The sequence below is a fragment of the Bartonella sp. ML70XJBT.G genome (genome assembly GCF_028618575.1).
Lineage (GTDB): Bacteria > Pseudomonadota > Alphaproteobacteria > Rhizobiales > Rhizobiaceae > Bartonella.
Genome location: NZ_JAQITA010000016.1, coordinates 1 through 52,581, shown reverse-complemented (window position 1 = coordinate 52,581; position 52,581 = coordinate 1). Strand labels below are relative to the sequence as shown.

The 52,581-nt window shown below is 38.0% G+C and carries 40 protein-coding genes, 2 tRNA genes and 1 pseudogene; 19 read left to right on the top strand and 24 right to left on the bottom strand.

Translation table 11 applies throughout. The features are described 5' to 3' along the window. The coding region (locus tag PVV64_RS08005) for an autotransporter outer membrane beta-barrel domain-containing protein (RefSeq protein WP_273760526.1) at window positions 1-541 on the top strand (541 nt) is incomplete at its 5' end. 1,057 nt (window positions 542-1,598) lie between these two features. On the opposite strand, the gene PVV64_RS08000 is transcribed toward PVV64_RS08005, so the two are convergent. The 11 genes from PVV64_RS08000 to PVV64_RS07950 all read right to left on the bottom strand — a co-directional run bounded on the left by PVV64_RS08000 (window position 1,599) and on the right by PVV64_RS07950 (window position 19,362). Beyond that, the gene (locus PVV64_RS08000) at window positions 1,599-2,381 is read right to left on the bottom strand and encodes an ABC transporter ATP-binding protein (protein WP_273760525.1); all 783 of its coding nucleotides are present in this window, start codon (window positions 2,379-2,381) and stop codon (window positions 1,599-1,601) included. Continuing rightward, window positions 2,378-3,253 (bottom strand): ABC transporter ATP-binding protein, encoded by an 876-nt coding sequence (locus tag PVV64_RS07995; RefSeq protein WP_273760524.1) that lies wholly within the window; start codon window positions 3,251-3,253, stop codon window positions 2,378-2,380. Before PVV64_RS07995 ends, PVV64_RS08000 begins: the two co-directional genes overlap by 4 nt. Next, window positions 3,246-4,175, bottom strand: a complete 930-nt coding sequence (locus tag PVV64_RS07990; RefSeq protein ID WP_273760523.1) for an ABC transporter permease — start codon at window positions 4,173-4,175, stop codon at window positions 3,246-3,248. The genes PVV64_RS07995 and PVV64_RS07990 overlap by 8 nt, the downstream gene beginning before the upstream one ends. A gap of 2 nt (window positions 4,176-4,177) precedes the next feature. After that, window positions 4,178-5,251, bottom strand: a complete 1,074-nt coding sequence (locus tag PVV64_RS07985; protein WP_273760522.1) for an ABC transporter permease — start codon at window positions 5,249-5,251, stop codon at window positions 4,178-4,180. Window positions 5,252-5,356: 105 nt separating this feature from the next. Next, window positions 5,357-6,973: an ABC transporter substrate-binding protein gene (locus tag PVV64_RS07980; protein ID WP_273760521.1), complete on the bottom strand. Its 1,617-nt coding sequence runs from the start codon at window positions 6,971-6,973 to the stop codon at window positions 5,357-5,359. Window positions 6,974-7,336: 363 nt separating this feature from the next. Next, window positions 7,337-8,962 carry an ABC transporter substrate-binding protein gene (locus PVV64_RS07975; protein WP_273760520.1) on the bottom strand — a complete coding sequence of 542 codons (1,626 nt, stop codon included), beginning with the start codon at window positions 8,960-8,962 and terminating at the stop codon, window positions 7,337-7,339. Window positions 8,963-10,214: 1,252 nt separating this feature from the next. Then, entirely contained in the window at window positions 10,215-10,841 is a 627-nt protein-coding gene (locus PVV64_RS07970; protein ID WP_273760519.1) for a DNA-3-methyladenine glycosylase I, read from the bottom strand. Then, window positions 10,819-12,249 carry an exodeoxyribonuclease VII large subunit gene (xseA, locus tag PVV64_RS07965; RefSeq protein WP_273760518.1) on the bottom strand — a complete coding sequence of 477 codons (1,431 nt, stop codon included), beginning with the start codon at window positions 12,247-12,249 and terminating at the stop codon, window positions 10,819-10,821. The genes PVV64_RS07970 and xseA overlap by 23 nt, the downstream gene beginning before the upstream one ends. Window positions 12,250-12,665: 416 nt before the next feature. Then, window positions 12,666-14,297: an ABC transporter substrate-binding protein gene (locus PVV64_RS07960; RefSeq protein ID WP_273760517.1), complete on the bottom strand. Its 1,632-nt coding sequence runs from the start codon at window positions 14,295-14,297 to the stop codon at window positions 12,666-12,668. 890 nt (window positions 14,298-15,187) lie between these two features. Then, window positions 15,188-16,813: an ABC transporter substrate-binding protein gene (locus PVV64_RS07955; protein WP_273760516.1), complete on the bottom strand. Its 1,626-nt coding sequence runs from the start codon at window positions 16,811-16,813 to the stop codon at window positions 15,188-15,190. A 917-nt stretch (window positions 16,814-17,730) separates the two neighbouring features. Then, the gene (locus PVV64_RS07950) at window positions 17,731-19,362 is read right to left on the bottom strand and encodes an ABC transporter substrate-binding protein (protein ID WP_273760515.1); all 1,632 of its coding nucleotides are present in this window, start codon (window positions 19,360-19,362) and stop codon (window positions 17,731-17,733) included. 930 nt (window positions 19,363-20,292) lie between these two features. Between PVV64_RS07950 and PVV64_RS07945 the strand changes: the two genes are divergently transcribed. Next, complete coding sequence (locus PVV64_RS07945; RefSeq protein ID WP_273760514.1) at window positions 20,293-20,433, top strand: hypothetical protein; 141 nt, start codon at window positions 20,293-20,295, stop codon at window positions 20,431-20,433. Window positions 20,434-20,488: 55 nt separating this feature from the next. Continuing rightward, window positions 20,489-20,770: a DUF6460 domain-containing protein gene (locus PVV64_RS07940; RefSeq protein ID WP_273760513.1), complete on the top strand. Its 282-nt coding sequence runs from the start codon at window positions 20,489-20,491 to the stop codon at window positions 20,768-20,770. Window positions 20,771-20,790: 20 nt separating this feature from the next. Here PVV64_RS07940 and PVV64_RS07935 read toward each other — a convergent pair whose 3' ends face one another. From PVV64_RS07935 to PVV64_RS07925, 3 genes are all read right to left on the bottom strand, one after another. Beyond that, window positions 20,791-21,600: a TIGR02186 family protein gene (locus PVV64_RS07935; RefSeq protein ID WP_273760512.1), complete on the bottom strand. Its 810-nt coding sequence runs from the start codon at window positions 21,598-21,600 to the stop codon at window positions 20,791-20,793. Between the two features lie 2 nt (window positions 21,601-21,602). Next, on the bottom strand, window positions 21,603-22,523 hold the full coding sequence (locus PVV64_RS07930; protein WP_273760511.1) for a sulfite exporter TauE/SafE family protein: 921 nt from the start codon (window positions 22,521-22,523) through the stop codon (window positions 21,603-21,605). A 148-nt stretch (window positions 22,524-22,671) separates the two neighbouring features. Next, on the bottom strand, window positions 22,672-23,481 hold the full coding sequence (locus PVV64_RS07925; protein ID WP_273760510.1) for a hypothetical protein: 810 nt from the start codon (window positions 23,479-23,481) through the stop codon (window positions 22,672-22,674). Between the two features lie 528 nt (window positions 23,482-24,009). On the opposite strand from PVV64_RS07925, the gene PVV64_RS07920 reads away from it, so the two are divergent. From PVV64_RS07920 to PVV64_RS10560, 5 genes are all read left to right on the top strand, one after another. Beyond that, window positions 24,010-24,756, top strand: coding sequence for an electron transfer flavoprotein subunit beta/FixA family protein (locus PVV64_RS07920; protein ID WP_273760509.1), 747 nt, complete (start codon window positions 24,010-24,012; stop codon window positions 24,754-24,756). 52 nt (window positions 24,757-24,808) lie between these two features. Further along, a complete protein-coding gene (locus tag PVV64_RS07915; protein WP_273756795.1) occupies window positions 24,809-25,729 on the top strand; it encodes an electron transfer flavoprotein subunit alpha/FixB family protein in 921 nt (306 codons plus the stop codon). A 3-nt stretch (window positions 25,730-25,732) separates the two neighbouring features. Next, window positions 25,733-25,891 (top strand): hypothetical protein, encoded by a 159-nt coding sequence (locus tag PVV64_RS07910; RefSeq protein WP_273720955.1) that lies wholly within the window; start codon window positions 25,733-25,735, stop codon window positions 25,889-25,891. Then, window positions 25,888-27,549, top strand: coding sequence for an electron transfer flavoprotein-ubiquinone oxidoreductase (locus PVV64_RS07905; protein WP_273760508.1), 1,662 nt, complete (start codon window positions 25,888-25,890; stop codon window positions 27,547-27,549). Before PVV64_RS07910 ends, PVV64_RS07905 begins: the two co-directional genes overlap by 4 nt. 206 nt (window positions 27,550-27,755) lie before the next feature. Next, window positions 27,756-27,824 (top strand): 4Fe-4S dicluster domain-containing protein, encoded by a 69-nt coding sequence (locus PVV64_RS10560; RefSeq protein WP_404978424.1) that lies wholly within the window; start codon window positions 27,756-27,758, stop codon window positions 27,822-27,824. Between the two features lie 899 nt (window positions 27,825-28,723). Here the strand turns inward: PVV64_RS10560 and PVV64_RS07895 are convergent. From PVV64_RS07895 to PVV64_RS07875, 5 genes are all read right to left on the bottom strand, one after another. Then, window positions 28,724-29,515: a pyrroline-5-carboxylate reductase gene (locus PVV64_RS07895; protein WP_273760507.1), complete on the bottom strand. Its 792-nt coding sequence runs from the start codon at window positions 29,513-29,515 to the stop codon at window positions 28,724-28,726. Window positions 29,516-29,570: 55 nt separating this feature from the next. Continuing rightward, on the bottom strand, window positions 29,571-29,816 hold the full coding sequence (locus PVV64_RS07890; RefSeq protein ID WP_273756800.1) for a hypothetical protein: 246 nt from the start codon (window positions 29,814-29,816) through the stop codon (window positions 29,571-29,573). Between the two features lie 105 nt (window positions 29,817-29,921). Next, complete coding sequence (locus PVV64_RS07885) at window positions 29,922-30,290, bottom strand: YraN family protein (protein ID WP_273760527.1); 369 nt, start codon at window positions 30,288-30,290, stop codon at window positions 29,922-29,924. Window positions 30,291-30,306: 16 nt separating this feature from the next. Then, window positions 30,307-31,194, bottom strand: coding sequence for a 16S rRNA (cytidine(1402)-2'-O)-methyltransferase (gene rsmI, locus PVV64_RS07880; protein ID WP_273760506.1), 888 nt, complete (start codon window positions 31,192-31,194; stop codon window positions 30,307-30,309). A gap of 790 nt (window positions 31,195-31,984) precedes the next feature. Then, entirely contained in the window at window positions 31,985-33,079 is a 1,095-nt protein-coding gene (locus PVV64_RS07875; protein WP_273760505.1) for an Mrp/NBP35 family ATP-binding protein, read from the bottom strand. A gap of 596 nt (window positions 33,080-33,675) precedes the next feature. Here PVV64_RS07875 and rpmH point away from each other — a divergent pair. From rpmH to PVV64_RS07830, 9 genes and pseudogenes are all read left to right on the top strand, one after another. After that, on the top strand, window positions 33,676-33,810 hold the full coding sequence (rpmH, locus tag PVV64_RS07870; RefSeq protein WP_005864709.1) for a 50S ribosomal protein L34: 135 nt from the start codon (window positions 33,676-33,678) through the stop codon (window positions 33,808-33,810). 118 nt (window positions 33,811-33,928) lie between these two features. Further along, window positions 33,929-34,321, top strand: coding sequence for a ribonuclease P protein component (rnpA, locus tag PVV64_RS07865; protein ID WP_273760504.1), 393 nt, complete (start codon window positions 33,929-33,931; stop codon window positions 34,319-34,321). Beyond that, window positions 34,311-36,167, top strand: a complete 1,857-nt coding sequence (yidC, locus tag PVV64_RS07860; RefSeq protein ID WP_273760503.1) for a membrane protein insertase YidC — start codon at window positions 34,311-34,313, stop codon at window positions 36,165-36,167. Before rnpA ends, yidC begins: the two co-directional genes overlap by 11 nt. Further along, window positions 36,164-36,811: a ribosome biogenesis GTP-binding protein YihA/YsxC gene (gene yihA, locus PVV64_RS07855; RefSeq protein ID WP_273760502.1), complete on the top strand. Its 648-nt coding sequence runs from the start codon at window positions 36,164-36,166 to the stop codon at window positions 36,809-36,811. Before yidC ends, yihA begins: the two co-directional genes overlap by 4 nt. Before the next feature lie 140 nt (window positions 36,812-36,951). Next, the gene (locus tag PVV64_RS07850; RefSeq protein WP_273760501.1) at window positions 36,952-37,644 is read left to right on the top strand and encodes a glutathione S-transferase family protein; all 693 of its coding nucleotides are present in this window, start codon (window positions 36,952-36,954) and stop codon (window positions 37,642-37,644) included. 544 nt (window positions 37,645-38,188) lie between these two features. Continuing rightward, window positions 38,189-39,004, top strand: a complete 816-nt coding sequence (gene dapB, locus PVV64_RS07845; RefSeq protein ID WP_273760500.1) for a 4-hydroxy-tetrahydrodipicolinate reductase — start codon at window positions 38,189-38,191, stop codon at window positions 39,002-39,004. 28 nt (window positions 39,005-39,032) lie between these two features. Continuing rightward, complete coding sequence (locus tag PVV64_RS07840) at window positions 39,033-39,653, top strand: 2,3-bisphosphoglycerate-dependent phosphoglycerate mutase (protein WP_273760499.1); 621 nt, start codon at window positions 39,033-39,035, stop codon at window positions 39,651-39,653. A 670-nt stretch (window positions 39,654-40,323) separates the two neighbouring features. Next, a tRNA-Leu gene (locus PVV64_RS07835) sits at window positions 40,324-40,408 on the top strand. 1,048 nt (window positions 40,409-41,456) lie between these two features. Continuing rightward, window positions 41,457-42,649, top strand: a pseudogene (locus PVV64_RS07830) (MFS transporter). Window positions 42,650-43,426: 777 nt separating this feature from the next. Here the strand turns inward: PVV64_RS07830 and PVV64_RS07825 are convergent. Continuing rightward, a complete protein-coding gene (locus PVV64_RS07825) occupies window positions 43,427-44,635 on the bottom strand; it encodes a porin (RefSeq protein ID WP_273760498.1) in 1,209 nt (402 codons plus the stop codon). Between the two features lie 309 nt (window positions 44,636-44,944). On the opposite strand from PVV64_RS07825, the gene PVV64_RS07820 reads away from it, so the two are divergent. Together PVV64_RS07820 and PVV64_RS07815 are read left to right on the top strand one after the other, a co-directional pair. After that, a tRNA-Ser gene (locus tag PVV64_RS07820) sits at window positions 44,945-45,035 on the top strand. 855 nt (window positions 45,036-45,890) lie between these two features. After that, entirely contained in the window at window positions 45,891-46,028 is a 138-nt protein-coding gene (locus PVV64_RS07815; RefSeq protein ID WP_273760497.1) for a hypothetical protein, read from the top strand. Between the two features lie 130 nt (window positions 46,029-46,158). On the opposite strand, the gene PVV64_RS07810 is transcribed toward PVV64_RS07815, so the two are convergent. From PVV64_RS07810 to PVV64_RS07795, 4 genes are all read right to left on the bottom strand, one after another. Beyond that, the gene (locus PVV64_RS07810; RefSeq protein WP_273760496.1) at window positions 46,159-47,103 is read right to left on the bottom strand and encodes an N-acetylmuramoyl-L-alanine amidase; all 945 of its coding nucleotides are present in this window, start codon (window positions 47,101-47,103) and stop codon (window positions 46,159-46,161) included. A gap of 837 nt (window positions 47,104-47,940) precedes the next feature. After that, complete coding sequence (locus PVV64_RS07805; protein WP_273760495.1) at window positions 47,941-50,115, bottom strand: isocitrate/isopropylmalate family dehydrogenase; 2,175 nt, start codon at window positions 50,113-50,115, stop codon at window positions 47,941-47,943. After that, window positions 50,112-50,843, bottom strand: a complete 732-nt coding sequence (locus PVV64_RS07800) for an alpha/beta fold hydrolase (protein ID WP_273760494.1) — start codon at window positions 50,841-50,843, stop codon at window positions 50,112-50,114. Before PVV64_RS07800 ends, PVV64_RS07805 begins: the two co-directional genes overlap by 4 nt. Window positions 50,844-51,135: 292 nt before the next feature. Next, window positions 51,136-52,332, bottom strand: coding sequence for a multidrug effflux MFS transporter (locus PVV64_RS07795; RefSeq protein ID WP_273760493.1), 1,197 nt, complete (start codon window positions 52,330-52,332; stop codon window positions 51,136-51,138). Window positions 52,333-52,581 lie beyond the last annotated feature (249 nt).

Genomic DNA, 52,581 nt, shown 5'->3' with positions numbered 1-52,581 from the left:
TGATACCCTATTATCCTATGGTGTCTTAAAAGGTGACATCACCAATGCTATTATTGGTACAACTGCAAAATTGAAACATGCCAAGATGTGGAGTATCTCCACCACTATGGGCAAACAATTTGCCACCGGTATTCAAGGTCTTACCTTTGAACCCCAAGCACAATTTGCTTATCAACGTTTGATGTTTGATACAATTTCAGATGCCGATCACTTTACCATTGATATGAACAATCCTCATCAATGGATGATCCGTGTTGGTGGGCGTTTAACCAAAACCGTTACAGCAACTGAAAACAGGCGTTCTGTTTCCTTCTATGGGAAAGTAAATGCCATCAAAATCTTTGATGATAAGCAAGCAATCTATATTGACAAGGATTATAAACTTGATCCTATGGGCTCTTTGCTTGAAGGTGGGGTTGGTATCAATGCCCAATTATCTTCCAACATCTCGCTTCATGGCGATGTCAGCTATCAACAAAAGCTGCAAAAGACTGGAATATCTGGAGCAAGTTTCTCAGGCGGGATACGCTATCAGTTTTAAGACAAGGCTGTAAAAAAAGCCTATGACATTCCTTTTAACAAAAGGCAGCATAACGCTGTCTTTTCGGCACCATCGATCTTTTCCGCTTCAAAGGCCGCTTTCTTATCTTTTTACGCACGAAAAATGCCACAGAATAACTTTTGACGAAATATACTAAACAAAATACAATAAACATAACAGGCTGCTTTAACAAATTTATCAAAATACTTAAGAAGAATACTCAAATTTATAAAAACAGCAATCAGCATTCTTTAGCTTAAATAAAAAACGCATTTTACACCAAAGTGAGAAAACTTTTGTCTTATCTTTACTTATTGCGTCCAATTACGCTTTTCTGCCTCTTTATCTTAAAGCATAAAACAACCAAAACATTTTAAAAACTATCATTTATCATTGATGATAATACCACAAAAAATCCTTCTTTTTTGAAAAGAGAACGTAACGTTTTTCAATAAATAATATCTAAAGCTGTAAAAAACTAAAATAAAATTATATTACAAAATAATCAGAACTCTTCTCGAACAATACAGCACTTCTGTTATTTCTTACAAATTGAAAGAACCAAAAATTCATAATAAAGCTGCTAAACACAAAATGATAAGCAAGAAAATAATCCAATAAGCGCAAAAAATAACGTACATCACACATGATCAGCGTAACTCATAGTGCAATATGCCGCACAGAATTAAAAAATATGATGGCTAAAAACTCTCTCAGCAAACTATAATGATAAAATGGCATACTTTGATCTCCCCTTCACACCTCAAATGACGAAGATTCTCATCCATGCTAACCTGTAAGCAATCCGACTTCTTGTCTAGCAGGCTCCACTTACTAACCATTTATATGGTTCACCTCTATAAGAAATAGCCCTGCCCTAAATATTGACTGCATTACCAAAAATTACTGAATATATAAAATTTACATAGTTTGTATCGCCACATCTCACACAACAGTGTTTTACGGCATAACTAGATAAAAAATGCCTCCTATTGCACTGTGACGATCTCTAGAAACCTAAAGCCAAAGAAACGATACTTGTCTTCTGTAAAATTTATCACGCCCTTTGCTCTCTATGAACAATAGGCTCAATACTGGCTTCAAAAAACATCTTTGTATAGTCATGTTGTGCATGTAGATTACGCAAATCATCATTGCTAAGTTCTTCAAGAATAATCCCTTTATGCATAATTCCAACACGTTCACAAATATGTGCAACCACAGCAAGGTCGTGGGATACCATCAAATAAGTGAGCTTTTTTTCTTCTCGTAAGGATTTCAACAAATTTAAAATTTCAGCCTGTACCGACACATCCAATGCAGATGTTGGCTCATCGAGCAGTAAAGCCTCTGGCTCGATAATTAAAGCACGAGCAAGAGCAATACGCTGGCGTTGTCCTCCAGATAACTCATGCGGATAACGATAAAGAAATGAAGAATCTAAACCAACAGAATTTAAAGCATCTAGCACCCGTTCCTTTGGATTATCCATACCATGAATTTTAAGCGTTTCAGAAAGAACAGTATGAACCATTTTTCTTGGATGAAGTGAAGAGTAAGGATCTTGGAAAACCATTTGAATACGGCGTAAAAAATTCTTACCTCTTTTTTTGGGAACTTCTTCCCCATCAAAAATAAAACGGCCACTATAGTCAGAAATAAGCCCAACCAATGTATTTAAAATGGTTGATTTTCCACAGCCTGATTCACCAATTAAACCATAAGCTTCACCACGTTTAATATGAAAGTTGACATTTTTTACAACCGTTACTGCCTTGTGCCTATGCCCAAAGGTTACAGATAAATTAGAAACATCAATAATATTGTCACAATTGGTCACAGAGCAACTCCTTCAACACCATTAACAATCGTAGGATTATGCAACCAATCAGGATCGCGCTCAGGAACAGCCAAAACATTAACAGGATTATCAAGCCGCGGCAAACTTGCTAGCAAAGCCTTAGTATAAGGATGACAAGCACGAGATAAATTACACGCAGGCAACTCTTCTAACACACGGCCTGCATACATAACCAAGACACGATCACAAAAATCAGCAATCATATTCAAATCATGACTAATAAAAATAAGTCCCGTTCCAGATTTAGTCACAAGCTCATCCAACACGGATAAAACCTGACGTCTTACCGTAATATCAAGCGCAGATGTTGGCTCATCGGCAATAATTAAATCAGGTTTTGGAATGAGCATCATCGCAATCATCACACGCTGCCCCATTCCTCCTGATATTTCATGAGGAAACAGACGCATCACATGTTCTGGGTCGCGAATATGAACAGATTCCAACATAGCAATTGTCCGCTCGCGCGCCTCGGCTTTTGAAACACGGTAATGAATACGGTAAGCCTCCATAATCTGGTCCCCAATCCGTATGAGTGGATTAAGTGAATATTTGGGGTCCTGTAGAATCATTGAAATACGCTTTCCCCGAATAGTTCTCATTTGAGATTCACTTGCACGCAATAAATCGATATCTTCAAAGCGCATTTTTTTCGCTTTGACCATTGCTGCTCTTGGACTCAATCTGAGTATCGCGCGCCCAGTCATTGATTTTCCAGAACCAGACTCGCCAACGATCCCGATTTTTTCTTTTCCCACGGAAAAACTAACGCCACGCACAACCTCTGCAATGCCACGCCTTGTAGGAAAAGCAATACGTAAATCTTCTATCTCTAATAATTTTTTAGCCATTGCGCGGATCCAATATATCACGAAGCCCATCACCCAACAAATTGAAAGCAAGGCTTGCCAACAATATTGCACAACCTGGTATTGCCGCTAACCACCAACTTGTCATCATAAACTCACGACCTGTCGAAAGCATTGCACCCCATTCAGGACTTGGTAGCTGAGCTCCCAACCCCAAAAAACCAAGACCCGCAGCCGTTAAAATAATTCCAGACATATCTAATGTTAGACGGACCACGACTGAAGGAATACACATCGGTGCAACATGAAACAAAATAATCCGCAAAGGAGATGCCCCTTGCAAGCGAACAGCAGAGACATAATCAGAAGAACGTATCGTCAAAGTTTCTGCTCGTGCTAAACGCGCGATTGGCGGCCATGCTGCAATCGAAATTGCAATAGATGCATTTTCAATACCTGGTCCCAATGCGGCTGAAAACGCAAGAGCTAAAATCAAAGCGGGAAAAGCAAGAAAAATATCAACTACACGCATAAGAACAGTGTCAACCCATCCCCCTATATAGCCCGATACAGTCCCAACAATGAGCCCTATTGGTCCCACAATAATTGTCGTGAGAAAAACAATATAAAGCGTAATACGTGCACCAAAAACGAGGCGGCTAAAAATGTCACGCCCCAATTCATCTGTCCCAAAATAATGCGACAGAGAGGGTGATTGTAATCGATGTGCAAGATCATTGCTCACAAAATCATTGGTAGCAATCCAAGGAGCAAAAACTGCACATAAGATAATAATAAAAATAATAATGAGACCAAATACAGCAGAAAAATTACCAGAAAACTTGATCAATGCATGATAAATTCTTTGTACATTCGCTTGAAAGACTGAACGTGGAACAGATTCATTTAACCAACGCCCCAAAGAAAATGACGATTGTGATTTATGATGATGAATTGTGGTCATATTCAACGTGTCCTTGGATCAAAGATTCGATAAAGCAAATCAGAAAATAAATTAATAACGACAAAGAGAAATCCTACAAGCAGCGTACAACCGACAACTGCATTCATATCTCCAGCCAAAAGAGCATTCGTTAAGTAATGCCCAAAGCCAGGCCAAGCAAAAACAGTCTCCGTTAACACAGCACCTTCTAAGAGAAAAGCATAAGAAAGTGCAACAACCGTGATAATCTGTACGGCAGCATTGCGAAAGGCATGCCCCCACACCGTTCGTGCCAACGATAATCCCTTCACACGTGCAGTAATGATATATTCCTGATTAAGCTGTTCAATCATAAATCCACGAGTCATACGACTAATATAAGCCATAGCACCAAAAGCTAAGATTAAAGCAGGCATAATAATATGACTGAATACATTTCCAAAAGCTTCCCACTGTCCTTGACGAGCAGTATCCCAGAGAAAAAATCCCGTTTTAGGTTCAAAAGAATATTCATAAAGGAAATCAATACGTCCTGGACCACCGATCCAACCAAGCTTGGCATAAAAGATTAATAACGCCATTAATCCAAGCCAAAAAGTTGGGGTGGAATAACTCAGAAGTGTAAAAACACGAACAAAGTAATCAATAAATGAATCACGATACATTGCCGCAAAAACACCAAATGGAATACCAAGACTCGTGCCAATTACAATAGCAACTGTAGCAAGCTCTAACGTTGCAGGAAATACACGCATAATATCTTCTAAGACAGGACGCCCTGAGGTTAAAGCATCTCCAAAGTCAAACAAAAGCACACTGCGAAGATAATTCCAATATTGAACAATCAATGGCTGATCAAGTCCCAACCTATGATACATTGCATCATAAGCTTCCTGACTGATATTATCACCAAGGATAGCCAGAACGGGATCTAAGGGAAGCAGGTGGCCAATAAAAAAAGTAATCGTTACCAAACCAAGCAATGTGACAAAGACCGAAATAAGCAACTTTAATAGCTTGAAAAAATAGTCCCATACGAACACTTGTTTCTGCTTCTGTAATACTGCTCTTTCAGCATCTGGAAATGGCAAAACCATTATAATATTCCCCTCCATAGCTACCAAACATAAAGCTAACACCTTTTTTATACAATCAAGCAACCTCTAATCAAGCACACTCTACAATCTTTTTTCAAAACATGCTTACTTTTCTGCATCACTGTAATAAAGTCTAAAACTATTCCAAGCCCATTTTTTGACTGCAGGTCCCATACCAATGGTATAATATGTCTGAAATAAATAAACCATAGGACCATGTTCAAACACATAATTCTGTAAAGCACGATACTGTAAAAGACGCTTATTTTGATCTTGCTCAAACAGAGCATCCATCACCATTTTATTAATATTTTCATCATAATATCCAGCACGCCAAGCCAGATACATATTGTGCTTTTCTGTAAATGTTGGATCAGGATTAAAAACATGATTTAACGAGGCAGGATGTCCATCAGGATCAGCACTTCCCCATCCCATAAGTGCACTATCATAATTTCCACCACGCACACGGCTTAACAATTGATTTTGTGCCATTTTTTCAATGGTAAGATCAACACCAATTTTACGCGCATTGGCTTGAATAGACTGCGCAACAGATGACATATAACTAAGGCTACCAACTAAAAGATTAGCTTTAAAACCATTGGGATAACCGGCCTCACTCATCAATTGCTTGGCTTTTTTCAAATCTAACTTAAAGGGCAATCCCTCTTTTTCATCCAAAGCGCCAGGAATTCCCAACGCCATATAACTAGCACGTGGAATGCCAATACCTTTTAAAACAGTCTTTCCCAGTCCCTCATAATCGACTAAATAACGAAGTGCCAACCGCACTTTTTCATGAGAAAAAATTGTATTTTTATTATTCAACGAGAGATAAATAATCTGTGGTCGCAAAACGCGGCTAATTTTGACTGCCCCCCCCTGCTTTTCAATATCTAGAATATCCTCTGAAGAAAGATCACGCGCTATATCCACATCACCTTTTTCCAAAAGAAGTCTCTGGCTTGCTGAATCCGCAACATGCTGCACAACAATTTGCTTAATTTTAGGTGCCTCTCCCCAATAATATTTCGTAGCTTCCAATACAACTTTTTCTCCAGGAGACCAACGTACCAATTTATAAGGTCCAACACAAGCCGAATGCGTTGCCAAATATTTATTGCCCATATCACCATTTATACTTTCTGCTTCAACTGTTTTCCGATCAAGTAAAGCAGAAGCATAGGACTGTCCAATAGCTGTTAATATAAGCTGAATAGGATAGGGTTTATCTAGTTTTAGCTGTAAAGTTCTCTCATCAAGAGCTTGAATATGCGTTTCCATATTGTTTTTATTAAAACCATAATCCATCAAAAACTGAGCATATCCTAATCCCAATTTAATAATTCGTCGCATTGACCAAGCAAGATCTTGTGCTGTAGCAACCCTTCCATCATCAAATTTTAAATCATCACGAAGATGAAAAACAATTCTTTTTCCACCATCTAAAACTTCCCAAGATTGTGCCATAGCAGGGCGAATTCTTGTAGGATCACCCTGATCATACTGCACTAATGCACTACATATATTTGTCAATAATTCACTCGCGACAACTTCAACTGTTTGCGCTGGATCAAAGCTACTAATTGAATCCACATTCCATGCCATCACCAATGCATCTTTCGATGACGCACTCAATACTGATGATACAGATCCATTTAAAAAACCGATTGTACTTAGCAAAACACACAAATTTTTTAAAATTCTTTTTTGCGTCATTTTAATCAATATCCTTTGTATTTTCTTTGATTATTTTTTAAAATACTGCTGATTTTTCTTTTATTTCTCACACAGCGTCATGTTATCAATTTTAGGCATCAAAAAGCTGAAAACGATTTTCTCACACAGCACCTACAACTGAGATGCACACCCTCTGTAGTATTATCACAGAGACTTCCAAAAGCCCTTACTTTTCATACGGATCAACATTACCCCCCTCTAAACTATACCTTAATTGTATTATACAAAAGCCCCCCGCAATTTCATACCTTAACGTTAAGATAAGCATCTGCGGAGGATATTTTCATCATTTACATGATGACCACGTTCTTTTTATATTTTTCAGTATTATTAAATACGCATTTATTTTTCAATTGCACTATAAAAAATACGCGGAGCACTATTCCAAACCCATTTTTTTATACGAGGTGTCATAGCTACAACACTATATTTCTGAAAGATAAAAGCATAAGGTCCTTTTTGCATAAGTTCACGCTGCAAATCAGCATAAATTTGCGCCCGTTTCTGTGGATCTTTTTGAAATAATGCTTCCATCACCTTCTTATTCATAGCCTCATCCAAATAGCCATGCTGCCAACTTGGATAGGCTGTATTTTTCGCCTCAAACTGATTATCGGGATTGTAAACAAGGCGTGAAGCCATTGAATGAGGATCCGCAGAGTCATTATTCCATCCGACAAAAATCGTATCAAAGCTACGTGCAGAAAGTTTTGAAAACACCTGCGTACCTGCTAAACGTTCAATTTTAAGATGCACGCCTACCTTTGCCGCATTGTCTTGAATAGACTGAGCAATGGGCAAAGCATAATGAGAGCTTCCTATTAAAAAATTAACCTCAAAGCCTTTCGAATAACCTGCCTCTGTTAAGAGCTGTTTGGCTTTTTGAAGATCAAGTTTAAAGGGCTGCCCTTCTTTTTCATCCAAGGCCCCAAAATTACCAAGAGGAATAAAGCTTGCCCGTGGAACACCGACACCTTTGAGAATGCTCTTTTCAAGAGCCTCATAATCAATAAGATAGCGCATCGCCAAACGTACTTTTTCATTGGCAAAAATAGGATTTGTCGTATTAAAACCCCAATACATCATGGAAGGCTCCAAAACGCTTTTCACCTTAATATCTGTTGTTGCTTGGAGATCTGCAAGATCCTCAGGTCTCAAATCACGAGCAACATCGATATCATGTTTTTGTAACAATAAGCGTTGTGTTCCAGTCTCTGCAACATGGCGAATGAGTATCTTTTTTAACTTAGGTGCTTCCCCCCAATAATGGGAACTTGCACGCAATAAAATTGCTTCTCCAGGACGCCAGCTCGCCAATCGATAAGGACCAACACAAGCAGCATGACTGGCCAAATAGCGATTTCCCATATCACTATTTTTTTCATGCTTCATAATGGTCTCACGATCAAGCAAGGCCGTAGCACGACTCGCAACAATATTATTAAGAATAAGCTCTGCTGGATAAGGCTTATCAAATTTCATCACCACCGTTTTCTCATCGGGTGCTTGAAGAGCAGAATCAACATTTTGTTCTGTAATACCATATTCATTAAATATCGCCGCATTTGCCATCTTCAATTTGACAATTCGCTTCATGCCCCAAACAAGATCATGAGCATTCGCAGATCGACCATCATGAAATTTTAAACCATCACGCAAATGAAAAGTAAGCACTGTACTCTGATCACCGCCTGAAACATCCCAGTGTGTTGCTAAAGAGGGAACGATTTTTGCTGGATCATCTGTAGCAGTACTCACCAAATTATCACAAACATTGAGAACAATTTCATTTGCATAAACATCATTAAGCTGCGCAGGATCAAATGTATTGATTCCATCAATATTCCAACCCATTACGAGGGTATCGACAGGTGTTTTTGCTGAAACTTGTTGCACGAACATCCCCAATGCAAGAACAGCAGAAACAAAAGAAGTGCTGCCTTTCAATATTTTTCTTTTTCTATTCATAGCCTTTTCCTTTTAAAGTTTATTGTATCAATTTATTATTCTGAAATAACATGGCAGATTTGTAAAACTAAAGATTAAATAAACGCATATTCGCCTTCTCTACAAAGGCATTTACTTTTCAATTCACTCACTTAAACTCAATAAAAATACACGAAATATCCGTCCCCAATCATTATGACATCTGCCCCACTATACCCTGTAATTGCTCCCTATATCTCTCACCAAAATCTAGACCTTGGAGAAAATTGTCTCACAGATATTGATGAACCACCCTCCTCATAAACTGTACTAAAAAGGATAAGGATAATGTGCAAATTTTTAAAATAATCGTATCCCCTCAGAACTCAGTTTCAAGATGTACGCACATCCTTACTGTGTTATAATATACCACGCACGAACAAGCAGTAAAACAAAAGAAAACATTTCTGCAAAAACTCCATGATTTCTTTAACAATTGCTGTATCTTCTGAAAATTAAGCGTAAAAAGAAAATCTTTTATCAACAATATCAAAAATCGACAGAAATAAAATTGCAATGAGAAATACTCGTTTTTCTAAGTCTTACCTCTCCAAAATACAGTAGCCAATAAAAGAACACATCATAAAATACTCTTTTTCAAGAGCAAAAACAAAAACGAAACAATACGCTATTCTCATTCACATTCCCAACGACATATGCTAGAGATTTAACGAAGCAATGAAGTGAACACAAATCTATCTGAACAGAGGTATCTGCCCCAAAAGATGGAGCTTACACGCAGCCAAATTATTCTCTTAAAAACGAAGCTATCAGATAATAAAACGTAACACAAGTATTTGATAATCAAATACTATATAATAAACGCATCATTCTCTATTCAATAAAAATAGAGCAAATAGCTTGCTTTAAACTTCAAAGAACAAAACAACACAATAATATTTCTCTATAGAGAGAAATAAAAAATAATCTTTTCATCACTAACACTAAAGAAATAAATAAAAAAGAAAAATATATATTAAAACAGATAATAAAAACTGTTCTTATAATACTTTAAAAACACAAAACTTAAAAAATATTCTTTAAAAATGATCAGATAAGTTTTTTACCTTTTAAAAATACATCGCTTCCTCTGCTAAAAGCAGCATCACAGCATCCACTACGCTAAAAAGCGATAATCCAACAACAACAAATACATGAAACGATCTCAAAACCATTCCATACTCTTTTGTTATTTTTTTAGACACATCTTCTTATGCAAAAGATTTTTACTAATTTATCGACAAAAGCACCCTTCAAGATGATCATTAACAATGCCTACCGACTGCATAAAAGCATAACAAATCGTTGGTCCAACAAATGTCCAGCCACGTTTTTTCAAGTCTTGAGAAAGACGAAGAGACGCAGGTGTTATAGGATTTGCTAACAATGTTTGAAAATTGATCTTTTCATAACGCTCTGATTGTGGTGGTTGAAAAGACCAAAAATAGTGAGATAAACTTCCCCACTCTGTGATAATTTCCTGTGCCCTCAATGCGTTATTAAGCACTGAGCGAATTTTTCCTTGATGACGAACAATACCTTTATTCTGCATCAATATTTGCACTTTTTCTTCATCATAATGACTGATTTTTTCGAAGTCAAAGTAATCAAATGCCTCTTGAAAAAAAGAACGTTTTTTTAAAATGGTAAGCCAAGAAAGCCCTGCTTGAAAACCTTCAAGACAAATTTTTTCAAACAAACGGCGATCTTCAAAAACAGGACTTCCCCATTCATGATCATGATAAGCACAGTAAAGCGGATCATCTCCTGCCCATGAACAACGAATTTTTCCATCCGCTCCCCTGCGAAGTCCTTCCTCGAGCACCTGATTGACCATATCAAAAGAGTGTTCCTTGATCATCGCCTTGTTGCTTTATCTGTTTGTGTTTTGAACGTTTATTCAAAGCAGATTCCTCGGTGACAACACTGACATCACCATCAAAAAAACGTAAATTGACTTGACCTGTTTCAGGAAACTGCACCAATCGTTTAATGGGTTTATTCTCTTTCCCCAAAGCCAAAACAAAACCACGCTCTAAAATATTCTGATACGAAGTGCTTTTTAAAAGCCTAAAAGCAACTTCTATCTGAGCACGTTGTTTTTCCACCTTGTGCACAAAAGCACGCTGAAGACGCATCACATATTCCTTGGTATTGCGTTGTGCTTTTTCAGTATTCAACAAACGCGGTGCAAGACGAAGAGAAAGTGCATGGAAAGAAAAACGCTTTTTATCATAACTCACACAAAGAGCACGCTGTAACCGGCTGGAAATTTCATCAAAACCACGTCGTGGTAGAGCAAAAAGTTGATCAACCGTGGGAAGTCCACGGATAAGAGCACGCAATTTTTGTTGATGAAAATCAAGATAACGTGTGAGTCCCGTACGTAAACGTGCACCAAGCGATGCCACATAGGCTTCGAGATCAAGCTTGACGGGAACAGCCTTTTCTGCTGCCCCTGTAGGGGTCGGAGCACGCCAATCAGCAACATAATCAATTAAAGTCCAATCTGTCTCATGCCCAACCGCAGAGATAACAGGTAAGTCAGAGGCATAAACAGCACGCACAACAGCTTCATCATTAAACCCCCATAAATCTTCCAAGCTTCCTCCTCCTCGCGCCACAATAATAACATCAGGCTTTGGAAGAGAACCTCCTACAGGCAGTGCATTAAAACCCTCAACGCCAGCAGCCACTTCACGCCCACAGGTTTCTCCCTGAACACGAACAGGCCAAACCAAAATATGCAAGGGAAAACGATCTGATATACGATGAATAATATCGCGAATAACAGCGCCAGTTGGCGATGTCACAACGCCTATAATTCGAGGCATATAAGGCAAAGGTTTTTTTTTGGCTTCATCAAATAAACCTTCCTCTGCAAGCTTTTTTTTACGATTTTCTAAAAGTGCCATCAAAGCGCCAACTCCAGTTGGTTCAAGTGCTTCAATAACAATTTGGTACTTTGATGATCCTGGGTAAGTTGTCAGTTTGCCAACAGCAATCACTTCCATCCCCTCTTCAGGAGGAAATTTGAGCTTTTCCATAAACCCACGCCAAATAACAGCCTCCAACCGTGCCTTATCATCCTTTAAAGCAAAGTAAGCATGACCAGAAGCATGAGGACCACGATAACCTGATATTTCCCCACGCACCCGCACATAACCAAACTTTTCTTCAACAACGCGCTTTAAAGCCCCTGCTATTTCAGAAACAGTAAATTCTACTACATTCGTTGCACCTACTTTTTCACCAAACAAACTTACCATTTTTAAATTCTTTACACCCGTTCTTGTGAATCTATTTGCAATAATACATTTTTAAACTTTTGATTGATAGCTTCATCCAAATACGCATAACACCAACCAGAACAGCTTGTATTTTTAACCTCAAACCGATGATCCGGATTGTAAATAAAGTTGAAAACGTAAGAGTCTGCGGAACATTGTTCAATCCAGAAAATTCTATCAACAGAAGTTAAAATATTCAATCTTAACATCCACACCAACAGTTCTTTTATGATAACCTCTCTCATCAAAGAGCAGATCTTAAAAACACATTTTATACATGGGATATTTATTCACTAGCCATGAACTTCGGCATCTTGTCAGGTTTTTCAACCATAGAAAAAACGCCGAAGTGATCATGATCACGCTCTTAGAGTTCACAATGTTCTAAGACACGCTTATTTTTCAATGGCACTATAAAAAATACGTGGTGCACCATTCCAAACCCATTTTTTTACATCAGGTGTCATAGCGACAATGTTATATGTCTGATAGATAAACGCATAGGGACCTTTTTGCATAAAATCACGCTGCAAATCAGCATACATCTGCGCCCGTTTCTGTGGATCTTTCTGAAACAATGCATCCCTCACCTTTTTATTCATCTCTTCATCCAAATACCCATGACACCAACTAGGATAGCCTGTATTTTTAGCCTCAAATCCATTATCAGGGTTTAAAATAAGACGCGAAGCCATCGTATGAGGATCCGACGACGAATTATTCCATCCTATAAAAATTGTATCAAAGCCACGTGCATAAAGTTTTGAAAATAATTGCGTACCAATAAAATGTTCAATCTTAAAGTGCACGCCTATCTTTTTTGCATTGTCCTGAATAGACTGAGCAATGGGCAAAGCAAAAGGATAAGGAGATTTTCCGGCATAAATATTGGCCTCAAAACCATCCGGATAACCTGCCTCTGTCAAAAGCTGCTTGGCTTTTTGAAGGTTAAGTTTAAAAGGTTGCCCTTCTTTTTCATCCAAAGCACCAAAATTACCAAGAGGAATAAAGCTAGCCCGTGGAATACCAACATCTTTAAGAAGAGTTTTTCCAAGAGTTTCATAATCAATAAGATAGCGCATTGCCAAACGTACTTTTTCATTGGCAAAAATAGGATTTGTCGTGTTAAATCCCCATATGATCATGGATGGAGCCAACACTTTTTCAGCCTTAATATCTGTTGTTGCTTGAAGATCTGCTATATCCTCTGGCGTTAAATTACGTGCCACATCGATATCGTGTTTTTCCAACAATAAACGTTGTGTTCCAGGCTCGGCAATATGACGAATGAGAATCTTCTTCAATTTAGGCGCCTCTCCCCAATAATGGGAACTGGCACGTAACAAAATCCCTTCTCCAGGACGCCAACTCTCTAACTGATAAGGGCCAACACAAGCAGCATGGCTTGCTAAATAGCGATTTCCCATATCACCATCTTGTTCGTGTTTCATCAGTGTCTCACGATCAAGTAAAGCAACAGTGCGATGAGTAGAAATATTGCTCAAAATAAGCTCTGCTGGATAAGGTTTATCAAATTTCATGACCACTGTTTTTTCATCGGGTGCTTGAAAAGCTTCATCAACATTTTTTTCTGTGATACCATATTCATTAAAGGTTGCCGCGTTAGACAGCTTCAATTTGACAACCCGCCTCATGCCCCAAACCAGATCATGAGCACCAGCAGTCCGACCATCATTAAACTTCAAATCATCACGCAAATGAAAAGTAATGACCGTACTCTGGTCATCACTTGAAACATCCCAACTCTTAGCCAAAGAAGGAACAACTTTAGTCCCATCGTCTTTTGCAGTATCCACCAAATTGTCGCAAACATTAACAACAATTTCAGCTCCATAGCGATCATTGAGTTGCGCAGGATCAAAATTACTAATTGCATCAAGGTCCCAAGCCATCACGAGGGTATCAGCAGGCGTATTTGCTGACACTTGTTGTGCAAACATCCCCACGGCAAGAACAGCAGAAATAAAAGAACTGCTCCCCTTTAATATCTTTCTTTTCAAACTCATCAATTTTTCCTTTTAAAACTTATTGTATAAATTCTCCATGCAACAATAATGCGCAAAAATAAGAAGATCAGACTGAGAAAACACACCCCCTTAGAATATAAAACCCCACAACCCTTCGCTCCCCCTAACACGGATAAGCGAAATGAAAATATGCAAAGGAAAACGTCTCGATAAATAAAATGAGTAACATCATAAACGATAAGCATCTTACTAGTACGTCAAAACACGAATAATTCAGGACATATCAGGGAAAGATCCTTGTTCGTTTCATCAAACAAACCTTCTTCCTCAAACTTATTCTTACCATTTTCTAAAAAGAGTCATCATCTTCCCCTCGGTTCAAGAACCTCAAGAATCATTGAATAGCCCTAGAGAAAAATTTGCAAACCATAACCCTCTCCCTCCTTCTTCAGGAGAAAATTTGAGTTTTTCTATGAAACACAGCAAAGAACACTTTCAGCATCTTATCTTCTGTTAAGGAAAGATCGCACAATCTAACGTATGAACCCCACAGTGTCCTAATATTCACTCACATTCCTGCATACAATCAAATTTCTCTTCAACAACACATTTCAAGACCCCCCGCTCTTTCAAAAACACCAAATTCTGCACCAATTATTGTGTCTGTTTTTGTTGCACTTGTTTTTTCAATCAACAAATAATTATTTTTGCAAAAATATTGAAACAGTTAACCATAATAACTATATATATATGTTTTGTCGAGATGAATAATCTCACTTTGAAAGAGGATATCTTGAAACCCCATTCTCTCCGGAGCATATTGTTTGGCTACGATGAGCTTCGGTATCTTATAAGATTTTTCAACCATAGAAAAAACGCCGAAGTTATCAAGATAACACTTTTAGAATTTATAGCCTTCTAATACACACTTATTTTTCAATGGCATTATAAAAAATACGTGGTGTACTATTCCATACCCATTGTTTAATATGAGGTGTCATAGCTACAACATTATATTTCTGAAAGATAAAAGCATACGGACCTTTTTGCATAAGTTCACGCTGCAAATCAGCATAAATTTGTGCCCGTTTCTGTGGATCTTTTTGAAATAATGCTGCCTCTACCTTTTTATTCATAGCCTTATCCAAATAGCCATGACACCAACTAAGGTGGGCTGTATTTTTTGCCTCAAACCGATTATCGGGATTGTAAACAAGGCGTGAAGCCATGGAATGAGGATCCGCAGAGTCATTATTCCATCCGACAAAAATCGTATCAAAAGCACGCGCAGAAAGTTTTGAAAACAACTGTGCGTTTGCCAAACGTTCAATTTTAAGATGCACACCTACCTTTTTTGCATTGTCTTGAATAGACTGAGCAATGGGCAAAGCATAATAAGCGCTCCCCACTAAAAAATTAACGTTAAAGCCTTTTGAATAACCTGCCTCTGTTAAGAGCTGTTTGGCTTTTTTAAGATCAAGTTTAAAGGGCCGCCCTTCTTTTTCATCCAAAGCACCAAAATTACCAAGAGGAATAAAGCTTGCCCGTGGAACACCAACACCTTTGAGAAGAGTCTTGCCAAGAGCCTCATAATCAATAAGATAACGCATTGCCAAACGCACTTTTTCATTGGCAAAAATAGGATTTGTCGTGTTAAATCCCCACATCATCATGGTAGGCTCCAACACTCTTTCCACCTTAATATCTGTTGTTGCTTGGAGATCTGCGAGATCCTCAGGTCTCAAGTCACGAGCAACATCGATATCGCCTTTTTGCAACAATAAACGTTGTGTTCCAGACTCCGCAACATGGCGAATGAGAATCTTTTTTAATTTAGGTGCTTTCCCCCAATAATGGGAACTTGCACGCAATAAAATTGCTTCTCCAGGACGCCAGCTCGCCAATCGATAAGGACCAACACAGGCAGCATGGCTAGCCAAATAGCGATTTCCCATATCACCATTTTTTTCATGTTTCATAAGTGTCTCACGATCAAGCAACGCAGTAGCGTAACTCGCAATAAAATTATTAAGGAGAAGTTCTACAGGATAAGGCTTATCAAATTTCATCACCACTGTTTTCTCATCTGGTGCTTGAAGAGCAGAATCCATGTTCTGTTCTGTAATACCATATTCATGAAAAAGCTCTGTTCTAGCCATCTTCAACTTAATAATCCGCTTCATACTCCAAACAAGATCACGAGCACTCGCAGGCCGACCATCATTAAACTTCAAACCATCATGCAAATGAAAAGTAAGCACTGTACTCTGATCACCGCCTGAAACATCCCAGTGTGTTGCCAAAGAAGAAATGACTTTTGTTGGATCATCTCTAACAGTATCAACCAAATTGTCACAAACATTGAGAACTATTTCAGTTCCATAAACGTTGTTGATCTGCGCAGGATCAAACGTACTGATACCATCAATATTCCAAGCCATCACGAGGGTATCGACAGGTGTTTTTGCTGAAACGTGTTGTACGAACATCCCCAATGCAAGAACAGCAGAAACAAAAGAAGTGCTGCCTTTCAATATTTTTCTTTTTCTATTCATAGCCTTTTCCTTTTAAAATTTATTGTACAAACGTCCCATGCGATAACAACACGCAAAAATAAAAAGATCAGTTTTTGGAATACCCCCCTAGAGAAAAAGCATCAAAACTCTCAACAGCGGTAACCACTCAACCCCTCCTGAACACAGACAGGCTAAAACAAAATATACAATGGAAAAAAATCACCCCTATGCGATGAGTAACACCACAAGTAACAAGATCTATTACTGATATCACAACATCTGTAATTCAAAGTATATCAAGCAAAGATTTCTTGTTTACTTCATCAAACAGGCTTTCTTTTTCAAACGTCTTCCTGCTTTTTTCTGAAAAGAGTCACCACCGCGCCATCTTCAGTTGATTTAAAAAACCTCAATAACAAATTGCTATTCTACAAATTCTAAATAACTGAGTGCTTATAGCGCTTCCTTCTCTCTTTCATTAAGGGAAATCTAAGATTTTCTATAAATCCCCCCAAAAAACAGTCTCAGCACCTTATCTTCTTTTAAGGAAAGAGGGTATAATTTTAAGCATGAAACCCACAGTGACCTGACATTCCCCCACGCCCCTGCATACAATCAAATTTTTCTTCGACAACACATTCTAACCCCCCACTCTTTCAAAAACACCAAATTTTGCACCGCTTATTGTGCCTGTTTGGTTACGTTTCTCTTGCCATCAACAAATAATTATTTTTTCAAATAAGATTGAAATATTCAATTATAATACCTATGTGCGTTTGATTTGTCGAGATGAATAATCTCTTTATGCCATGGAGTACCTTAAAATCCCTTTCTCTCGCTAGTATATCACTTCTCTACCGATAAACTTCGACATATTGCAGAGGTTTTCAACCAAACGCAAAACGTCGAAGCTATCATGATCACATTTTTAAAGTTCACAATATTCTAAGACACGCTTATTTTTCAATAGCACTATAAAAAATACGTGGCGCACTATTCCAAACCCATTTTTTCACATCAGGTGTCATAGCGACAATGTTATATGTTTGATAGATAAAAGCATAGGGACCTTTTTGCATAAAATCACGCTGCAAATCAGCATACATCTGCGCCCGTTTCTGTGGATCTTTCTGAAACAATGCATCCCTCACCTTTTTATTCATCTCTTCATCCAAATACCCATGACACCAACTAACATAGCCTGTGTTCTTAGCCTCAAATCGATTATCAGGATTGTAAACAAGACGTGAAGCCATCGTATAAGGATCTGCAGAATCGTTATTCCATCCCATAAAAATTGTATCAAAGCCACGTGCATAAAGTTTTGAAAACAACTGCGTCCCTACAAAATTTTCAATCTTAAAGTGCACGCCTATCTTTTTTGCATTGTCCTGAATAGACTGAGCAATGGGCAAAGCAAAAGGATAAGGAGATTTTCCGGCATAAATATTGGCCTCAAAACCATCCGGATAACCTGCCTCTGTCAAAAGCTGCTTGGCTTTTTGAAGGTCAAGTTTAAAAGGTTGCCCTTCTTTTTCATCCAAAGCACCAAGATTACCAATGGGAATAAAGCTAGCCCGTGGAATACCAACATCTTTAAGAAGAGTCTTTCCAAGTGTTTCATAATCAATAAGATAGCGCATTGCCAAACGCACTTTTTCATTGGCAAAAATAGGATTTGTCGTGTTAAATCCCCACATAATCACGGATGGAGTCAATCTTTTCTCAATCTTAATATCTGTTGTTGCTTGGATATCTGCTACATCCTCTGGCATTAAATTACGTGCCACATCAATATCGTGTTTTTCCAACAATAAACGCTGTGTTCCAGGCTCACCAATATGACGAATGAGAATCTTCTTCAATTTAGGTGCCTCTCCCCAATAATGGGAACTGGCACGTAACAAAATCGCTTCCCCAGAACGCCAACTCTCTAACTGATAAGGGCCAACACAAGCAGCATGGCTTGCCAAATAGCGATTTCCCATATCACCATCTTGTTCGTGTTTCATAATTGTCTCACGATCAAGAAGAGCAGCAATGCGAACAGTAAGAATATGACCAAGAATAATCTCTGCTGGATAAGGTTTATCAAATTTCATCACCACCGTTTTTTCATCAGGGGCTTGAAGAGTAGAATCAATATTTTGTTCTGTAATACCATATTCATTAAATGTTGCCGCTGCAGACAATTTTAATTTAACAACCCGCTTCATGCCCCAAACCAGATCATGAGCACCAGCAGGCCGACCATCATTAAACTTCAAATCATCACGCAAATGAAAAGTAATGACCGTACCCCCGCCATCATTTGAAACATCCCAACTCTTGGCCAAAGCAGGAACTATTTTAGCGGAATCATCTGTAGCTGAATCGATTAAATTATCACAAATATTAGCAACAATTTCATTTCCATAACGTTCATTGATCTGTGCAGGATCAAAGGTCTCAATTGAATCAATATTCAAAGCCATCACGAGAGTATCAGCAGGTGTCTTTGCTGACACTTGTTGCACAAACATCCCCACTGCAAGAACAGTAGAAATAAAAGAACTGCTCCCCTTTAATATCTTTCTTTTCAAACTCATAGATTTTTCCTTTTAAAATTGATGTATAAATTTTCCATGCAACAATAATGCGCAAAAATAAAAAAATCAGACCGAGAAAACACACCCCCTTAGAGATATAAAACCTCCAATAACAGCCATTTCGTGCCCCTCCCTGATACGAATGGGCTAAAGAAAAATATGCACCAGAAAACAACCACCCCTATGCAATGAGCAACACCACAAGATACTCTTGTTGCTGATATCATCACATCTATCATTCGATAGTATATAAGACAAAGATTTCTTATTTTCTGCATCAAACAAGTTTTTTTCTTCAAACTTTTTCTTGCGATTTTCTAAAAAGAGTCACCAACCTACGACCTTCTGTCGCTTTAAAAGCTTCAATAACAAATCAGTTTCTTGAAAATCCTAAATAACTGAGTGCTAACAGCATTTCCTTTCATCCTTCTTCAAGAAAAAATTGGAGTTTTTCCATGCAATCCCACAAAAGAACACTCTCAATCCTTATCTTCCTTTAAGAAAAAACGATGTAATTTAAAGTATGAAACCAAAGTGACCTATCATTCAGCTGCCCCCCTGCATATAATCAACTTTTCCTTCAACAATACACTCTAAAGCCCCCTCCTTTCAAAACACTGAATTTCTCTCCGCTTAGGATATCATTTTTTGTTGCGCTGATCTTTCTAATAAACAAATGACTATTTTTTCACAAAAATTGAAATACTTAGATACAATACCTATATATATAAGTCTTGTCGAGATGAATAATCTCTCTTTGGAATAGGATGTCTTGAAATGACATTCTATACACAACATATTGAACTGTTATGAAATCTTCGGCGTACTGAAAATTTTTCATCCTCATGCAAAACGTCGAAACATTATGACATTTTCCCATAAATTCATGAGAAACTAAAGAATATCTACGAAATGAACGAAAGGAATACTATGAAGACATCTCGAAAAATGCCAACAGAACACGAACGTGTTTCAGAAACCAGCACAAAAGTTACACCCGTCTTACAAGGTGGTAAACTTGAAAGAGAAGTAAGGAAAAATAATAAAAAAAACGTTATTTCTTCTTTGTAATGACAACACCATTATATTATGCAACAAAAGAGTAATATATTTGAAAGTATAAAAAATGAACAAAAAGCAAAAGTGGGCCAATTCTCTTCATAGATTTCTTGGAGGGAGATTAGGGCGTGTTGTTCTAAAATTGCTCATCCTTTCTTTCCTCGCTGGCATTATCATGAATTTCATTGGCTGGACACCTGAGAGTCTCATACAGAAAATAATAAAGTTTTTTAAAACTCTCTGGGAAACAGGCTTTATAACCCTTACAAATCTTTCTCATCTAACCATGATGGGAGCCATCATTGTTGTGCCTATTTTTCTCATTTTACGCATCCTTGACAAAAAATAAAGATCTGAATCTTTTCTTCGCTAATCTTTTCGGAAAATCAAGCGACATAAACAGCCTGTACTAATAGCCACAATCACAGCAACCATACCATAGAGCAAGCTATGCTTATGCGCTACATGAAAAATTGTATAAGTGATTTGTGCTTTAACGATTTCAAGGGTTGTCGTTGTACTGTCAATAAATTGCCCATTACGAAAAAGATAAGCACGAACCTGATAATGTCCAACAGGCGTATTGGCTGGCAAACGAAAATGTGCTGTAAAAAGTGCACCAGAACCAAAATGAACACCGCCCTCTTCCTCATAATAAAGATTTTTGGCTTTTTGTAATTTTATAAGCTCATCACGAAAAATTTGTATTTTCTTTTGATCTTGTTCATCCGTTGGCAGGTATAAAGAGGATAATCCAAGCCCTAAACGTTTATAGTCTTCAGCGCTTGTAATATCATCAATCTCGCGCGTTGTGACCATAGAATAAAAGAGAGGAACATTTTTAAAAATAAGGGAATCTGCATTAACCCAAACACCAGCATTACGTTTCTTTTCTCGCATCACCATTGGTCGAGCGGGTCCCTCTAAGCTCACAATAATATCATAAGGATTTTGTCGAGAATATAAAGGATCGATATTTTCCAAAACACCAGCAATATACAGATCACGACCATCGAAATGTGCATCAACTGTAATCCTATTTGTTGTTACAATAACTTGGATAGTTTCATGATCAACGGGATCAATAAATGCAGCTTTTGCGCCAATATGTGCCCAAGCAGAAAAAGAAACAACACAAAAACAACCTGTAATGATGCATAAAGAAAAGAATCTACCCATTTTTATCTCATCAGAATATCCAGAGAGAAAAGATTATCAGGGCGTATAAATAATTGAAATGCAAGACGCATACATACAATCAACACCAAAAATGCAAGAGCCATACGCAACTGTTCAGCTTTTAACTTTCGTCCAACCCGTGTTCCATATTGCGCTCCAATACTACCGCCAAGCATCAACAAAAAAGCTAACACGATATCAACGGACTGATTAGTTACACTTTGCAAAACTGTGGTAAAAGAAGATACAAATGTAATCTGAAAAAGTGACGTTCCAATCACCACACTGGTTGGAACGCGCAGAAGGTAAATCAATGCCGGTATCATAAAGAATCCGCCACCAATTCCCATAATAGAAGACAACAACCCAACAATGAGACCAATCGCTAAAACTGGAATAATGCTCACATAAATCATAGATGTGCGAAAACGCATTTTTAATGGCAATCGATGGATCCAATTATGTCTACCAGCAAGACGAACATGGATTTTTTGTTCCTGACGCCGACGCACCATATCGCGCCAGCTTTCAATAATCATCAAACTTCCAATACTGCCAAGAAGAACCACATAAAGAAGTGAAATCATCAAATCTAATTGTCCCAATTTTTTCAAAACAGAAAAAATCTGAATCCCAATGACAGAACCAACGCCCCCACCAATTGCTAAAAGAATACCAAGTTTGATATCAAGAGTACGTCTTCTAAAATGTGTAATTGCTCCCGTCACCGATGATGCAATCATCTGATTAGCACCTGTTCCAACAGCAATAGCAGGAGGGACATTATAAAAAATTAATAGAGGCGTGATAAGAAAACCACCACCAATGCCAAAAAGACCTGAAAAAAAACCAGCAACGACTCCCATACCAATCAAGATCAGCATGTTGAGTGACATTTCAGCAATTGGTAAATAAATACTCACTTACAAAACCTTCAAGATAATTCGAGAGCTCCTCTCCAATAAGCCTCTTCTCCACTCGTTTTTATCGCATATTTAAAAGGACAATTTTCAATGCTACAACAAACCTTCAGAAAATCACGAATGCGCAACATATCTCATAGCACTTGACCTAATCAAAATGAAAAGAAACAGTTCCTTTTAAAAATCCATAAAAACATAACGTTATCGCTGTCATAAATGCAATGATTAAAAAACACCAAAAAAAACTTTTAAGAGAAGAAAAGAAAGTTTTCTGAAGGTTCAGATTTAAGGAATGCGTACAACCATCCTCAATACAAAGATCCGATGCTTGAACATCAGAGGTCCTTTCTTCTCCGGTAGAATGCCCTACAAGCTCTTCAACCTCTTTTGAAAAAGGAGTTATAGTGTCATTTGGCAAAGCGTTTTTATTCCCTTGTTGTAACACATTTTCAAAATTTGTTTGGCTTGCAGTTATACTGTTTTGTTTTGAACCGCTTGGTGTCTCTTGGAGCAACGAGCGTTCTTTGTCCCCCTCTCCAGCCATATTAGCAAGCTTTTGCACAACAGAATCAAGTGATTTTGAACGCGCTATCCGCCGTGTCGCCATTGCTTCTTCTACGCTATTCTTTTCTTTCTGCAAACTCTGAACAAGTGTTTTAATTTGCTCTAAATACTCAAAAAGCTTTTTTTCTTTTTGGCGGCGAATATAGTGCTCAGCCAAAATTGCCCGACTAATATCATCCAAGTAAGATTTTAAACTCTCTTCCACAAAACTTTGTGCTGTTACAGGACGAGGAACATTTTTTATTTGCATTTGTGCATAAACAGAGCGTAATTTTTTTGCAATATCGGACATTGTTACTTCAGCAGACGTGTCCATCTTCTCTTTTTGCTCAACAACAAACGAAGAAGGACTGTCTTGCTTAACCTGCTTTATAGTTTGACTTTTCGTATTCAAAATACGCTACCCCTCATTGTGTCTATAAACGCTACGCTTTATTCATTTTTTGCAGAATTGCACAAATCAGAAGACAGTATGTTCTATTTTAGTAAATAGAGCTTTAAGAATTTACAAAAACATCTCAATGAGTATCTTTGATTTTCCTGTTCTCACGATTTAAACAGACAAAATATTCTTCCATGATAAATCACCATACGGAACGAAAAAAGGATATTTTCATTTTGTTATTCTAAGACCATTTACTCTTCTGTATTCCTTTTATTTTAAGTTCTCTTACAACTGTTTCAAAACCATCATGAAGGCATTTTCTTGAAATAAATGCGCATTGTTTTTACTTTTTATTCAAATGAAGAGGGCAATTATGAAAACGCATAAAAAAGAGATGAACAACAGTGATAAAAGACATAAGCCGACTCAAGCAAGCGTCTATAATGAGAAAAAATATAAGGAGATTTCGTTCTAAATAATTTGGTTTCTTACCATTATTACTATAAACTCGTGCTCATACAAATGAAGAGGATTATTATGAAGATAATTGTCGCTGTCAAACGTGTTGTGGATTATAACATCAAGATACGCGTCAAACCCGATGGTACAGGCGTTGATCTGTCCCATGTCAAGATGTCTATGAACCCTTTTGACGAAATTGCTGTAGAAGAAGCAATCCGGCAGAAAGAATCTGGAAAAATTTCAGAAATTGTTCTTGTTTCAATTGGACCAGAAGCAGCACAAGAAACTTTACGCACAGGACTTGCCATGGGCGCTGACCGCGCACTGCTTATAACGACAGAACAAACTCTTGAACCCTTAGCAATTGCTAAGATTCTCAAGGTCATTGTTGATGAAGAGAAACCAGATATGGTCTTTTTGGGGAAACAAGCTATTGATGATGACAGCAATCAAACTGGACAAATGCTAGCAGCTCTTCTTGGTTGGGGACAAGCAACTTTTACCTCAAGCCTAAACCTAGAAAATGGATACGCAACTGTTATCCGTGAGGTAGACGATGGTACGCAAACTCTTTCCCTACCCCTCCCCATGGTCATGACTGCTGATTTACGCTTAAACGAACCGCGTTATACTTCGCTGCCCAATATCATGAAAGCAAAAAAGAAAAACATTGAAAAAAAAATGCTTTCTGAGCTTGGCATAGATACGCAAGCGCGCTTAACAGTCCTAAGCGTTGAAGAGCCAAAACCGCGCCAATCTGGTATTAAAGTGGCTAACGTAACAGAGCTAGTCAATGCACTAAAACAAACAAATCGCATTTAATAGTCTATAACCAATAGATTAAAAAACACATTGTATAAAAGGGCAAAAACTTATGGCAATTCTTTTATTAGCCGAACAAAATACAGAGGAAACCGCAAAAGCGCTCACCGCCGCGCGCGCAATGAGCGATGATATTGATATTTTGGTTTGTGGAACAAAGGTCCAAGTTACAGCCGAAAACAGTGCTAAACTTGCTGGTGTACGGCAAATTCTTGTTTCTGAAGCTGATTATTTAGCCCATCAACTCGCTGAACCTATAGCAAATACCATTGTCAAATATGCGAAGGACTATGATGTAATCATGGCTGCCTCTACCAGCACCGGCAAAAATGTCATGCCGCGTGTGGCTGCTCTTCTTGATGTTATGCAAATTTCAGACATTATTGCGGTTCTTGCACCTGATACCTTCAAACGCCCCATTTATGCAGGAAATGCACTTGAAACTGTACGCACCAATGATCATCAAAAGGTTATAACCGTTCGTACAGCTTCTTTCCCACCAACCCCCTTCCACAATAACACTGCTCCCATTAAGACAATAATACCAGCCCCCAATCCCAACCTTTCTTCTTTTATAGAAGCAGAAACCAATAAAAGTGACCGCCCTGATCTTACCTCAGCACGTGTTATTATATCAGGTGGGCGTGGACTTGGTTCACAAGAACAATTTATGGCACTCCTTCTCCCCCTTGCAAATAAACTAGAAGCGGCCTTAGGAGCTAGCCGCGCAGCAGTTGACGCTGGCTATGCTCCTAATGATTGGCAAATTGGACAAACCGGAAAAGTCGTTGCTCCTGAACTCTATATAGCCGTTGGCATTTCCGGTGCAATCCAGCATTTAGCCGGTATAATGGATGCGCAAATTATTGTTGCCATTAATAAAGATGCAGAAGCTCCCATCATGCAAATTGCTGATTATGCCCTTGTCGGTGATCTTCACCAAATTATTCCAGAGTTGGAGAAAGCTTTATAAGCCATGAATGTACCTTTGCATCATCAACGTGAAAGTATGGAAGTTGACAGTGTGATTGTTGAAGCAGAACAAGCAGAACTTCTCTCCATAAAAACTGCCCAATATCTGCAGCTAATCTTCACCAAATTATGCCAAAACGGAAGAAAGCTTTATAAGCCATGAATGTGCCTTTGCATCATCAACGTGAAAGTATGGAATTTGACATAGTGATTGTTGGAGCAGGACCAGCAGGACTTTCTGCCGCAATTCGTCTAAAACAGATCAACCCCGAACTTTCTGTGACAATCGTTGAAAAAGGTACAGAAGTTGGTGCACATATTCTCTCTGGAGCAGTTGTTGACCCCATCGGCATTGATAGGCTCTTACCAGAATGGAGAAATGAACACGATCATCCCTTTAAAACGCCTGTTACCAGTGATCAGTTTTTTTTTCTAAAGCCAACACACGCTACATTATTTCCCAATATTTTTCTCCCTAAAATCTTATCAAATGATGGGTGTTACATTGTTTCACTTGGGAGTGTTTGCCGTTGGCTAAGCAAGAAAGCCGAAACGCTTGGTGTTGAAATCTATCCTGGTTTTGCCGTATCACAAACCATAGAGAACGATAATGGAGCCATCATTGGTGTTCTTACAGGGGATATGGGACTGAATAAAGACGGAACTCCTGGGGAAAATTATATGCCTGGTATGGCTTTATTAGCAAAATATACTCTGATTGCAGAAGGGGCACGTGGTTCCCTTGCAAAACAACTGATACAGAAATTTGATCTGAGTAAAAACCGTGAACCACAAAAGTTTGGTCTCGGTCTCAAAGAGCTTTGGGAAGTTGATCCCCAAAAACATAAGCCTGGTTTAGTGCAGCATTTTTCCGGCTGGCCCTTAGACAATGACACTGGTGGTGGTGGTTTTCTTTACCACCAAGAAAACAATTTAATTTCTGTCGGTTTTGTTGTGCACTTAGATTATAAAAATCCTTATCTCTCTCCCTTCGAAGAATTTCAACGTTTCAAAACACATCCCAAACTCTATGAAATTTTCAAAAGTGCAAAACGCCTTTCCTATGGAGCACGCGTCATCAGCGAAGGTGGTTGGCAATCTGTACCCAAACTGACCTTTCTAGGTGGAGCACTTATTGGCTGTGCTGCTGGTTTTGTCAATGTCCCTCGCATCAAAGGATCACACAATGCCATCTTATCTGGCATATTAGCAGCCGATAAAATCGCGATAGCCCTCGCACAAGGCCGCGCCCATGATGAAGTCAAAGAAATCGAAGAAGATTGGCGCAAAAGTCCCATTGGAAAAGATCTTTATAAAGTACGCAATGCCAAACCACTCTGGGCAAAATACGGCACAAAATATGGCATCAAAATTGCCGGCTTTGATATATGGTGGCAACAGCTGTTTGGGTTTTCCTTATTTAAAACGCTCTCCCATGGAAAAGCAGATTATGCATGTCTTGAGCCAGCCTCAAATTTTCAACCCATTGCTTATCCAAAACCAGATGGGGTTGTAACCTTTGATCGTCTCTCCAGTATCGCACTTTCGAATACGCACCATGAAGAAAACCAGCCTTGCCATTTAAAAATAGCCTCATTAGAAAAACAAAAAGACTCCGAATATGCGGTCTATGGAGGACCTTCTAGCCGCTATTGCCCTGCTGCTGTTTACGAATGGCTAGAGTATAATGATTCCCCCACCTATGTTATCAATGCTTCAAACTGCATACATTGCAAAACCTGCGATATTAAAGATCCTAATCAAAATATCAATTGGACCTGTCCGCAAGGCAATGAAGGACCACTTTATCTCAATATGTAATCACTGTTCATCCTTCTCAAAGCCAACTTTCCAATATTACGTTTCTCTCATACGCACCATGAAGAAAACCAGCCTTGCCATTTAAAAATAGCCTCATGAGAAAAACAAAAAGACTCCGAATAGGCAATCTATAGAGGACCTTCTAGCCGCTATCGCCCTGCTGCTGTTACGAATAGCTAGAGTTTAATGATTGCTAGTCTTATGTTATCAATGCTTCAAACTGCATACATTGCAAAACCTGCGATATGAAAGATCCCAATCAAAATAGCAATTAGTCCCATTCACAAGGTCATAAGGAACCACTTTATCTCACTATGGAATCATTGTTCATTCTCCTAAGAGGAAAATCTATAAATCTCGTCAATAAAAGCGCTTTCTCTTAAAAACCCACCCAATAGCTTTCACGCATGCGTTCTTTCACAATGTGCAATCTGTTCTATCAATACTCCCATACCAGAATATTTTCACGACCCCATCATTGTTCTCATCAAAAAATAACATATTCTCACTAAACACTGTTTATTTATAAAGAACAAAAACAACTAAAATATTTTGATCCTTCTGGCTGAAAAAAGGCAAAGCAGAGCTGCTCTTCAATATCTTTTAGTTTAAGCTTCACGATCTTCAAACGCATCCACAACAAAATCTTTTAAGGAGATGAATACTTAACGCTTTTGCGTTTCTCGTCTTCTTCCCTCCCCCTACAACACTGATTCATAGAGCTGTTTTAACAAACAATCCCAACAAAATTCCAAGCCCATCTCACAGTGCTCGCCATGAAAATAGAACGAAAGCTTTATGAAAATACAAGCAAGCATCATGATACGTTAACAAATCAGAATGTCACATCGACCCTTTGTGTTTGAGGGCATTACAAGAAGCATATTTTTCTCCTTCTTAAACGGTTTTATCCACCCATTCATTCCTCTTGTAATCTATAAGAAAAGATTTTTTGCTTCCAAGATAAGAAAAAAGAAGCTTTTGTCTTCGGTTTTGCTATGCAAAGTGCAAATAATAAATGACCTTGCATAAAGCAATTTATATCTGTAAAAAAAATCCTCAACATCAATCTGCTTGTCTTTAAATATAGAAAAGCTGATTCTATAGAACCACGTCCGTGAAAATAAAAAAACACACCACTCTTATGAGATCATAAAAATCTTGATGCTTCCTTCTAATGCATAAAGGGATCATTTATTTTTTGCAAAGTGATCTCAAGAGCCGTGATTAAAGCATTTTTTCCTCCTTGGCGCGAAAAACAGTTTGACAAAAGTTCATTTGTTCCCCCCTTTGTTGAAAACTCTTTCTCAAGCAGCGCAAAATCAACAGATGAAAAACAGTCTTGAGCCATAATTTTGCGCATTTCATCGGTTAAGTTTCCAAACATCATAACAAGAAAATCTGCTGACTGCTGGTTCTTTAACCCCTGTGTCACAAACCATTGATGTGCTGTTTCTATAAAATTAAAATATACCCCCATCAGTGAACCCGCCGTCATGAAAAGATTAAATTGCTCTTCCGCATCCAAAACCAATGTGCCACCCAAGGAATCAAATAAACTTCGTAAAAATGGATGATCAGGATAAATTGGTGTCAAATTTTTACATTCTGCCACAAATGGTAGTGGAACAGCACGATAAACCTTATGATTGATCCATGCCTCAACATCTGCTGCTTTTGCCATGGCCAGCACAGAAACCACAAGCTGTTCGGGACGAAAACGAAGAGAACGCAAAACCTCTTCTGCAATTTGGTTAGGAAGACAAAGAAAAACACAATCACTAACATCCAGCAATGCTTGATTGTTTTCAGCAATCATAACTTTATCATAATGACATGAAAGGCGCTCTGCCATTTTTGCATTGCGAGGAGAAAGGATAACAGAAGAAACGTCAAAAGCGCTCATCATTAAACCATCGACCATGGAAGCACTAATTTTACCTGTTCCAAGAAAGCCAATTTTCATTTCTATTCCTCACACGCATCATTTCAAAGAAAACTAAAGCCAAAGCTTTAACATTCTAACTCACATAAACACTAATTGAAGATGCAACACAAAGCATAGCAAGAATGATCAATACCAAATAGACTTTTGGCTTATCAAAAAGAACAGCAAAAGCAGAAAACCAACCAACAATAGCAGCCGCTAAAGCAAACAAAAAACCTGGCTTATTCATCAGCATAATATGGACTGCCATTAAACCACCTATAATCAGCGCCCCAAAAACAATCAACAAACCCGTTGCAAATTTTTCATAATCATCCATATTTTGCTCCTTATAGCGCTCAAATATGATGCATCTTATCTAACGCATCTGTATATAAAAATGGAATCTTTTTCACTTACCATGGTTCAAATGATATAGAAACTCTTATTTATCAGATGTAAAAAATGCCGGAATATGCTGCGGCCAACGCCACGGTAAAATTGCAATCAGATCAAAGCGTATACACAAAAGAGCGCGATCTTTTTGCCGTGCCAACCAAATGTCGGCAGCTGCCTCAATGCGCCTTTCACTCACCCGAGAAACCGCAACCATTGCTTCAGCCAATGTTGGACGTGCCTTGACCTCAACAATGAGCACAAGATTTCCACGCCGTGCAATTAAGTCGATTTCACCACATTTTGTTTTAAAACGCATTTCAGTTATATGAAAGCCTTTCAGTCGCAACCACCAAGCAGCCCATTTTTCTGCACGAATACCTCGATAGAAAGACTTCTGCCTGCGTTCTTTTTGTATCATTTTCCCCATTATATTACATGTCTTTTAAAAAATTGAACCGCTGAAACAGTTCTTGTTTTTTTAAGCCCGTTTTCTTTGCCACCAAAGCAGCCGCCTGAGCTGCAGAATGCGCACCAGACAATTCTAACAACAGTGCATCAACTTCTTGATCACTCATCACTTGCAAAGAAGAAACTGCCTGCCCAACAAGCACAACAATTTCTCCACGAATATGCGCCTGTTTGCTGTAATTTTCCAACAAATTTCCTAAATTAGAGACATCCACCGTTTCAAATTTTTTTGTTAATTCACGACAGATTGCCGCAGGACGATCCGCCGAAAAAAAAGCAACCATATCCTGTAAAGTATTAACAAGACGATGGGGCGATTCATAAAAAACCAACGTTGCTGGAAGAGTTTTTAATTGTTCCAAGCGCTTTTGGCGTTGTGTCTTTCGTGCACTCAAAAAACCTGCAAAGAAAAAACTATCGGTGGGAAGCCCCGTTGCAACAAGAGCAGCTAAAAGAGCTGATGGCCCAGGGATTGGAACAGTTTTATGTCCCGCTTTGCGCGCTTCTTCCACCAATCGAAATCCCGGATCAGAAATCAGCGGTGTCCCAGCATCTGACACAAGCGCCACGCTTTTATTCTCTGCTAAAGCTTTCAGTAACTTCGGTCCTGCCTTTTGTGCATTATATTCATGATAAAGAACGGGTTTTTTCTCAATACCGTAGCGTTCCAACAAAACACGTGTCACTCGCGTATCCTCACAGGCGAGAATATCAACTCCTGCAAGCACTTGCAAAGCACGAAGAGTGATATCGGCAAGATTTCCAATAGGCGTTGCCACAAGATAGAGTGCTGGTTCTATAACAGGCACAGAATAAGCATGCCCACCGATAAAATATGCCTTTTCACCCATGCCCTTCTTTCATAATCAAATAATCCCCCCTCCATCTGCTCTTAGCAAAAACTTTCTTCTCTATCATCTATTTCGGCCAATTTTTGCTATTGCCAAACTAACCATTCCAATAACCACTTGTGCTATAATAAGATTTCTTTTTCCAATATTTATACTTTTGTTGAGGGTTATAATACGTCTTGCTTACCATAATCACTCGCAGTAAAACAGATTCTCAATTCTCACAATACCACATCAACTTCAATATTTTTTATGCGAAACCTCTATTTCAAGAACTCAAGAAAATAATTTCAGTGATTTCCACATTAAATACCGACCTCCCCTAATAAAGCTTTCCAAATGCCTTCACCCGCTTTTTTTTCGAGAGAACCCTATTCATCGCTGTTAAAACGTTTCCCCAAGTAAACATACATCCCCCCCTAGCCGCAGTCCTTCCATCATTTCGGACAAAGATGACCATATCACACCATCTCATTTTGTAATATTCCCCCTAGCTTTTGCAACGGCGTGTGGCGTGTGGCGTGTGGCGTGTGGCGTGTGGCGTAATGAATATCCAGTAATTTCATATTGAAAAACACTTTTTATATCTGAACTAAAAATCTTTAACCAATTTCATTTCATCCGTAAAAATCAATGGGTAGAGTCTTATAAAAACAAACATAATTATCCATCCTACACTCAGTTTGTTTGCTTACCATCTGGAAAATCTTCATATAACAAGGAAACGTTTATGTACTCTCATTTCCATACAAATAGCCCTTCTGTTTTAAATTATGGTTTGTTAATGAATCTAAGAAAATTTGTTTTTTATTTGCTCCACAATTGCACGATAAAGCGCAGCATGTTTCTCATCGGGTTTAGCAACAAAGATTGGCACGCCATCATCGGAAGAAGATCGTAAAGCCGCATCAAGCGGTACTTCAGCTAAGAAAGGGACCCCTCGGTGCTTTGCTTCTGCCTGCGTACCACCATAACCAAAAATATCGTAGCGTATTCCCGTATCAGGAGCAATAAAATAACTCATATTCTCAATGAGCCCTAAAATAGGAACATTGACTTTCATGAACATTTCTATCGCTTTCCGCGCATCAACCAAGGCCAGATCCTGCGGAGTAGAAACAATCAACGCCCCCGTCAACTGCACTTGTTGAGCAAGTGTCAATTGTGCATCTCCTGTACCTGGCGGCATATCAACCACCAACACATCCAAAGGCCCCCATAAAACATCTCTAAGCAATTGCGTCACCGCCGCCATAACCATGGGACCACGCCATACCACCGGTTTTTCCTCCTCAACCAAAAATCCCATCGACATCAATTTAAGACCAAATTTTTCAAGAGGTTGAAGCTTTTTCCCATCAACAAGTTGTGGTTTTTGGTTAACCAGCCCTGTCAAACGTGGTAACGATGGACCATAAATATCCGCATCCATTAAACCGGTTTTAAAACCAGAATCTTGTAAAGCTAAAGCAATATTGATCGCCATTGTCGATTTGCCAACCCCTCCCTTTCCAGAAGCCACCGCAATTACATGCTGCACACCATCTATTGGCATTTTTACAGGCAATCCACTTGCTCTGCGTTTTGCTGCAGAAAAAACTGTAGCTTTCTGAATCTGAGAAGAGTCCGTCGGTTTTTTTTCTGCCGTAAGCGTGACAACAACAGATTCAACTCCCTCCATAGCACACACCACGTCTTCAGCAGCATGGCGCAACATTTCCCACTCTTGTACACGTCCATCTGGAACTGTAATAGAAAAAAACACTTTTCCATGAGCAATCAATATTTCTGAAAGAAGCCCAAGCGAAACAATATTGCTTTCAGAATTCGGCACTTTGATTTTAGATAATGCGTTACGGATCGCCTCACTTGTGATAGGATTCACGCTCTTTCCTCTCTCTCATAAATGCCAAAGAATAAGTAATAAAGACCCAAAACACATCTCACTTCATCACTTGAAATTTTGCACTTTTAAAAATTGTAAACTATATCTTGAAGTTTATCTCCTTACAAAAGGCAAAACCATCCTCATAAATGTACACGTGAAATTTTAGATAAAATCCCATTGAATCTGTTTTTCGTACAATCACATCAAGAATTTTACAAGCGCCTTTAAGAGCTCAAACGAAGCAAACTTTTTATAAAACAAACACACTTCACGACTATCACACCATAACAAATCGCGATTCTCTCTTACTCCTCTGACCAGTATTTACTTATGTAAAAGGACTAGAAATTAAGGTACTCTAAGCAATCATTATTTCCCTTAAATTTGAAACTATTATGAACAAAATACATATTCACCATAGAGTTTTGATATTTTTTTTAAGAGAGAAAAAATAATCTAAGATTGACTTTTTTTATGTTTTTCCTTATGGATAAGCACATCATATGAGAAGATGAGATTATTCATCTAGTGCATAGTTGCCATAGAATATTGCCATAAATTAAGAAGGGCCGCACTCCGCGGTATTAAAATAAATGAAACGTACTTATCAACCATCTAAACTTGTCCGGAAACGCCGCCATGGATTTCGTGCACGTATGGCAACAGCTGGTGGCCGTAAAGTGATCGCTGCAAGGCGCGCTCGTGGACGTAAGCGTCTATCCGCTTAACCATTTAAATTTTCACAACAATTAGATATTGTTGATCATCTTAACCGTTGTGGAATTTTCGTTATGAACCTCCGATGCCTGCAAAAGCAGGCATTTGGTAAAATTGCGAAACGTTTTTATGAAGAAAAAACATCCATGCCGTCTTCGTAAGAGAGCAGATTTTTTAGCTGCTCGCACAGGAGAAAAACGACGTGGTCCTTTATTTTTGCTTGAAGTGAAATCCCATACACAAGCAGCAGAAACAAAAACTCCTCTTGTTGCGCGTGTAGGTTTCACAGTTACGCGCAAAAATGGCAATGCTGTTAAACGCAATCGTATTAAAAGACGTTTGCGTGAAGCTGTCAGAGTTGGTTTAACAAATAACATGGAAGCAGGAACAGACTATGTCATTATAGCACGTCCTGATGCACTTCATGCGCCTTTTACATCTTTGATCCGTGAATTAAATCGACGAATACAACCAAAAACACAACATCAGCAACGACAACAGGGATATACGAATGGAATATAACCGGAATTTCTTTATCGCCATTGGATTGTCTTTCATAGTGCTTATCGCATGGCAATTTCTTCATGTTATTCCCAAACAGGCTGAGTTACAAAAACAACAAATAATTGCCCAGCAGTTGTCAAAACAACAATCAGCGCTTTCTACATCTACTACAAATTTTTCTGATCCTGCATCAAGGCATGAATCTTCCCCCATGATTGATCAGCCCCCCACAATTGATCAGCCAATGACTCCTGAACTGCGCAATGATGTGTTGGCTAAAACAAACCGTATTGCTATTAAAACCAGCGAACTTGAAGGCTCCATTAATCTTGTTGGTGCACAATTTGATGATCTCCTTCTCAAAAAATATCGCCTAACGGTCGATAAGAAATCACCAGAAATCGCTTTACTAAACCCCAAAGGATTCACAAAGACCTATCTTGCTGAATTTGGTTTTACCAGTTCATCTTTGCCAGCAGGAGCCTTACCACAATCCGATACACAATGGCAAATAGAGGGCAACAATACGATCCTAACCCCTTCAACACCTGTTACTTTAATTTATAATAATGGACAGGGACAAATCTTCCGTCGTATGATTTCTATTGATGATCATTACATGTTTACCATTGAGGATTCTATCAGCAATGAAGGGGATAAACCAATATATCTCTCATCCTATGCACGTGTTGCACGTGCAGCTCCACCAGAACATACAAATGCAACCTATTTGCTGCATGAAGGTATGATAGCTATTGCAGGTGATACACTCAAAACTGAAAAGTACAAAGCCTTGACTGAGCTTGATCCAAATCCTCATAATGGTCAAAAAAGTGTGTCTTTCTCTAAATTGACAGGAGGTTGGATCGGTATTACCGATAAATATTGGGCTGTAGCGGTTATTCCACCACAAGATAAAGAATATACAAGCCGTTTTATTTATTTTGACCGCTTACAAACACATTATCAATCTGACTTACTAGGGTCCCTTTTAACGATTGCCCCCAATGAAACAAAAACCGTTACAAATCGTCTTTTTGCTGGTGCGAAACAAGTTGAAATCATTAATCATTATCAAAATGATTTACAAATTAAAAAGTTTGCGCTCTTAATCGATTGGGGTTGGTTTGATTTCATTACCAAACCAATGTTTTCTCTCATTGACATTCTTTATAAACAAACAGGCAATTTTGGTATTGCCATTCTTCTTGTCACAGTGTTGTTGAAAACGCTTCTCTTCCCTCTTGCAAATAAGTCTTACAAATCTATGGCACGTATGAAGCTTATACAACCTATGTTGTTGGAAATAAAAGAAAAATACCAAGATGACCGAGTCAAACAGCAACAAGCTATAATAGAGCTGTATAAAACTGAGAAAATTAATCCTCTTGCGGGCTGTTGGCCAATGTTGGTTCAATTTCCAATCTTCTTTGCGCTCTATAAAGTTCTGTATATTACCATCGAAATGCGGCATGCACCTTTCTTTGGTTGGATTAAAGATTTAGCAGCGCCCGATCCAACTTCTGTTTTTAATCTGTTTGGCTTCTTGCCCTACACGACTCCAAGCTTTCTTATGATTGGTGCATGGCCTTTGATTATGGGAATAACGATGTTTTTACAAATGCGTATGAATCCATCTCCTCAAGATCAAACACAAGCAATAATCTTTGCATGGATGCCAGTTATCTTTACTTTTATGCTCGCCTCTTTCCCTGTTGGTCTTGTTATCTATTGGGCATGGAATAATATATTGTCAATAATTCAACAAGGTATCATGATGAAACGCCAAGGAGTCAAAATTGAGCTTTTTGATAATCTTAAAGCTATGTGGAGAAAATCACCCAAAAAAGAAGTGCATGAATGACAAGAGATTCTTCCCTTTCTGGAATTTTTTCTCGCAATTGGATTTTTATTCGTGGTGTGCCAACAATAAGCTTTCTTCCCCCCGAAGGACCGCCCGAAATTGCCTTTGCAGGGCGCTCCAATGTCGGAAAATCATCTTTAATCAACGCACTTGTCCAACAAAAAAGTTTAGCCCGCACCTCAAATACACCAGGACGTACACAAGAACTCAATTACTTTGTGCCCGATGGTTTCAGTGGACAAGGAGAGGAACTCCCTCCTCTAGCATTGGTTGATATGCCAGGGTATGGTTTTGCTGAAGCACCTAAAAATTTGGTTGATGCATGGACAAATTTGATTTTTAGCTATTTACGGGGTCGTACAACACTAAAGCGCGTTTATCTGTTGATTGATTCACGCCATGGCATCAAAAAGAATGATGCAGATGTTCTAGACCTTCTTGATAAAGCTGCTGTTTCTTATCAAATTGTTTTCACAAAAAGTGACAAAATAAAATCAAGCGACCTTGAAAAACTAACAATAACCACAAAAACAAAGCTGCACAAACGCCCAGCAGCTTACCCTGAACTTCTTATAACATCTTCAGAAAAAGCATTTGGTTTGGAGGAATTACGTGCAGCCATTTTACAAACCATCACAGTATAGAAAATATTGCTGTTTTTTAAAAATTTATTAAACATAATTGCGAGCTTCTACGAATAATCTTGTACTTCTAGTAAAGCACCTTTATAAAAATTCTTATTACTTGAAAGAATTCTCATCAACTCTATCTGATATCGTAGATTATGCTGACACTTTTTCATTCTCCCCTTTCTTCTTCTTCTCGTTTTATACGCCTTATTCTTGGAGAATATGGTGTAACCACGCAACTCATTGAAGAACATGAATGGGCGAGAAGACACGAATTTCTTGCGCTCAATCCAGCAGGCCATGTGCCCGTTCTTCTTGATGAACATGAAGTTCCATTATCAGGTGCCATTGTTATCTACGAATATTTAGATGAAACGCATGGCAGTTTACGACAAGAGAATAAACTCTTTCCGGAAAATCCTTTAGGTCGTGCCGAAGTCCGTCGTCTCAATGATTGGTTTTTAAATAAATTTGAAACGGAAGCGACACGCCATATTGTACGAGAAAGGATCTATAAACGTGAAATGCCCCTAGCCATTGGCGGTGGTGCCCCCAATTCTCAAATTTTACGCAATGCACGTGCCAATATTCCACCCCATATGAACTATCTCAATTGGCTCTGTGCTTCTCGCGACTGGTTGGTTGGCTCTGAATTATCCTATGCAGATCTCGCAGCAGCAGCAGCTGTTTCTGTCCTTGATTTTCTAGGAGAAATTGACTGGGAACCAGTCCCCGCTGCCAAAGATTGGTATATGCGGATTAAATCGCGCCCTTCTTTTCGCTCTCTTTTGACCGATCGTATCAGAGGAATTGTCGCAAGCCCTCATTATACGGACCTTGATTTCTAAGCACTTTTCCAGCAAGTGAAAACACTCTTCTACCTCAAAGATCATAGAACTCTACATCAATAAAATCTACTATTTTATAGAGTGTATAATGATAAATGAATATATAAAAATGCTTATCCTTGATAACTTGCATGAAAGCTCAAAATCAAAACATTCTCTCATTTAAGCTCTATTTGCTAATGGATAAAAAGAAATCTTACACACCATAAACAAAAGAAGGTGTGAATAAAATCATTTAAGAGAAGAGTTTAAGTTCCCATATTGAAAGGCAAGAGTTGTAGTATCAGAAAGCACGCGCATAAAATAACAATATCGACACATGTCCTTTGCCAAAGATATTATAAAATAAACAATTGCTTAACATCCACATGATTCACTCTATAATAAAAGGAAAAGTACTTTTTTATCATGCGACTCTCTTAACAAGTAATCTTTTCATAAAGCTCAAGAAGCGTAATTTCTCTCTAGAAAGAAAAAGAACCGTTGGAAAGAGGACAAGAATTTGCCTATACTACAAGAGGTAAAGTGTCATAAGGAGAAAAATATGCGCCTTACAGTTGTTGGTGCCAATGGAAGGATGGGACGCGAGCTCATTGCCGCCATTCAAAAGAGAAAAGATGTAGAGCTTTGTGCAGTGCTTGTGCGCACAGGATCACCTTTGGTAAATAAAGATGCCAGTATATTGATTGGTTCCAATGCTCTTGGTATTCACATCACTGATGATATCGAAAGTGCTTTTTCTAATACGGAAGGTATTTTAGATTTTTCTCAACCACAGGCTAGCGTTCTTTATGCCAACTATGCAGCCCAAAAAGGCCTTGTGCATATTATCGGGACAACCGGATTTAACAAAACAGAAGAAGGACAAATTGCAGATTTTGCAAAAGAGACAACTATTGTCAAATCTGGGAATATGAGTCTTGGAGTCAATCTGTTAGCAAACCTTGTAAAAAAAGCAGCTAAAGCATTAGAAGCGGATGATTTTGATATTGAAATTTATGAGATGCATCACGCCAACAAAGTTGATGCTCCTTCTGGAACAGCTCTTCTTCTTGGGCAAGCAGCAGCAGACGGTCGCAATGTTATGCTCAAAAATGTAAGTGTTAGCGGACGCAGCGGTCATACCGGTCAACGTGAAAAAGGCACTATCGGCTTTGCCTGTTCGCGAGGTGGAACTGTTGTTGGCGATCATAGTGTCACTTTTGCTGGTGCAAATGAACGTATTGTTCTTTCACATGCAGCACAAGAACGCTCTATTTTTGCCAATGGTGCCCTAAAAGCAGCTTTATGGGCAAAGAAGAACCCCAAAAATGGTCTTTATTCAATGCTTGATGTTTTAGGATTGAATGATGAATTTTAAACCGTCAATGTAACGCAGGAAACTTATAATGGGACGCACACTCGTACTTATCCGCCATGGCCAAAGTGAATGGAATCTCAAAAATCTTTTTACCGGTTGGAAAGACCCCGATTTAACAGAAAAAGGCTGTACAGAAGCAATAACAGCAGGAAAAAAACTCAAAGAGCTTGGTTTAAAATTTGATATTGCTTATACATCCGCTCTACAGCGAGCACAAAAAACAGCGCGCTACCTCTTAAAACAGATGGGACAAGAAGATTTAGAGCTGATACAAAACCCCGCTTTAAATGAACGCAATTATGGTGATCTTGCTGGTTTAAATAAAGATAAAGTACGCCAACAATGGGGAGAAGAACAAGTACAAATATGGCGTCGCTCCTATACGATTGCCCCCCCAAATGGAGAAAGCCTACGCGATACTGCTGCACGCGTTCTACCCTATTACCTCTACCATATCCAACCCCATATTTTACGTTCTCAAATTGTTTTGGTGGCAGCACACGGCAATTCTCTTCGTGCTCTGATAATGGCACTTGAAGGTTTAAGCAGTGAAGAGATTATTTCTCAAGAATTAGCAACAGGCATTCCTATCGTTTATACATTTAATCCTGACTCCACAATCGCCTCAAAGACAATCGTTACCCCTTGAATCCCAAAAATCGTAGTGATCATAAGAAGTTCAACCCGATATTTTAGCTGAAGAATCAATTCTCTGCTCGTTCCCTCAGCCTAAAACACAAAGTTTACTGCCTCCTAGGAACCTGTCATCAGATTGATTTTTTTGAGTAATTTCCATTACCCAGCACTTATGTACTTAACTTCATAGACTACGCCTTAGCTCTGTCCTGAAGATTTTCTTCAATTTTATCTCTTGTCGTATAGGACAACGCCACCTTTGATAAATACAAGAGAAAACCCAAATATCCCAAACTTCTCTCATTTCAAATCTTTTCCATGTTGAATTAATCAAAATCATTCGCTTGTACATTACAAGCGGAATGGAGTGTGGAAAAAGCATTCAAGAAAGAAGTAAAAATGCCTCTCATAAACCGAACCTTTTAAAGACAAAAGCCGCTGTAACATGAGGGAGCTAGCAAAAAGTATGATAGAATCCATAACCATAAAGATGGTGATACACAATGGATTTGCTGTTATTCACAGACAGCATCTTGAAATGGGCTTTGGCACGTTGAGAGATCTCACTTAAAAAAACGCAAATAGGCATGGATATGCTTTGTCCTACATTGAAAAACAATCTTTATGGTACTTTAGAAAATTTTATTGACAGAGCTGCCTCATAAGCTTAGACGAGTTTTATAGCCCAGATGGCGGAATTGGTAGACGCGCAGGTTTCAGGTACCTGTGCCGCAAGGCGTGGAGGTTCGAGTCCTCTTTTGGGCACCATTCTCTTTTTACCACGATATAACTAGTTGTTTTTAATAATGTTTTAAAGGGTGTGAGACACTAAAATAAAAGTGAGGAAATAGGATTTTCTAGAGGACTTTTATAATTTATTTTAGATTGCCCCTTTTTCTTTAGATATTTTCCAGCCACTCTAAACATCCAAGCGCTTTACACTGTGAAAAAAGTACAACTTTTGAAGTCTTTTCCTGACCATATCACAATCATTAAAACTTAACACAAATGAGTCTCGAATATCTCTGTAAAGTCAAGAAATTTTATAACATCATAAAACAACTTAACCGCCAACATTGGTTGTTGATTAATAGTTTTTCCTTCTCAAAAATTAAAAGACTTGCATTCAAACGTTATCTTGTCATAAGATGTGTTAAAACACACTAAATTCACCAATCATTCAAATAAAAATTCATGAAAAAGTTTTTTTGCCTTCACGCATTATTTTTCAAAGCATAAAATATAGCTATTCTTGGTTCCAAAAAATAATGATCTTAAATAAAAAAATAATAATAATTAAATAAAGTAAATTATTATTATAATATCAAAAACAATTCAAAATACAATTATAGAAAATATCAAGTTTATATTGCAAATATTTTTATGAAAAATTGAAATAATATTAAATTAAAAACATAAATAATATAAAATATTAATACATTATAATTATTTGTAGTAAAACAAATGTGAATTAAATATTTTAAAGAAAAGACTATATTTATTTTTATAAATAATACAGCTAAAATATATTGTTTTGAATTAATATCTTTTCTACCATACCAATGAAAGAGCATAAAACTTAAATGGACTCTATAAGTTAAAAATGATAGAGACAGCTATTTTTTGTATCTGTTTTAAAGAAAATTGATTTGATAAATAGAGGGGGCATCAATGAAACAGCAATATAGGTGGGAGAACGCCCTTTTTCTCGCCTAACATTAATCTGATTTTTGCGACCAGCCCAAAATATTTTTTACCAACGACAGCAAAAACTGAAAGAATTTGCTACTCTTCACAATATAGTGAATGAAAAACAATGAACAGACCACGTACCCTTGCTCTCACCTATGGATCCTATAATGCAGTGCGGATGCTGATCGGTGTCTACCATGCGATTTTTTTAAATGTCTATGGGTGTGAGTCTAGTACAATTGGCACTGCTTCAAATTGCCTTTTCCCTAACCATTCTGCTTCTTGATTTTCCTTGTGCTATTCTCTCAGACAGAGATCGCCGCAAATATTCCGTTATGGCAAGAGTTATCATGACCGGCGCATTTTATCTTCTCTGCCTTACCCCCACATATGACAATCCTTATCATTGCGCAAATCCTCTATGCCGCAGGAATTTGCCTCATCGCAAGTGTCATTGACAGATGGATTTTCATTCACTGGGCAATAAACAAGATCACTTTTCACGTTATGCCCATCTCTATCGCAAAATCAATTCCTTCGGGAGCATTATCAGCGGCATCATAGGAATTGGAACAATATACTACTCTGGGCAATATTTTATGGGATATATCATCTCATACCTGATGATGAGCAGGATCTTTTTAATATTCCTTCTTGTTCCTGAAGGAACAAAATCAAAGCCTGAAAAACACAAGACAACAACGAGCCTCCACCATGCCAAAGAGACACTGTGGATCTTCCAAAATACTATTGGAGGGGCAAGGTTTATTTTCCTCATGTGCCCCTTCAGTGCTGGTATTCAGATTATTTATCATTTCTGGCAACCAATAATACTTTCATCGAGCAAAATCGATCATCTTGCCAAGAATCAGATGCTCACACTAATGTTCTGCCATATAGGGGCTTTTTTCAGCACAATATTTTTCAAATTTTCTGATGTCCAAATATCATATCTTAGATAACAAATACAGAAATTCTGTGAAATATTTTTCATTTTTCTTTCCCCTGATGTGTGTAGCACTTTATTTTTTAGTTCATAGCAATCAAATCGCTATAGCAATTATTGCATTTTCATTAATTCATGGTTTTATTTGCACCTTGCCAATCGGCGCAAAGAGTCTGTTTTTTTCAGAGCTTAACCAAAAACAAACTCAGCACATTTCCGGTGTTATTGGCGCAGTATCTTTTTGTAGACAAATATTTTCAATTGCAGTATTAAGCATCATCTCCTTTCTTCCTGCACAAATTCCACTGTCTTATTATCTGATATTACCAACTATCACCTTTTTCATATGTGGTTTGATCGTCATGAGATAGATGACACACTCCCACAAAGCGCTACGAGCAGAAAATTATATTATTACTTCCCAAAATGATATCTCCTCATATGCACAGCATATTGATTTATAATTCACTATTTTAGATAGAGACTCTCATAGCGCAAGATTTTCTTCATGCAAATCTGTTGATATTGAATCAGCAAAACCACTCCCCTGCTCGCCACAAATAGAATGGACAAAAAAACTTTAAAAAAGGTACAATAACACTTTTTATGAAAGTGTCTCAGATGCCAAGAGCTGTCACAACATTGGAGGCTGGCAATAAAGTATGATAAAGACAGCTTGCTCTTTCATAAATGCAAAAATGACGTGTATAGTAAATTTATCATTATGTCATTCCTGAACGGTGCTGTGAAATAAGCCTCAGTACCTTAAGAAAGTTTTTTTTAACAGGCACATGAATGAGCAACACAATAACATTTTGTTTTACGTAAGAGATGTGATCCCGTTAATGAAATACAAAACGAGTGAAGAATTTTCCGAAAAAAACCGATCTTATGACAACCGATGAAAGATAAGAGTTTTACCCTAAATGAGTAAGAAAAAAATCATTTGAATGAGATAAGAAAGATTTTTAAGTGCCCTTATTGCACTTTTAATGCATGCGTTTGGAATATTTTTAGAGAAGGAAACAGCTTTGTTGACATAGTAGCAAAATAATCATGAAAGGGTTTCATGATGATCATAATCTCGCTTAAAAAAATAAAAACTGGCAATGTATATTGCCAGTTTTTAAAAGCGTAGTCCAAGAGAATTAGAATGAACGCTGTAAGCGAATCATACCTTGAAAAGCATTTTTTCCATTCAAAGCATGGGTATATTTTGTATCTTTGTTTACGCCTTTTAAAGTACGATCATCATTCCAAGAGACATAAGTAAGTTCAGGTGTAATTACAAAGCCTGGAACGAGCGTGTAAGCAATATTGACAGAAGTTGCAAAGGTTTTTACAGCGCTATAAGAAACTTGAGCATTTAAATTTGCCTTTGGAGTGAGTTTGTAAGTCGCACCAGCCCAAGCAGCCCATTTTCCTCCCCAGTTTGCGTAAACCGTTGTATTTTGTCGCGTTAACACACTGTCTGTACCTTTTTCTACAGCATAGTAATCAACACTGTTTTTATAGCCAACCATTGCCCATAAATTGAAACGATCATTGACATTGAAATCTACGCGTACCTTACCAGCCCACTTTTTGTAGTAAGAATCATAAGCAGCAACGGCTGAAAAACCACCCCATTTTTGCATAAATTTCATACCCAAAACCAGATTAGGGGTGTAATTTTTTATTCCTTTGCTTGGTGGAAGGTCATCGCCAGAAACGGGAGTAACTTTGTCATCTTTATCGATGTAGTAGTATGGACCTGATCCGGTGAAGGAAGCATTCCCTAATTCAGCTCCGATAATGGCAGAAAAGCCACTATCACCACTAAAGGTGTAAGAAATAAAATTCGTACGCGTTACACCCGCTGGTGCTATGCTGTCATCATTTATAACATTTCCATAACCACCGGTCCAGCTGTTGAAAATTGTATCATCAAGACCTACGCGAAAACCACCAAGTTCAATGTAAGCCGCAGCAAGCTTGGCACCATCCTTGTTGTTACCATCCTTCCAGTTTGAAGAGATACGTGCATATGAACGAAGTGTTCCCATTTCTGTTTCAGAAGCAGTCTGAAAAACAAGGGTTAATTGTGATGTTGCACTATAAGTTTTTCTTTTAGTAGCTAATTCAGCATTTGTTGTGGCATCAATATTATCACCGCCTAGAAAATCAGCGCGAACATTTCCTGACAAACGCATGCAGGTCTCTGTTCCAGGGATATAGAAATAGCCTTTACCATATGCATCGCAAACGCGAACATATTCTACAGGCTCTGGTTCTGCAACAACTGTTGAAGCGGCATGCGCTCCAGAAATTGCTAAAAAAGCTGCTGTAGAGCTTAAAAAGAGGGACTTAATATTCATAATGAATCTCCAATGAAAGGTAGTTCAATCTTCGTTAGGGAATATTATTTTCTCGACTTATATAAAGACAGAGTAAAATACACGATACTTATAATTCCTAGCTATACTCATCTTTTTTCAATATACAAATATGAAATTAACTTTTTGAAGGGGAATGATGCACTATTCAAGACAATGTGGCAAAAAAAGCACATATACATTTGGGCAACTTGTTATCCGATATCATCAATAAAAGAAAAACTTCAGATATTTTTGAAAAAAATCGAAAATGTCTTGAACTTTCAGTTGATACCATTTATGCACTTCCTTGGAGAGGTGGCCGAGTGGTCGAAGGCGCTCCCCTGCTAAGGGAGTAGGGCTCAAAAGGCTCTCGAGAGTTCGAATCTCTTCCTCTCCGCCACAACACTTTTATCATCCTATAATTTATTGATTTCATAAGTGTTTTTTAAGGTTCGGGATATTAGGATAAAGGTGCAGGAATAGGATTTTTTTCCTCTCTGCTATTTTCAATAAAATGAATAGATTCTAAAAGAGTTTAGGAATTTTTTTTGATTCTTTTAACTTATTTTTCTTTCTATCCTGAACCTTTTTGTAGTTTTTTAATCGCTTCTATGACGCACCATTTTCTATCGGCTATTTTGAATAGAGTCATGCCATTTTCTCTTCAGCTTAATAAAAAGTACTTTTTACTTATGATACTATAGGATCTCCATATGCTGCTGCTTTTTTAAAGCTCATATTATATGCTCTGCCTCATACAATGGGGCATCTCAATTTTCTTTTACGAACTTATTTCCATTTTTTCACTGTTGCCTGTTTCATTTTGTGTGATCAATCTCAAGTATTATAGTGTGCTCAGGAAAAAAAATATTTTGGGGGACTTATTACTTGAAACTAAAATGAATGACATTATTCTATATACTCTCCCATTAATGTGAACGGTATTGTTAAAATACAAATCGTTTGCAGAAAAAACACCAATCCAAACACGCGCATATTTAATAAATTTGCGCAATCCATGAATTCTGTATATCGTCTACCTTGGTTTATGACTTTTATTGATATGCCATAATCACACCGCCTGATTTTCTTTACGAGATAAGGTGGGAAAACTTAAAATGTAATGGAATTTATACGTTAATATTTAAATCATCATCACATCACTTGATAAATTCAAAATCCTATCTGAATATGATGTTTTCTTAATTATTTTAACTCCATTCTTGCCACAGCAAGTTTAGTTTGCTGATGGAATGTGAGTCCATCACTTCGTTTTTTAGCTCTCACCATAGAGATTACCGTTGATGACACTCTGATAAATGCGCTGGCTGCTCTATGGGTTTCTTTCATTGTAGCAACTTTTTATGAAGGATATCATATCGTTATATCTTAAAGAGAACAAAGCAAAAAATATTCTTCATAAAAAAGCGCTCCTTCACACAACGTTAATCGGCAAAAAGCAGCAAAGAACTCCATAACCATCTATTCTTATAATTTTATATTTCAAATTCAAATGCATTGAATCAATTCGAGGGGAAATATTTATCTACCAACGCATAAATAATTGCTGCTGTTTCAATATCCAAAATTCCATCATAATTTTCCTGACGAAAATGAAGCTGAAATGCTCGGATCAAATCCTTATATCCCATTTCACTACATGCAACCGAAATATCATATCCATAACATTTTAGTTTAGCCAAAACATCTGCCTTGGACGGCAAATTTTTACAGAACTTCCCCTGATAGTAATCCTTTCGCTCCTCATCATACCATGCCCCTATACCAGCCAAATAAAGTTCTTTCCACGGAAAAGCAGCCCCTGGATCACTTTTTCTTCCAATAGCAATATCACTGTGTCCAACAACATCGATTGGCATAATATCTGGATATCTTTGAAGGATATTGAATGCTAGTTCCTTAACTGCATCAATTTGCTTTGGATTATAAGGAGGAAAGACAACGCGCTCGTGGTTATCAATCTCTAAATTCACTGTCTCAAGCTGTAAAGCTGTCCTACTCATATCACTATCCCCAGCTTGCAAGCCACCATTAGTCTGCAATTCACATCCATCTTTATTAACCGGATTTAAAACACGCGCATCCTTTAAAGCTGCGTCAACATAGGGTTGCTCTGAAGAGTAAGAAGGGACATTCGCCAAATTCACTATTTCAATTCCAATGGATGTATCATTTAAGTTACTACGTCCAGCCCATGAACTCACACCAGCATGCCATGCACGTTCGTTTTCATCAACCAAATTAAAGATACACATATCCTTAAATCCTGCCTCAATATAGCTCTTCTCTGTTGGATCAGGAACAAGATAGTGGGCACTCACATTTTCCCCTGTAAGAGCCATTACTGACTCTTTAAAATCAAGTGAAGTATAATGCATGATAAGAAAACGAACGCGACGATTAAAGCTCTTAATAGAACGATAACTGTTGTAATCAATCTGATACATAGAAATCCTTCCTTTATCTTATCCACGAATAGCATCGCGTGTTAGAACAGAAACACCAAAGCTCTTGCTCCCTCATGAACTCGCACTTTCAAATCCTCTATGCATAATGAACGATGCAACCCTCAAAACATTCTCAAGCCATTACATCAGATATCGACTCTCTAAAATGTCTGAAAACCACTCATTAAGGAACACTTGGACAAAGACACCGCACATACAACGCCGTGCTTCATCACCATCCTATCATGCAAAAACATTATGAAATTTTTGTGTCCATTTACAGGCAGCGACATGAACAACGCCACTTTTTGATGAACTCCTCTTTGCTTCACATTTTTCAATAAAATTGAAAAATTGAGAAAATTCTTCTGTATAGTGATAAATAATCAAGCGATCGCCTTTGTGATAAAGAAATCTTTCCTATAGTTTTCAATATATCTTTATCTCTCAAATAACGCACGCCAAAAAGCTTTTCTTAAACCAAATACAAATACTCTGGAAAAATAATAGAATTTCATCATGCCATAAAAATCTCAATGCACCTATACACAGGATCTTACCCCAAAATGATATCAATACTTGTTATGAAAAAGAAAATAGTGAACTCTACCTTCAGAAATTTTCGGCATAAAATCTGAGCAATTATAGGCAAATTTTTCTCTAAGAACGTTTAAAAGAAAATATTGCCCAAATCTTTAATAGCATTCAGCCTCCATCTGCTCTCAAAGAGAACTATTGGCTAAGACAAATGTTTCTAAAGAGTCAAAACAACACTGTCTTTACCCCATACAACAACAAAATGATGTGGAAATTATTGTGCTCCGCCTCTACAAAGTATTATTTGCTTTTCTCCCTTTGTAAATATCTTTTTAAAACCAACCAAGCTGCATATTCCTGTAAGACCGCCCTCAAAAGTGGTCGTGTATAAGGAAAAGAAACACAATCATCACCATAGTTTTTTATTCGTACAGTCATTGTAGCATATCCAAGGCTTTCTTTTTGCTTTTCTAATATCTCCAAAGGAGGTGATAAGCTAACCTCAACCTCTAGCTTCGAAACATTTTTGGCAATTTTTTCTATCGGCTGAAAATGCTTTAAAAGGTGAGGATCATTTGCCAACCAACGAACTTCTGCGTGCACTGCTAATTGTTTGTAAGCAGTAGTAATTTCTGCCCCAACCAAATATGGACGAAAATAATTTTCAAATTCTTCAATTAAATGCTCTGCCAAAGGCGTTGATGACTGACCAACCAATTGCACAAGAACATAAGGACTTTTCCATAAAAAATGCCGTTCAAATGGTTCATTTTCAAAATGATCATCAACCCAATGCGCAAGAGTACTTTCATCAATTCCAATCAAAGTCCATGCATATTGCGCACGCGATACAAGAGAATATTTTGTCTCATCATGTTGTAAATAATCTTCTAAAAGGGCAAGAGCTTGTGTAGGTGGACCAGGCAACACCACAAGACAACTTCCATCACAAGAAAGGTAAAAACCAGGTGCTGTACCCGTAGGATTATCAAGCACTTTTGCCGTCTGCGGAAACAATGCTTGACGCGCATTATTGCTATCTGGCGCAATCCCTAACCGCTCCAACTGAGCTTTTATTGTTTGCCAAACATCTTCATAATGAAGCAAAGGCTGTCTCACAGCTTTAGCCACCGCATCACGTGTTTTATCGTCAGATGTTGGTCCTAGTCCTCCACTGATAATGATGAGATCTTCTTGTCCCAAACAAGCAATTACAGTTTCACACATTTGCTGTAATTGATCAGCACAAACAAAATGGCGCGTTACTTGAATATTTCTCTTTTCCAAGCTTTGACTCAAATCCTGCAAATTCGTATTCAAATATTGTCCTGAAAGGAGTTCATCACCAACCGTAATAACCGCTGCCCGACAAAGAGAAACAGGATTTTCAAGAGAATTGAGAACAGCTTGTGCCATTTGACGGGTAGAGGCTTCCCCTCCCAAATCATAGGTCACAATTTTTCCAGCACGAATAACCTGATCAACATTCTCAGACAATTGCCGTGCTGCATCCCGAAAGCCTAAATAATCCAAAAGTAAAGCCGTAGTGTAAAGCATAGCAGAAGGATTTGCTCTATTCTGTCCAGCAATATGCAGTGCACTGCCATGAACCGGTTTAAAACAGGCAATATCGCTTCCCACCATTGCACTAGGTGAAAGTTCTAGTCCACCCATCATTCCAGCGGAACAATTAGAAAGAATATCACCAAATATACTGTCAGCAACAATTACACCAAAACGCTCTGGCTTTGTTGCAATCCATAAAACAACCGTATTCACATCGTGAATCTCTGCTTCCATTTCAGAATACTTTTGTGCAACTTTCTCAAAGATTTCTTGAGCAAATTGACCACTTTCCCGCATAATACTTAGCTTATCTGCAAAAGTAACCCTCTTAAACCCACGTGCTCGTGCATAAGAAAAAGCATATTCAAACAACCGCTCTAAACCAAAGCGTGTTTGCAAATGCACCATCCACGCCGCCTCTTCAAAACCATATTTTTCTAAATTTTGATGTTTCAACCATACAGCTTCCTCAGAGGGTATTCCACGAGAATCTCGTTCTGTATAAAGACCTTCGCTATTGTCACTGATAACACAAAAATGAAAAGGCTTTTTCGGACCGACAATGTATCTGATAGGACGTATATTTGCAAAAAGATCCAACTTTTGGCGCAATTGAATAAGAGGCGAAACATCAGAAAGTTGACTTGCTTTTGAAGATTCTACAAACTTTTTTAAAGCAGCTTCTTTTTCTTCACAAACCACAGTCCCAAGTAAAAGTGCATCACTTTCAGATACTTTTTGCCAAGTTTCTTGAGGAATGAAATCTCCACCCTGTTTCTGGCATTGCCAACCAATCTCGCCATGAATAAATTCGATCGGCAACTTGAATTGCTCTAAGACCATCCGTGCGGCATCACAAATCTCTGGTCCCACTCCCTCACCAGGCAATACAAGAACTTTCTTTTTCATAATTTATTCATCCATTCGTCAATAATTGCATTCGTCATCATAGGATTATCATCCCATAGGCGCGTACCAGCATCAGGAATGACCTTATATTCATGATGGATACAATGACTTCTCGTCTGATTATCTATGGTTGCAAGTTGTGACTTTTCACCGATCAGCGCTAAAAATTTCCCAGTATATTTGACAATCTCATTTCTAGCATCCATCTCTAGCAAGAACTGAAATCCTCTCGTCATACGCTCAATTGCCATGTTCCTCTGCGCATCAGGGATCTCCCGTAAAACTCTTTTTTTCATCACTCCACAAGGATGCATCAAAATATTCAGTGCTTCGAGCGCTCCAGACAAATCTTGATTTTTTAAAAAATCAAGAATACATCCAAGTCTCTGTTGTAAAGGCTTATCTGGATAACCTGGCGCATTCACAGCAAGCACAGCGCGAACATTTGGTAATCTTGCCGCCAATATTTGAACTAACATTCCAGCCATAGAAAACCCCACAAGTACTGAAGGCTCTGTAAAATGGTGTTCAAGTTTCTCTGTAATAAAAGATAAAATTTCTACGGAAGAATTTTTACAAACAGGAGAGTCACTCGGAAAAAGAGACAGGGTATCAAGGAGAGTCATTTGACATCCTTTTGCCGAACATAGCTTTGTAAATGAAGCACAAAAAACACCATGATCCCAAATTGGCATCACAGGTGAGAGAATAACAACACGAAAGCTCATTGATTGATTCCCCGCTATTTCCTAAAGCCGTTATTTCAAAAGATATGTAGCAAAAATTTTCCTCACTGCAGACAACATGAAAACACAGATATATCCAAACTCTATCATGCATCCCCCCTCTAGAAAACAATCACTCAGAATAAATTATAGTAAAATGAAACAAAACTACGATAAATTTTAAGCACGCTCAATGCAACCAACTTCATAAAGATTTACTGTCGAGTAACAACCACTTCTATTCCAGTAAAACAACACATAACATTGCCCCATGATGCTCTTTTTCTGATCTCACTCACTCCATTTCCGAATGCATAAAATCATGCGCTTTGCAGATATAAATGATAAATCCCAGCAGACAGCAGGCAGCCAATAAAACTGCCATAGTCTGTGGATTGTGCCCAGATATTTTTCCAATAACCGCAGCACTCAACGCAGCACTGCCTAATTGTAAAGCTCCCATCACACCAGAAGCAGCCCCAGCTGCTTGTGGATGTGAGGAAATAGCCAATGCTGTTCCTAGCGGCAATAAAAAACCATTCGCAAAAGTAAGAACAGCGATAGCAACAAAACTCGTTACCAACGGCCATGGGCTTACATACATTTGCAAAGCAAACAGCCCCCCTCCTATCGCAAAAATAATATACCCACGCCAGACCGTTTTTTCCATAGACTCGCGTTTAAAAAACCATCGCGCTGTAAAATTTCCCAAAATATAGGGTAATGACACACCAATATAGCTATAACCAATATAAATTGGAGGCAATCCCAAAGTCGTGAGCAAAAAAGGCGATTCCACAATATAAGCAAAATAGGCCGCATAAGAAAAACACGGAATAAGTGCATAGAAAACAAATTGTTTGTTTCTAAGAACCCCTAAACATCCCTTCATAAATCCCATAAGAGAAAAACGGTGACGTTTTTGAACAGGCAAGGTCTCAGACAGCACAAAGTAACAAAGCAAAATGGTCAAAAATATAAAAACACTTAAAAAAATAAAAGTCGCTTGCCAATGAAAAGCTTGTAACAATATCCCTCCCACTAAAGGGGCGAGTGCTGGCGACATGCCAATAAAGGGAAAAACAATTAAGTAAAGTTTTCCTGCTGCTTTTTTATCCAATAAATCATTGATAATAGCACGGCTTAAAACAATTCCGGCACACGCTCCAAGACCTTGTAAAAAACGCAAAGCAAGAAAAGCATGAATATTAACCGTATAAATTACACTTATCGTGGTAAACAACCATAGAAACAAACCAAAGAGAAGTGTTTTTTTACGCCCAAAATTATCACTCAATGGTCCATAAATAAGCTGTCCAAGTGCCAATGCAAACAAAAAAATCGCCACCGCACTTTGAATCCGTGATTCAGTAACTTGGTAATATTGGCGCATTTCTCCAAGTGCCGGAAGAAAAATATCTGTAGAAATCAAACCTCCGGTCGACAAACACACGATAAGTATAAGGAATGGTAATGTATATTTATGTTGCATGAGGGAAAAGCACACTTTGTAATTTAAAAGATGGATATTATTTACTATAGCAAGTATTTTATTATTTATTGATAAATATAATACTCTTTTTTATTTATTAACAGAAATATATAAATTCTTTATTATAAAGAATTTACTGTTTTTGTTTTCTTGAGATATTTCTCTCACCAATCAGCAAAATCCCTATAAACAAGCTCTCGTTTGGAAATCGCCCAAAAACACTTTTCACCATCTGAAGATGGATTATCA

Bases quoted from the DNA above. Each gene is read 5' to 3' on its own strand.
- PVV64_RS07995 (WP_273760524.1), bottom strand. From the start codon at position 3,253: ATGGCTAAAAAATTATTAGAGATAGAAGATTTACGTATTGCTTTTCCT.
- PVV64_RS07990 (WP_273760523.1), bottom strand. From the start codon at position 4,175: ATGACCACAATTCATCATCATAAATCACAATCGTCATTTTCTTTGGGG.
- PVV64_RS07985 (WP_273760522.1), bottom strand. From the start codon at position 5,251: ATGGTTTTGCCATTTCCAGATGCTGAAAGAGCAGTATTACAGAAGCAG.
- PVV64_RS07980 (WP_273760521.1), bottom strand. From the start codon at position 6,973: ATGACGCAAAAAAGAATTTTAAAAAATTTGTGTGTTTTGCTAAGTACA.
- PVV64_RS07975 (WP_273760520.1), bottom strand. From the start codon at position 8,962: ATGAATAGAAAAAGAAAAATATTGAAAGGCAGCACTTCTTTTGTTTCT.
- PVV64_RS07970 (WP_273760519.1), bottom strand. From the start codon at position 10,841: ATGATCAAGGAACACTCTTTTGATATGGTCAATCAGGTGCTCGAGGAA.
- xseA (WP_273760518.1), bottom strand. From the start codon at position 12,249: ATGGTAAGTTTGTTTGGTGAAAAAGTAGGTGCAACGAATGTAGTAGAA.
- PVV64_RS07960 (WP_273760517.1), bottom strand. From the start codon at position 14,297: ATGAGTTTGAAAAGAAAGATATTAAAGGGGAGCAGTTCTTTTATTTCT.
- PVV64_RS07955 (WP_273760516.1), bottom strand. From the start codon at position 16,813: ATGAATAGAAAAAGAAAAATATTGAAAGGCAGCACTTCTTTTGTTTCT.
- PVV64_RS07950 (WP_273760515.1), bottom strand. From the start codon at position 19,362: ATGAGTTTGAAAAGAAAGATATTAAAGGGGAGCAGTTCTTTTATTTCT.
- PVV64_RS07945 (WP_273760514.1), top strand. From the start codon at position 20,293: ATGAAGACATCTCGAAAAATGCCAACAGAACACGAACGTGTTTCAGAA.
- PVV64_RS07940 (WP_273760513.1), top strand. From the start codon at position 20,489: ATGAACAAAAAGCAAAAGTGGGCCAATTCTCTTCATAGATTTCTTGGA.
- PVV64_RS07935 (WP_273760512.1), bottom strand. From the start codon at position 21,600: ATGGGTAGATTCTTTTCTTTATGCATCATTACAGGTTGTTTTTGTGTT.
- PVV64_RS07920 (WP_273760509.1), top strand. From the start codon at position 24,010: ATGAAGATAATTGTCGCTGTCAAACGTGTTGTGGATTATAACATCAAG.
- PVV64_RS07915 (WP_273756795.1), top strand. From the start codon at position 24,809: ATGGCAATTCTTTTATTAGCCGAACAAAATACAGAGGAAACCGCAAAA.
- PVV64_RS07910 (WP_273720955.1), top strand. From the start codon at position 25,733: ATGAATGTACCTTTGCATCATCAACGTGAAAGTATGGAAGTTGACAGT.
- PVV64_RS07905 (WP_273760508.1), top strand. From the start codon at position 25,888: ATGAATGTGCCTTTGCATCATCAACGTGAAAGTATGGAATTTGACATA.
- PVV64_RS07895 (WP_273760507.1), bottom strand. From the start codon at position 29,515: ATGAAAATTGGCTTTCTTGGAACAGGTAAAATTAGTGCTTCCATGGTC.
- PVV64_RS07890 (WP_273756800.1), bottom strand. From the start codon at position 29,816: ATGGATGATTATGAAAAATTTGCAACGGGTTTGTTGATTGTTTTTGGG.
- rsmI (WP_273760506.1), bottom strand. From the start codon at position 31,194: ATGGGTGAAAAGGCATATTTTATCGGTGGGCATGCTTATTCTGTGCCT.
- rpmH (WP_005864709.1), top strand. From the start codon at position 33,676: ATGAAACGTACTTATCAACCATCTAAACTTGTCCGGAAACGCCGCCAT.
- rnpA (WP_273760504.1), top strand. From the start codon at position 33,929: ATGAAGAAAAAACATCCATGCCGTCTTCGTAAGAGAGCAGATTTTTTA.
- yidC (WP_273760503.1), top strand. From the start codon at position 34,311: ATGGAATATAACCGGAATTTCTTTATCGCCATTGGATTGTCTTTCATA.
- yihA (WP_273760502.1), top strand. From the start codon at position 36,164: ATGACAAGAGATTCTTCCCTTTCTGGAATTTTTTCTCGCAATTGGATT.
- PVV64_RS07850 (WP_273760501.1), top strand. From the start codon at position 36,952: ATGCTGACACTTTTTCATTCTCCCCTTTCTTCTTCTTCTCGTTTTATA.
- dapB (WP_273760500.1), top strand. From the start codon at position 38,189: ATGCGCCTTACAGTTGTTGGTGCCAATGGAAGGATGGGACGCGAGCTC.
- PVV64_RS07840 (WP_273760499.1), top strand. From the start codon at position 39,033: ATGGGACGCACACTCGTACTTATCCGCCATGGCCAAAGTGAATGGAAT.
- PVV64_RS07825 (WP_273760498.1), bottom strand. From the start codon at position 44,635: ATGAATATTAAGTCCCTCTTTTTAAGCTCTACAGCAGCTTTTTTAGCA.
- PVV64_RS07810 (WP_273760496.1), bottom strand. From the start codon at position 47,103: ATGTATCAGATTGATTACAACAGTTATCGTTCTATTAAGAGCTTTAAT.
- PVV64_RS07805 (WP_273760495.1), bottom strand. From the start codon at position 50,115: ATGAAAAAGAAAGTTCTTGTATTGCCTGGTGAGGGAGTGGGACCAGAG.
- PVV64_RS07800 (WP_273760494.1), bottom strand. From the start codon at position 50,843: ATGAGCTTTCGTGTTGTTATTCTCTCACCTGTGATGCCAATTTGGGAT.
- PVV64_RS07795 (WP_273760493.1), bottom strand. From the start codon at position 52,332: ATGCAACATAAATATACATTACCATTCCTTATACTTATCGTGTGTTTG.